The organism is Amycolatopsis sp. NPDC026612 (assembly GCF_040638285.1).
GTDB lineage: Bacteria > Actinomycetota > Actinomycetes > Mycobacteriales > Pseudonocardiaceae > Amycolatopsis.
Map to the genome: position 1 here is coordinate 56,632 of NZ_JBEZYB010000003.1, position 57,671 is coordinate 114,302.

A 57,671-nucleotide genomic window follows, 5' to 3' on the forward strand; every position below is an offset into this window, starting at 1 on the left:
ATCGCGGCGCTTCCCCGGCGCGTCTTCGACCTTTCCCTGGAGGTCGACGTGCACACCGCCTCGATGGCCGGCTCCGGTGAGCGGGCCGTCGGCGGCGTCACCTCCGGGCGGATGCGGCTCGGCGACACCGTCACCTGGCAGGCCAGGCACTTCGGGCTGCGCTGGCGGATGACCTCCCGCATCAGCGCCTGCGAGCCGCCCGGTTACTTCGTCGACGAGCAGGTCGCGGGCCCGTTCGCGCGCTGGCACCACGCCCACCACTTCGAGCCGGACGGGAACGGTGGCACGGTCATGCGCGACATCGTCGAATTCGCTGCCCCGCTCGGTCCGCTCGGGACCGTCGCCGAGCGGACCGTGCTCGGCTGGTACCTGCCCCGGCTCATCCGGCTCCGCAACGAGTACGTCCGCAGGGCCGCCGAGACGGCTGGCTGAGGCCGCTCTTCCGAAGGGCGACTTTCTCGCTGCTCGCCCGGGAAAGTCCCCTTCGTCCTGCGTGCGTCATCCATTGGGTGGAAGACGTCTGGTCGGTTCGCCGGTCGCCGTGCTATGTTCGGTTTCAGAACGAGTGTGCGTGATGCGAACAATCCGGAGGGTGTGATGGCGGAGCTGCTGTCGCTGGAGCAGGCCGTGGCGCGGCTGGTGCACGACGGCGACACCGTCGCGCTCGAGGGCTTCACGCACCTCATCCCGGTCGCCGCCGGGCAGGAGATCATCCGGCAGCGCCGCCGGCGTCTCACGCTGGTGCGGATGACCCCCGACATCGTGTACGACCAGCTCATCGGCGCGGGCTGCGCGCGCAAGCTGATCTTCTCGTGGGGTGGCAACCCCGGCGTCGGCTCGCTGCACCGCTTCCGCGACGCCGTCCAGCACGACTGGCCGGTGCCGCTGGAAATCGAGGAACACAGCCACGCGGGGATGGCGAACCGGTACGTCGCCGGCGCGTCCGGCCTGCCGTTCGCGGTGCTGCGCGGCTACACGGGCACCGACCTCCCGGCGCAGACAGCCACGATCAAGCCGATCACCTGCCCGTTCACCGGCGAACAGCTCACCGCGGTCCCGGCGCTGAACCCGGACGTCTCGATCGTCCACGCCCAGCGCGCCGACCGCGAAGGCAACGTCCAGATGTGGGGGATCACCGGCGTCCAGAAGGAAGCGGTGCTGGCGGCGAAGCGGTCTTTGGTGACGGTCGAAGAGATCGTCGACGAGCTGGAGCCCCGTCCGGGGGCGGTCGTGCTGCCGGGGTGGGTGGTCACGGCGGTGGCCGAGGTCCCGGGCGGCGCGAAGCCGTCGTACGCGGCCGGCTACTACGAGCGGGACAACGCGGCGTACCAGGCGTGGGACGAGGTGGGCCGCGATCGCGAAGAGTTCACGAAGTGGCTGAACGAGCTGACCGGGGTGAAGGCATGAGCGCCCAGTACTCCTCCGACGAGATGATGAGCGTCGCGGCCGCCCGCGCGCTCGGTGACGGCATGTCCTGTTTCGTCGGCATCGGCCTGCCGAGCAAGGCGGCGAACCTGGCCCGCCGCGCGCACGCGCCGAACCTGACGCTGATCTACGAATCCGGCTGCCTGGGCGCGAAGCCGTCCCGCTTGCCGTTGTCCATCGGTGACGGCGAGCTGGCCGACACGGCGGACGCGGTGATCAGCGTGCCCGAGGTGTTCAACTACTGGCTCCAGCCCGGCCGCATCGACGTGGGTTTCCTCGGCGCCGCCCAGCTGGACAAGTTCGGCAACATCAACACGACGGTGATCGGCTCGGACTACCACGACCCGAAGGTCCGGCTCCCGGGCGCGGGAGGCGCCCCGGAGATCGCGGCCTCGTGCGGCGAGGTGTTCGTCGTGCTGCGCCAGAACCCCCGCGCGTTCGTGGAGAAGGTGGACTTCGTGACGTCGTTCGGCCACGGAACGGGCAAGGGCGACCGCGCAAAGCTCGGCCTCCCGGGCCGCGGCCCGACGCTGGTCGTCACCGACCTGGGCCTGCTGCGGCCCGACCCCGAGACGGCGGAGCTGACGTTGACGGAGCTGCATCCCGGGGTGGGCCTCGACCGCGCCATCGCGGCCACGGGGTGGAAACTGAAGGTCTCCGACGACCTGAAGACCACCCCGGCCCCGACGGAGCAGGAGCTGACTCTCCTGCGTGACCTGGAAAAGGCAAGCGCATGACCGACGTCTACGTCCTCGACGCGATCCGCACCCCCTTCGGCCGCTACGGCGGTGCGCTGGCCGGCGTCCGCCCCGACGACCTGGCCGCGGGCGTGCTGCGCGCCCTGCAGCAGCGCAACGACCTCGACCCGTCCACAGTGGACGAAGTAACCCTCGGCGACGCCAACGGCGCGGGCGAGGACAACCGCAACGTCGCCCGGATGGCCGCCCTGCTCGCCGGCTGGCCCACGAGCGTTCCCGGCAGCACGGTCAACCGCCTCTGCGGCTCCGGCGTCGACGCGGTGATGCAGGCCAGCCGGGCGATCCAGGTCGGCGACGCGTCGCTGGTCGTCGCGGGCGGCGTCGAGTCGATGACGCGCTCGCCGCTGGTCATGCCGAAGCCGGAGAAGGCGTTCCCCACGGGCAACCAGACCCTGTACAACACCGCGCTCGGCTGGCGCATGGTGAACCCGGCGATGCCGTCGCAGTGGACGATCTCCCTCGGCGAGTCCACCGAGCAGCTCGCCGAGCGCTACGGCATCGGCCGTGACGAGCAGGACGCCTTCGCCGCGCGCAGCCACGTCAACGCCGCCAAGGCGTGGGACGAGGGCTTCTACGACGACATGGTGGTCCCGGTCGACGGCGTGGACCTGGCCCGCGACGAAGGCATCCGGCCCGATTCCAGCCCGGAAAAGCTGGCCAAGCTGAAGCCCGTGTTCCGCAAGGAGAACGGCACCGTCACCGCGGGCAACGCCTCCCCGCTGAACGACGGCGCCTCGGCCCTCCTCCTCGGCGACGAGACGGCGGCGAGCCGGCTGGGCAGGGCCCCGCTCGCCCGGATCGCCGGCCGGGGCGCGGCGGGCGTCGACCCGGACGTCTTCGGCATCGGGCCGGTGCGCGCGGCGGAGATCGCCCTCGAACGCGCCGGCATCGGCTGGGGCGATCTCGCCGCGGTCGAGCTCAACGAAGCCTTCGCCGCCCAGTCGCTGGCCTGCCTGCGCGACTGGAAGAACCTGGACCCGGAGATCGTCAACACCCACGGCGGCGCGATCGCCATCGGGCACCCGCTCGGCGCGTCCGGCGGCCGGATCCTCGGCACCCTGGCACACGACCTGCACCGCCGTGGCGGGGGCTGGGGACTCGCCGCCATCTGCATCGGCGTCGGCCAGGGGCTGGCTGTCGTCCTCGAAGGCCGGTAAGGGAGAAGAGAAACGTGGCCACTCCGACCGAATTCAGGCTGCCGCGCTACGGGGAAGACCCCGAAGGCACGCACCCGCCCCTCGACTCCAGCGGCTACCGTTCCACGGCGCTGCGGTATCCGAAGCAGGACCTCGTCCTGCTCCCGCAGATGCTGACCGAAGTCACCGGACCGCTGCTCGGGCCCGGCCGCCTCGGCGAGCACGACAACGACCTCACCCGGCAGCACGCCGGCGAACCGCAGGGGCAGCGCATCATCGTCACCGGGCGGCTCCTCGACGGTGACGGCCGTCCGGTGCGCGACTCGCTCGTCGAGATCTGGCAGGCGAACGCGGGCGGCCGCTACCGGCACACCGGCGACCGCTGGCCGTCCCCGCTCGACCCGAACTTCGACGGTGTCGGGCGCACCCTGACCGACAGCGACGGCCGCTACACCTTCACCACCATCAAGCCCGGCGCGTACCCGTGGAAGAACCACGACAACGCCTGGCGCCCGGCGCACATCCACTTCTCGGTGTTCGGCTCGGCGTTCACCCAGCGGCTGGTCACCCAGATGTACTTCCCGGACGACCCGCTGTTCTCCCAGGACCCGATCTTCAACTCGATCCCGGACGAGAAGGCCCGGCAGCGGATGGTCTCGCGCTACGACCACGAGATCACGCAGGCCGAGTGGGCGCTCGGGTTCCAGTTCGACATCGTGCTGCGCGGGCGCGCCGCGTCGGTGTTCGAAGAGGAAGAGGAGGACGAAGACTGATGACCAGGCTGCTGCCCACCCCTTCGCAGACCGTCGGCCCGTACCTGTCGATCGGGCTGCCCTGGCCCGACGGCCCGCACGTCGTGCCCGAGGGCACGCCCGGCGCGTTCTGGATCCGCGGGATCGTCCGCGACGGCAACGGTGACCCCGTGCCGGACGCCATGATCGAGACCTGGCAGGCCGACCCGGAGGGCGGGTTCCGCCACCCCGACGACCCGCGCGGCGCGACGTCCGGCGAGTTCCGCGGCTTCGGCCGCTGCCCGACGAATCCCGACGGCACGTACGGGATCCTCACCGTGCTCCCCGGCGTGGTGCCCGGTGAGGGCAGCACCACGCAGGCCCTGCACATCGACGTCTCGGTGTTCGCCCGCGGCCTGCTCCACCGGGTCGTCACGCGGATCTACTTCGAGGACCAGGACAACTCCGGCGACCCCGTGCTGGCGACCGTCCCGCAGGAGCGGCGCGGCACGCTCATCGCGGCGAAGACCGAGGATGGCTACCGCTTCGACGTGCGGCTGCAGGGAGACGGCGAGACCGTCTTCTTCCGGGTGTGACGCCCGTGAGTGCCGTGAAGCTGCACCGGGGCGTGGAAGGGCCCGCGGACGGCCCGGTGGTCGTGTTCGGCGGGTCGCTCGGCAGCGACGTGCGGATGTGGGAACCCCAGGTCGCGCCGCTGGTGGAGCGCGGGTTCCGGGTGGTCCGGTACGACACGCGCGGGCACGGTGCGTCGCCGGTGCCACCGGGTCCCTACGAGCTGGCCGACCTGGGCGCCGACGTCCTCGCCCTGCTCGACGAACTCGGCGTCGCCCGGGCGCACCTGGTGGGCCTGTCGCTCGGCGGGATGACGGGGATGTGGCTCGGCGTCCACGCGCCGGACCGGATCGCGAACCTCGCGCTCTGCTGCACGTCCGCGAAGCTCGGCCCGCCGTCGATGTGGGCGGAGCGGGCCCGCACGGTGCGCGCCGAGGGCACCGCGGCGGTGGCCGAGGCGGGGGTGAGCCGCTGGCTGACCCCGGGCTACCGCGAGCGGCACCCGGACCGGGCCGGGTTCCTCCGGGCGATGATCGCGGCGGTCCCGGCCGAGGGCTACGCGGCCTGCTGCGGCGCCATCGAGCGGATGGACCTGCTGGATCTGCTCCCGAAGATCACCGCGCCGACCCTGGTCATCGCGGGCGCGGACGACCCGGCCACTTCGCCGGACGAGCACGCCCGACCGATCGCCGAGGGCATCCCGGGCGCGCGGCTGGAGGTCGTGGCGAACGCCGCGCACCTGGGCAACTTCGAGCAGCCGGCGGAGTTCACCCGGCTGATCCTGGACCACTTGGAGCGAGCGTGACGGACCGCCACGAGCAGGGCATGAAGGTGCGGCGCGAGGTGCTCGGCGACGAGCACGTCGACGGCGCGGTCGCGGGCACCACGGACTTCAGCCGCCCGTTCCAGGACTACATCACCGAGGGTGCGTGGGGATCGGTGTGGGCCCGCGACGGCCTGGACCGCCGCACGCGCAGCTGCGTGACGCTGGCCGCACTCACCGCGCTGCAGGCGCACAACGAGCTGGCGATGCACGTCCGGGCGGCGGTCCGCAACGGACTGACGGCGGCGGAGATCGGCGAGGTCCTGCTGCACACCGCGGTCTACGCCGGGGCACCGGCGGCGAACGCGGCGTTCGCCATCGCCCAGCGCACCCTAGCGGAGCTCGGCGAGCCGAGCGCCCTGCCCGCCGACGCCGGATAGGGTGCCGGGCATGGACGTGACGAGGCCGCCGTTCGACGTCCGGCTGGACAGCGAACCGGCGCACCGTGGTGCCCACCACGTGCAGTCGCTGGAGCGCGGCCTGGCCGTGATCAAGGCGTTCCACGCGGGCGCGTCCGAGCTGACGTTGAGCGACGTCGCCCGGGCGACGGGCCTCACCCGCGCGGCGGCGCGGCGGTTCCTCCTGACATTGACCGACCTCGGCTACGTCCGCACCGACGGCAAGTACTTCTCGCTGACGGCCAGGGTGCTGGAGCTGGGCTACGCGTACCTGTCGAGCATGACGCTGCCGGAGGTGGCGCAGCCGCACCTGGAGCACCTGTCCGCGCGCGTGCACGAGTCGAGCTCGGTCTCGGTGCTGGAGGCCACCGACATCGTCTACGTGGCGCGGGTGGCGGTCTCGCGCATCATGACGGTCAGCATCAACGTGGGCACGCGCTTCCCGGCGTATGCGACGTCGATGGGCCACGTCCTGCTGGCCGGGCTCAGCGAGGCGGAGCTGGAGGCGTACTTCGTGGTGGTGAGCCTGGACCGCTTGACGGCCCACACACTGACCGCCCCCGACCGCCTGCGGGCGGAGCTGGCCAAGGTCGCCGAGCAGGGCTGGGCCATGGTGGACCAGGAGCTGGAGGAAGGCCTCCGCTCGGTGGCCGCCCCGATCCGCGACCGCAACGGCCGCGTGGTGGCGGCGGTCAACCTGTCCACGCACGCCAGCCGCACAACGGCGGAGTCGGTCCAGAATGACCTGCTCCCCCCGCTGCTCGAGACGGCCCACGCCATCGAAGCGGACCTGGCGGTCGGCGCCCCGGACCACGCCCATGGCTGACCACGCCCCAGCAGCTGTTGCGCCGCGCCCAGCGGTGGCGCCGGTGGCCGAAGTGCTGCGGCGATCGTCGCCGGTGGCGGAGCCGCCGGTCGTCGTGGGCGTGGCTGCGGAGCGTGCAGCTGTGGCGCCGCCGACGGAGGGACGGATCGGTGCCCACGGCTGACCGTGCCACGGCAGCCCCCGCGGCTCCGGTGCCGCGCCCGGCCGCTGCCTCGCTTCCCCGCGAGACCGAGACCGGGGCCGGGCCCGGGACCAGGCCCGAGACCGGCGCCCGGCCGGTCGCCGGTCTCCTGCTGGCCGCCGGGGGTGGGCGGCGGTTCGGCGGGCCGAAAGCCCTGGCCGAAATCGATGGCGAACCCTTCGTCCTCCGCGCGCTGCGGACCCTGGCCGATGCCGGGTGCGAGCCCGTGCGGGTGGTCGTCGGTGCGGCCGCCGACGAGGTGCGGGCGCTGCTGCCCGATCCGGCCCAGGCCGTCCCGGCCGAAGACTGGGCGAGCGGCATGGGCGCCTCGCTGCGGGCCGGTCTGGCCTCCCTCGAACCAACCAGCGAACCGGCCGCCGCGCTCGTTCACCTCGTCGACCTTCCGTGGGTCGGCGCCGACATCCTCGCCCGCGTCGCCGCCGGGGCCACCGCCGAAACCGTCGCTCGCGCCGCCTACGACGGGGTGCCCGGCCACCCCGTCCTGCTCGGTCGGCGCTGGTGGGCCGAGATCGCCGGGGCCGCCCAGGGCGACCGCGGTGCCCGGGACTGGCTCGCCACCCGTCCCGACCTGACCCTGATCGAGTGCGGTGACCTGGGCAGCGGCCGGGACGTCGACCGGCCCGACGACCTGCCGGGCCCGGCGTGAGCACGGTGCGCCGCCTACGATCGTGAGCGTGACGGACTCGCCCGAAGAACTCGCCGCCGCGCTCGATGCGACCGGTTATCTCGCCGATGACGGGCTCGCGACCGCCGGCTTCCTCGCCCTGCGGATGGGCCGTCCGCTGTTCTGCGAGGGCGAGCCCGGCACCGGCAAGACCGCACTCGCCCTGGCGCTGGCCACCGCGCTCGACCGGCCGCTCATCCGCCTCCAGTGCCACGAAGGCATCGACGCCGCCCAGGCGCTTTACGAGTGGGACTTCCCGCGCCAGCTCCTGCACCTGCGCGCCCTCGAGGCGGCCGGCGGCGGGCAGATCGACGTCGAAGCCGCGGAGCGCTCGCTCTACACCGAGCGGTTCCTGCTGGCCCGGCCGCTGCTGCAGGCCCTGATCAGCGCGCCCTGCGTACTGCTCATCGACGAGATCGACCGCGCCGACGACGAGTTCGAAGCCTTCCTCCTGCAACTGCTCGACGAACACGCCGTGACCATTCCCGAGTACGGCGAAGTCCGCGCCGAGCATCCCCCGTTGGTGGTGCTGACCTCGAACCGGACCCGCGAGGTGCACGACGCCCTCAAACGGCGCTGCCTCTACCACTGGCTCGAACACCCGGACCTGGTTCGGGAGGTCACGATCCTGCGCCGTAGGATTCCGCGCCTAGGTGAAGTCCTGGCTCGGCAGATCGCGGAAGCGGTGCATCGGCTCCGTGAAATGGATCTGCTGAAATCACCCGGAGTAGCAGAGTCACTCGATTGGGGACGGGCTCTGTTAGCTCTGGAGTGTGACGAGCTGGACGCGGCAACGGCGGCGCGGACGCTCGGGGCCGTCCTTAAATACAGCGAAGACCTCGACCGGGTCCGGGCAAAACTCGACGCCCTGTTCGCCTGACGAACCGGGTCGTGGTGCCGGGTGCGGCCGAAGCGGGGGAGGACCTGCGGATGAGCGTGGCGGAGACGACGGAGACGAGACCGCCGTCCGGGACAGAGCCGGATCGGCCGGGGCCGGCCGGGACGGAGACCGCGCGGCGAGGGTGGCGGGGGAAGCTCGCCGCCGTGGCGGCGGTGCTCGGCGGCACCGCGTTGATCGCCGCGCACGCCGCTCTCTACGGCCGCTGGCTGATCGACGACGCGGCCATCACGTTCGCCTACTCGCGCAACGTCGCCGACGGCTTCGGGCCGGTGCTCCAGCCCGGTGCCGCGCCGGTCGAGGGGTACTCCAACCCGACCTGGATGGTCCTGCTCGCCCTCGGCAAGCTCGTCGGGCTGTTCGACCACGGGACGCTCTTCGGCGTCAACGACCAGATCCTCTTCCCGAAGGCGCTCGCGCTCGCCTGCTGCGCCGCCATCCTCGTCCTGTTCTACTTCGGTGCGAAGACGCTCACCCGACGCCCTGCCCTGGTCACCTTCGTCGCGGGGGCCGCGCTCGCCGTGATCCCGTCGTTCGTGATCTGGTGCTTCTCCGGGCTGGAGAACTCGTTCTACGCGCTGACCATCGCCGCGCTCGCGGTGCTGATCCTGCGCGCGGTCCAGAGCGGCAGGCTCCTCGACAACCAGGTCGCCGCCGGCGCCGGGCTGATCGCGATGCTCGCCGCGCTGACCCGGCCCGACGGGATCATCTACGCCGGCGCCTACCCGATCGTCGTCCTGCTGTTCCTCAAGCGGGACCTGCTCGGCCGCAGCGTCCGGGCGGTCGTCGTCTCCGTTGCCGGCTTCGCCGTGCCGTACGGCGCTTACGTGGTCTTCCGCTGGTTCGAATTCGGCAGGCTGGTGCCCAACACCGCCATCGCGAAGGGGCAGGAGCCGCCGACCCTCGACGATCTCGCCCGGCCCGGCGAGATCGTCTCGTACGTGGGCTGGCTGGTCGTCGCGGTCGCCGTCGCGTGCCTGGTGGTGCTGCTGGTCCGGCCGTCGCGGCTGCGCACCGGCCTGATCGCGCTGCTGGTGCCGTTCGGGCTCACCGTGGTCGCCTACATGGTGCTCGAATACGACTGGATGGGTCAGCTGCGGTTCGCCACCCCGATCTGGACGCTCGGCGCGTTCGGCGGCGCGCTCGTGGTCGTCGAGGCGCTGGCCTCGGCCCGGCTGCGCGGCCGGATCGTGCTCGCCTGCCTGCTCGTCGTCGCCCTGGTCAGTTCGGTGAGCGGGCTCTACACCGAGGGCACCACTTATCGCGCCAACGCCAAGACCGCGTTCTGCATCGTCGCCGAGCGCGACGCCGAGACCGTCAACGGCTTCGCGGACATCCTCAAGCTGCCCGACACGGCCCAGGTCGGCCTCATCGACCTCGGCGGGACGTCGCTGGGCCTCCGCACCCGGGTGCTCGACCTGGCCGGTCTCGGTGACAAAGCGATCGCCGACTACCTGCACCGCGATGACCTGGCCGGCTTGCGCGACTACGTGTTCGGCCAGGCCAAGCCCGAGCTGATCACGTTCATCGGCTCGTGGATCACCACGCTGCAGTTCGACAAGGACCCGCGGTTCGACCGCGACTACGTGACGATCTTCGTCAACCGGCCGATCGGCAACACGACCGTCGACTCGCGCAACTGGGTCAGCTACCACGTGCGGCGCGATCTGGCCGACCCCGCGAAGCTCGCGGAACTCCAGGCGTACGCCCAGAAGACGCTGCCGCCGGTCTTGGAGCTGAACAAGACGGCGGCGCTGCGCGGCTGCGCGAACATCCGGCCCGGGATCAAGGCCGCCTGACCGAACCACCGGGAACGCCCGCCTCGCAGGTCCACAAAGGACTTGCGAGGCGGGCGTTCTTAATTGCGTTGCCGTCCCCGGGCGCGCTGGGGCATCCTTTTCCCAGCACAGCAGGCAAGCCCACCGAAAGGAGGAGATCGTGACCCGACGGCAGAACCGGAACCGATGCGGCGCGATCTCCCGTGCCGTTCGCTGAATCCCTTTTCTTTCCGAAGGCTCTTCGCGCCCACCCCCCGCTACCTTGGGTCGGCTGCGGCGAAGAGCGCGGTCTGCGCGCCCGTCCGGGGAGGGGCGCGTGCGCAGACCGCCCCGTCCCGGTAGCTCAGCAGGACAGAGCGCGGCGCTACGAACGCCGAGGTCCGAGGTTCGACTCCTCGCCGGGACACCGCAATACACAGTCCGGCAGCGCACAGCCAAGCAGCGCACAGGCAAACGGGCGCACAATGGAGACATGACCACCGCCGTCGATCCCGTCGCCGGGTACGCCGGGTTCGCCGCCGCGCTGCGCGAGGCCGGTGTCGCCTGCGACGCGCACCGCGTGCAGGCCTACCTCGCTGCCGTCGCCGAGATCGACGTCGCCGAACCCACGCAGCTGTACTGGGCGGGCCGGCTGACGCTGTGCTCGAGCCCCGACGACCTCCCGTGCTACGAAGAGGCGTTCAGCCAGTGGTTCTCGATCGAAACCACCACTCCGCGGCGAGCGAAGGCGGCCGTGCCCAAGCAGGCCCGCATCGCGCCGCTCGGGGACGCCGAAGGCGGGGACACCGAGGGCGGGGAAGGTCACGACCAGCTGAAAGTCGCCGCCAGCGGCCAGGAGGTGCTGCGCCACCGCGACCTCGCCGCCCTGACCACGGCCGAACGGGAACACCTCCGCGAGCTGCTCGCCACCCTTCGCCCTCGGCCACCCCAACGCCCGGCCGCCCGGAGCACGCCGTCGCGCCGGGGACGGCTCGACCCGTCGCGCACGCTGCGCGCCATGCTCGCCAGCGGCGGTGAACCGGTGAAACTCGCGCACGTCCGCCGCGGCTCGCGACCACGGCGGGTGGTGCTGCTCATCGACGTCTCCGGCTCGATGAGCCCGTACGCCGACGCCCTGCTGCGGTTCGCCCACGTCCTGACGCGGTCCGCGCCGCAGTCCGTCGAGGTGTTCACGCTCGGCACGCGGCTGACCCGGGTGTCGCGCCAGCTGCGGCAGCGCGACCCGGAACGCGCGATGCTCGCGGCGGGCTCGGCGGTACCGGACTTCGCCGGCGGGACCCGGCTCGGGGAGACGCTCCAGGCGTTCCTCGACCGCTGGGGGCGGCGCGGCGTGGCGCGCCGCGCGGTGGTCACGGTGTTCTCCGACGGCTGGGAACGCGGCGACACCGGCCTGCTCGGCGAGCAGCTCGCGCGGCTGCGTCGCCTCGCGCACGCCGTATTCTGGGTGAATCCGCACGCCGGCCGTGCGGGGTACGCTCCGGTCCAGTCGGGCATCGTGGCCGCGCTGCCCCACATCGACCGGCTCCTGGCCGGACACACCCTGGCCACTTTGGAACGACTGCTCGGGGAGATTTCCGATGCGTGACGTACTGGACGACGTGTTCCGCCGCTGGTCGGCGGGGGAAACGGTCGGGCTCGGCACCGTGGTCGCGACCTTCTCCTCGGCTCCCCGCGCGCCGGGCGCCGCGATGGTCGTCGCCCCGGACGGCACCGTCGCCGGCAGCGTGTCCGGCGGCTGCGTCGAAGGCGCGGTCTACGAGCTGGCGCAGGAAGTCGTCGCCGAGCGCAAGCCGGTGCTGCAGCGCTACGGCGTCAGCGACGACGACGCGTTCGCGGTCGGTCTGACCTGCGGTGGCATCATCGACATCTACGTCGAGCCCGTCGACCGCCAGTCGATGCCCGAGCTCGGCGAGGTCGTCGAGTCCGTGCGCGGTGGCGAGCCGGTCGCGGTCGTCACGATCATCGTGCACGAGCGCGAAGGCCTGGTCGGCGAGCACATGATCGTCTGGCCGGACCGCACCGCCGGCTCGCTCGGTTCGTCGCGGGTGGACGACGCCGTGGCCGACGACGCGCGCGGCCTGCTGGCCAGCGGCCGCACCGGCACCCTGCACTACGGCCCGGACGGGCAGCGCCGCGGCGAGGGGATGGCGGTGTTCGTCAACTCCTTCGAGCCGCCGCCCCGGCTCCTGGTGTTCGGTGCGATCGACTTCGCCGCCGCGATGGCGCGGATGGGCGCCTACCTCGGCTACCAGGTCACGGTGTGCGACGCGCGGCCGGTGTTCGCCACCCACAGCCGGTTCCCGGACGCGCACGACGTCGTCGTCGACTGGCCGCACCGCTACCTGCAGGCGGAGGCCGACGCCGGCCGCGTCGATCAGCGCACGGCGATCGCGGTGCTGACCCACGACCCCAAGTTCGACGTGCCGCTGCTGGAAGTCGCGCTGCGCCTGGACGTCGGCTACATCGGCGCGATGGGCTCACGCAAGACCCACGACGACCGGTTCGCCCGCCTGCGCGAAGCCGGGATCACCGACGCGGAGCTGGACCGGCTTTCGTCGCCGATCGGCCTCGACCTCGGCGCGCGCACGCCGGAGGAGACGGCGGTGTCCATCGCGGCGGAGATCATCGCGCTGCGCTGGGGTGGCGGCGGCCGGCGGCTCGCCGAGCTGTCGGGACGCATCCACGGCTGAGTCCGCCGGGGCGTGAAGACCGGACTGCTCCGGGTGGCCCACAAAAGTTCACCCGTTGGGACTTCCGCACCTGCGGAGTTGCGCCTGGCTTTGCCGCTTATCCGCGGAACAGGTAGTTGAACGTGTGACATCAGGACTTGTCCACGCGACGGTCGCGTAGCACGCTCGGGTTTGTGAGCCCGATCACTGTCGGGCAGGCCGTTCCCGAACCGGCTTTGGAGGCCTGATGCGCATCACCGTCACCGTCGACGGGACGAAGTACACCGACGAAGTCGAACCCCGCACCCTCCTCGTGCACCACCTGCGAGAGCGGCTCGGCAAGGTCGGCACCGTTGTCGGCTGCGACACCAGCAACTGCGGCGCCTGCACCGTCCACCTCGACGGGCACAGCGTGAAGTCCTGCTCCGTACTGGCCGTGCAGGCCGACGGCTGCGAAGTCACCACCGTCGAAGGCCTCGCCCGCGACGGCAAGCTGCACCCGGTACAGCAAGCCTTCCACGACAACCACGCCCTGCAGTGCGGGTTCTGCACGCCGGGGATGATCATGCAGTCGATCGACCTGCTGGCCGACAACCCCGACCCGGACGAGCAGGCCGTGCGTGAAGGTCTCGAAGGCAACCTCTGCCGCTGCACGGGCTACCAGAACATCGTCCGCGCGGTCCGCGACGCCGCGAAGCACATGAGTCCCGGTGCCGGGCCCGAAGCCGAGCGGATCACCGAGCACAAGCACGTCGGCGTGGGTGGTGACTGATGACCGCGACGATCGAACCGGAGGTCGGGAAGTCCCGGCGCCGCAAGGAAGACGAGCGGCTGATCACCGGTCGCACCCGCTGGACCGACAACATCACGCTGCCCGGCCTGCTGCACATGGCCGTCCTGCGCAGCCCGTACGCACACGCCAGGATCGTCTCGATCGACACGTCGGCGGCGAAGAGCGCGCCCGGCGTCATCGCCGTCTACACCGCGAAAGACCTGGACCCGGACGGCTCGATCGGCATGCCGTGCGCGTGGCCGATCACGCCGGACATGAAGGCGCCGCGCCGCCCGGTGCTCGCCGCCGACCGGGTCAACTTCGCCGGTGAGGGCGTCGCGGTCGTCGTGGCGCGGTCGTCGGCCGAAGCGCACGACGCGCTCGAGGGGATCGACGTCGAGTACGACGAGCTGCCGGTCGTCCTGGACATGGAAGCCGCCATCGCCGACGGCGCCCCGCTGGTCCACGAGGACCTGGGTACCAACACGAGCGCGGTCTGGAAGTTCGACTCCGCCGAGGCCGGCACCGGCGGCAACGTCGAGGACGCGATCAGCTCGTCGGAGGTCGTGCTCAAGCGCCGCTTCCGCCAGCAGCGGCTGGTCCCGGCCTTCATGGAGCCGCGCGCGTGCGTGGTCGACCCGACCAGCCCGCAGATCACGATGTGGTCGGCCACGCAGGTCCCGCACATCCTGCGGGTGATGTCGGCGCTGACGCTCGGCATCCCCGAGCACAAGCTGCGCGTGATCGCCCCGGACGTCGGCGGCGGCTTCGGCGGCAAGATCGGTGTCCTGCCCGAAGAGATGATGTCGCTGCTGGTCGCGCGGAAGCTCGGGAAGCCGGTCAAGTGGAACGAGACGCGGTCGGAGACGATGCTCGCCGCGCACCACGGCCGTGACCAGATCCAGGACCTCACGATCTCCGCGACCCGCGACGGCCAGGTCACCGGGCTCAAGGTCGAACTGCTCGCCAACCTCGGCGCGTACAACGGTCTCGTCGGGCCCGGCGTGCCGATCCTCGGCGCGTTCATGTTCAACGCGATCTACAAGATCCCGGCGTACCACTTCGCGTGCACCAACGTGTACACGACGACGACGCTGACCGACGCCTACCGCGGCGCCGGCCGCCCGGAGGCGACGTTCGCGATCGAGCGGATCATGGACGAACTCGCCGTCGAACTCGGCATGGACCCGATGGAGCTGCGCGAAAAGAACTGGATCAAGCACGAGGAGTTCCCGTTCACGACGGTGTGCGGGCTGACCTACGACTCCGGCAACTACGAGGCCGCCACGGAGAAGGCGAAGCAGCTCTTCGACTACGACGGCCTGCGCGCCGAGCAGGAGAAGCGCCGCGCGGCCAAGGACAAGGTCCAGCTCGGCATCGGCATCTCGACGTTCACCGAGATGTGCGGGCTCGCGCCGTCGCGGGTGCTCGGCTCGCTGGACTACGGCGCCGGCGGCTGGGAGTACGCGTCGATCCGGATGCTGCCCACCGGCAAGGTCGAGGTCACGACCGGCGCGTCCGCTCACGGCCAGGGCCACGAGACGGCGTGGAGCCAGATCGTCGCCGACCAGCTGGGCGTCGCGTTCGAGGACGTCGAGATCCTGCACGGCGACACGCAGTCGTCGCACAAGGGCCTGGACACCTACGGCTCGCGGTCGCTGGTCGTCGGCGGGATCGCCGTGGTCAAGGCCGCGGAGAAGGTGGTCGCGAAGGCCAAGCCGATCGCGGCGCACCTGCTCGAGTGCGCCGAAGACGACCTCGAATTCGCCGGTGGCAAGTTCACGGTGAAGGGCACCGGCACGTCCACGACCATGGGCGACGTTGCGCTGGCGACGTTCTTCGCGCACAACCTGCCCGACGGGGTCGAGCCGTCGCTCGACTCGGACGCGACGTTCGACCCGGAGAACTTCTCGTTCCCCCACGGCACGCACCTGTGCGCCGCCGAAGTGGACACCGAGACCGGCCGGATCAAGCTGCGCTCGTACGTCTGCGTCGACGACGTCGGGGTCGCGGTGAACCCGCTGATCGTCGAAGGCCAGGTGCACGGCGGGCTCGCGCAGGGCATCGCGCAGGCGCTGTTCGAGGGCACCGAGCACGACGAGAGCGGCACGCTCACCACCGGCACGTTCGCCGACTACCTGCTGCCGTCGGCGGCCGACCTGCCGTCGTTCACCACCGACCGCACCGAAACGCCGTCGACGACGAACCCGCTCGGCGCCAAGGGTGTCGGCGAGGCGGGCACCATCGCGTCCACCCCGGCGGTGGTCAACGCGGTGATCGACGCCGTGCGGCACTTCGGCGTCGACGACATCGAGATGCCGTTGACGCCGATGCGGGTGTGGCACGCCATCCAGCACGGCACCACCGACGCGGGTGGCCCCGGCCGCGGCGAAGCCGGTGGCGGCCTCGGTTCCATCGACGCCACCGGAGGTGCGCAGTGATCCCGGCTCCCTTCGACTACGTCCGGCCGTCCACAGTGGACGAAGCGCTGCGGGCGCTGGCGGCGGCGGGCGAGGACGCCAAGGTGCTGGCCGGCGGGCAGAGCCTGCTGCCGGTGCTGCGGATGCGCCTCGCCGCGCCGACCACGCTGATCGACCTCGGGCGCGTCGCGGAACTGCGCGGTGTCCGCGAAGAGGGCGACGTGCTGGTGATCGGCGCGATGACGACGCACTACGACGTCCAGCGCGACGCACTGGTCGCCGAGCACGCGGCGCTGCTCAAGGAGGCGACCGACACGGTCGCCGACCCGCAGATCCGCCACCGCGGCACGTTCGGCGGCGCGATCGCGCACGCCGACCCGGCCGGGGACCTGCTGGCCCCGGTGCTCGCGCTGGACGCGGAACTGGTGCTGGCCGGGCCGTCCGGGCGCCGGACGGTCCCGGCCGCGGAGTTCTTCCGCGACCTGTTCACCACCGCGCTGACCCCGGACGAACTGCTGGTCGAGGTCCGCGTGCCCAAGCACACGGGGTGGCGGGCGCACTACGAGAAGTTCAACCGGGTCGCCCAGGCGTGGTCGATGGTCGCGGTCGCGGTCACCGTCCGCACCCAGGCAGGTGTCATCGAGGAGGCGAAGGTCGCGCTGACCAACATGGGTTCGACACCGGTCCGCGCGGCGGGCGTCGAGGCGGCACTGGTCGGCGTCCAGGCCACGGCCGACTCGATCGCCGCGGCGGCTTCCCACGCCGCGGAAGGCACGAATCCGCCGGTCGACAGCAACGCCGACGTCGAATACCGCCGTCACCTCGCGAAGGTGCTGACGGGCCGCGCGATCGCGGCGGCGGCCGGAGCCTGACGCCTCGTCCCGGGGCCGCGGCTCGTTCGCCGGGTGGCGGCCCCGGGACGGCTAGGGTGGGGTGCGGACACCCCAGGTTCGGCAGAAAGGAGGTCGGCCCGTGCGGCTCGACCACGAATTCACCGTCCCGGCTCCGATCGGCGAGGTCTGGCAGGCGGTCGTCGACCCCGAGCGCGTCGCCCCGTGCATGCCGGGCGCGACGCTGACCAAGGTCGAGGGCGACAAGTTCAGCGGAACGGTGAAGGTCAAGCTGGGTCCGATTTCGTTGCTGTACAAGGGAAACGGCGAGTTCCTCGAGAAGGACGACGCCGCGCACAAGGTGACGATCAAGGCCTCGGGCAAGGATGCACGCGGAGCGGGCACGGCGGCCGCGACGGTGACGTTGACGCTGACGGAGGCCGACGGCGGAACGCACGGCGCGGTTTCGACCGAGCTGGCGATCACGGGCAAGCCGGCCCAGTTCGGCCGCGGCCTGATCAGCGAGGTGGGCGGCAAGATCCTCGACACGTTCGCGGGCTGCCTGTCGGGCAAACTGGGCCCGGAGCAGGCCGCGGCGGCGCAGCAGACGGCCGCGGCGCCGGTCGCCGAGCCAGCACCCAAGCCAGTGCCGGATGCGGCAGGACCGGCGGCCGAGCCGACGGCCACGCCGGAGCCGGTGGCCAAGCTGCAGCCGGTGGCCACCTCCGATCCGACGGCCACGTCCCAGTCGGCGGCCTCCTCCGAGCCGACCGGCAGCTCCGCGCCGACGGCCACGTCTGAGCCGGCGGCCAAGCCGCAGCCGGCGGTCAGGCCGGCCCCGACCACCCCGGAGATCAACACGGAGCCGAAGGCCAAGCCGGCGGATCGGCCGCCGTTGCACAGCGTCCCGGCACCGCCGGAGACCGAAGCGATCGACCTGCTCGACTACGCGGGGCGGTCGGTGCTCAAGCGGGTGGCGCCGGTGCTGATCGGCATCGCCGCGGTGGCCGGCTTGGTGGCGATCGTCCGCGCGCTGCGCAAGTGAGCTGATCGGCGTCGATCGTTCGCCGTGGCTGGTTCGCCGTGGATGGTCGGCGTCGATGGTTCGGCCCTCGCCCGGCCGGTGTGCCCCGTCGGTGATCGCCGGCGGGCCGTTGAGCTGGGCTGACCCACCCTGAGCGGTTCTTCGAGCAGGCGCGTTGCCCACAATTCCCCCGGACTGGCGACGCGGCTCGCCGGAACGGCTACGCTGGGCTACCTGGTCGGCCGAACTTCGCGCAAGGGGTACGTCACGATGCCGGTTCGTCACCTCTGTGGCCTCGGCTCTTGAGAGCCCAGGCCGCCGTGCGCCGGGCAGCGCTTTCGACCTGGCCGGGCTGGCCTGCGCGCTGGGCGATGTGGGGCGGCGCGAAGACCCGCTGGATCGCCTACGCCCTCGGCTGCGAACTGCTCGCCGTCGTCGCGACCGGGGCCGCGTTGGCCACCGGATTCGGCGGCCCGGTGCGTCCGGTGTGGTTCGCCTCGCTGATCGCCCTCGGCGTGGCCCAAGCCGAAATGTCGCGCCGCATCGAGCGGTTGCGCCGGTGGATGAGCGGGCAGATGCACATCAACGTGACGTCGGTCTGGTACCTCGCCGGCGTCGTCCTGCTCCCGCCAGCTTGGGTGGCGCTGCTCGCTGTCGTGCTCTACACGCACCTGTGGGTGCGAGTGTGGCGACAGGTCCGTACGCGGCCCGCGCACCGTTTCGTTGCGAGTACGGCGTGGGCGATGCTCTCCTGCTTCGCTGCTTCCTCCGTTCTCGCGGTCTTGGGGTTGCACGGGACGCCGTTGCAGACGCCGCGCGGGTTGTTCGCGCTCTGCCTGGCGGCGGCGGTGTTCGAGCTGGTGAACATCGGCCTCGTGGCGGCCGGCATCTACCTGTACACCAGCCAGCGCTCGGTGGCCGACCTGATCGGCACGTGGGAGGACAACGCGTTCGAGCTGGCGACGCTCTGCCTCGGCGGGCTCGCCGCCCTCGCGCTGATCGAGCAGCCGATGCTGGTGGTGTTCGTCGTGGCGCCGTTGCTGTTGCTGCACCGCTACCTGCTGCTGAAACAGCAGCTGCAGGTCGCGGCCGTCACCGACGAAAAGACCGGCCTGCTCAACACCGCGGGCTGGCACGAATCCGCGGTGCGCGAACACGCCCGCGTGCAGCGCCGCGGCGCCGCCGGGGGCTTCGCGGTGCTGATGATCGACCTCGACCACTTCAAGCGGATCAACGACACCTACGGCCACCTGACCGGCGACGACGTGCTGGCGGCGGTCGCGGTGGCGATTTCCGGTTCGGTCCGCCAGGGCGACACGGTCGGCCGGTTCGGCGGTGAGGAGTTCGTCGTGCTGCTGCCGGGCATCGGCCGCGCGGACGTGCTCGCCATCGCCGAACGGGTGCGGGTGGCGGTGGGCGAGCTGAACGTCGTGATCTCGACGGGCAGCGGCACGGTCCGGGTGAGCGGCCTTTCGGTGTCGATTGGGGTCGCGGGCCATCCGGACGCCGGCCCGACCCTCGACGACATTCTCCGCGCTGCCGATGCGGCGCTGTACCGGGCCAAGGAGGCCGGCCGCAACCGGGTTGCGGTGTGAGGGGTCGGCTCGCCGTGCCCGTTTGAGGGCGCGCTGCGGTGGTCGGTGGGGGCGCTGAGCGGTGGCTGACGAGGTGGGGCCGCATCCAGGTGGTGTGGGGTTGGCCGGCGGTGCCGGGGTGTGCGCCTGATGACGGGCCGCGAGCCGTGGAGGGCCGCTGCCTCGGGCGCGACGGCAGCCGGCCGCAGCCGCGCCGGCGTGCGCGGGGTGGTGCCGGTGGGTGGGCGTTGGGTTGCGCCGTGGCGTGGGGCGGCACGCGCGGGCTGCGGAAGGCTGCTGTGCCGGGCAGGGGAGCCGGCCGCGGGCGTGCCGCTGTGATGTACCGCGCGAAATACCGGGCCGCGGCTGTCGTTGGACTTCGTATGAGCGGTGCGGATCACGAGACGGATGTGGTGGTGATCGGGGCCGGGCAAGCCGGGTTGTCCGCGGCCTACCACCTGCGGCGGGCCGGGTTCGCCAACCGGAGCGGGTTCGTCGTGCTCGATCACGGCAAGCGGGCCGGGGGTGCCTGGCAGTTCCGGTGGCCGTCGCTCGTTCTCGGGAAGGTGCACGGCATCCATGACCTGCCCGGCATGGCGTTCGGCACTCCGGACGTGACGCGTCCCGCCTCCGAAGTCGTTTCCGAATACTTCGCGCGCTTCGAAAGCGTTTACGACCTCCCGGTGCTCCGGCCCGTCGATGTCCAGTCGGTGACGCGGGCGGGGGAGCGGCTGGTGGTTTCGAGCCCGGCCGAATCCTGGGCCGCGCGCGCCGTCATCAGTGCGACCGGGACCTGGGACCGGCCCTTCTGGCCGCGTTACCCCGGTCAGGAGACGTTCGACGGCCGTCAGCTGCACACCGCCGACTACACCGGGCCCGAAGACTTCCGCGGCCGGCGTGTCGTCGTGGTCGGGGGCGGGGCGTCGGCCGTTCAGCTGCTGATGGAGTTCGCCCCGCTCGCCCGTGCGACGGCCTGGGTCACCCGCCGCCCGCCCGTCTGGCGTGATGAGCCGTTCAGCGAGGATTGGGGACGCAACGTCGTCGCCAAGGTCGACGAGCGCGTGCGGGCCGGGCTGCCGCCCGAAAGCGTGGTCAGCGTGACCGACCTGGCCGTGACGCCGGAGGTGCGGGCCGCCCGCGCCGCCGGGATCCTCGACCGCCGGCCGATGTTCGACCGCATCACGCCTGACGGAGTCGTCTGGGCGGACGGCTCGCGGTTCGACGCCGACGTGATCCTCTGGGCCACGGGCTTTCGCGCGGCGATCGACCACCTCGCACCGCTGCACGTCCGCGAACCCGGTGGCGGGATCCGCATGGACGGCACGCGGGTGGTGCACGAGCCGCGCCTGCACCTGGTGGGGTACGGACCGTCGGCGAGCACGGTCGGGGCCAACCGGGCGGGGCGTGCCGCGGTAACGGAGATCCGGAAACTGCTGCGCGCGGATCGGTGAGGGTCTTCGCCGGACGGTGAGGGCGGAGGGTGCAGGAGCCATACCTCCGAAGCTACCGAACATCTGTGCGAACACCATCGCTGAATCGGGTGATCTTCAAAACTTGTTGCCCCGCAACGGAATCACGTCGGCGGGGCAGGGGGCGTGACGTCGTGCGCCCTCGCCCGTCATCCGGCCGGAGGCGAGAGTCCGATCCCGCCGCACGGAACAGTATCCCGGTCACCGGGAACACCGCTGAGCAGCGAAAATGGTCAAAAACTCACCCTCTTGACCGATTCAAGGACAAGACAAGTCTTGTCAGCCGGAACGTCCCCTCGTTACAGTCCAATTAGTTAGGAAACTTTCCTAACTGTTTGTCCTCCGTTAACCCGACGCCGCAGCCCACCAGCCACCGCCAGGCCCATAAGGAGCGCGACGTGCCGTCAACCCGCCTACGTCCCTTGACCCGAATCACCCCGGTGCTCGCCGCCGTGGTGCTGTTGCCTTCCGCGATCGCCGCGGCCGCTACCACGCAAGCCGCTGATGTCCTGCTGTCGCAAGGAAAACCGGTCGCCACGTCGACCACCGAAAGCTCGTCGTACACCGGTGCCAAGGCCGTCGACGGCAGCACGACCACCCGCTGGGCCAGCGTCGAAGGCGCCGACCCGCAGTGGCTGCGGATCGACCTCGGGCAGCCCTCGAGCATCCACCGCGTGGTCCTCAACTGGGAAGCCGCCTACGCGAAGAAGTACCGCATCGAGGTCTCCGACGACGGGACGTCGTTCACCACGGCCGCCACCGTCGACACCGGCGACGGCAAGATCGACGACCTCGGCGGCCTGACCGCCCGCGGCCGCTTCGTCCGCTTCGTCGGCCTCACCCGCGCCACCGGTTACGGCTATTCCCTGTGGGAGATGCAGGTTTTCGGCACCACGGACTCCTCCGGCGACACCCAGGCCCCGACCACGCCGGGCGGCCTGACCGCCGGCACGACGACCGCCACGAGCGTTGCCCTGACGTGGAGCGCCGCCACCGACAACGTCGGTGTCGCCGGCTACGACATCCTCCGCAACGGCACGGCCGTCGCCACCAGCGCGACACCGTCCTACACCGACACCGGGCTCACGCCGGACACCGGCTACACCTACACCGTCCGCGCCCGTGACGCCGCCGGAAACCTGTCGGGGACCAGCACCCCGGTCACCGTGAAGACCGCGGCGGGCAGCGGAACCGGGTTCGTCCTCGCCGCGGCAGGCGACATCGCCGAACACTGCACCGCGAGCAGTTCGAGCTGCGCCCACGTGAAGACCGCGAAGGTCGTCGAGCAGATCAACCCGGCCGCCGTGATCACCATGGGCGACAACCAGTACGACGAACCCACACTGGCCGACTTCAAGAACTACTACGACAAGACCTGGGGCAAGTTCAAGAGCATCACGCACCCGATCCCGGGCAACCACGAGAGCTACGGCGACAACCCGTTCAAGGGCTACGAGGACTACTTCGGCGCCATCGCCAAGCCGCAGGGTCAGCGCTACTACAGCTGGGAAATGGGCAACTGGCACTTCATCGCCCTCGACTCCAACGACTTCGTCACCCACGACGAGTTCGCCGAGCCGCCCCAGATCACCTGGCTGAAGCAGGATCTGGCGAACAACCGGAAGGGCTGCGTCGCCGCTTACTACCACCACCCGCGGTGGAGCTCCGGCGACCACGGCGACAACAAGGACAGCATCGAGCTGTGGAACCTGATGGTGACCGGCAAGGTCGACCTCGTCCTGAACGGCCACGACCACGACTACGAGCGGTTCGTGCCGCAGAACGCCGACGGCAAGGCCGACGGAGGCGGCCCGGTCGAGATCGTCGGCGGCAGCGGCGGCGCCAACCTCTACGACCTGAGCCCCGCCCACGCGACGACGGCCAAGCTGCTGAAGACCTTCGGCGTCCTCAAGCTGTCGATGACGGACACGAGCTTCCAGACGCAGCTCATCGGCGTCGACGGCAAGGTCCTCGACAGCAGCCCGACCTACACCTGCCACTAGGAGGCCCGGGCATGTACATCGCGGCAAGCCGTACCTCGGACGCGGCCTCGGGAACCGGCCGGAAACCCGCGCTGAAGCGAGTGTCCGCCAACGTGGTGGCACTCGGCGTGGTCAGCCTGGTCACCGACGTCTCGTCGGAGATGGTCACCGCCGTCCTCCCGCTCTACCTGGTGCTCGGCCTCGGCCTGAACCCGCTGCAGTTCGGGCTGCTCGACGGGCTCTACACGGGCGCCACCGCGGTCGTGCGGGTGCTCGGCGGGCACCTCGCCGACCGGTGGCGGCGGCTCAAGGCCGTCGCCGGGTTCGGGTACGGCTTGTCCGCGGTGTGCAAGCTCGGCCTGGTCGCGGCCGGTTCGTCGGTCGCGGCCATCGGGGTCGTGCTCGCCGCGGACCGCACCGGCAAGGGCCTGCGCACCGGTCCGCGCGACGCGCTGATCTCCCTCAGCAGCGAGCCGGCCGCGCTCGGCCGGTCGTTCGGGGTGCACCGGGCGATGGACACGGTCGGGGCGTTCCTCGGCCCGCTGGTGGCGATGGCCGTGCTCGCGCTGAGCCTCGGCAGCTACCCGAGCGTGTTCTTCACCAGCTTCTGCGTCGCGGCGATCGCCGTGCTGATGCTCGCGCTGTTCGTCCGGGACCACCCCGGCTCGGCCGGCCGCGCCGCGGTATCGGCGAAAGCCGCCTTCGGTCTCCTGCGCGCCAAGGACTTCCGCCGCATCACGCTCTGGGCGGCGCTGCTGGGCCTGGTGACGGTCGGCGACTCGTTCGTCTACCTCGTCCTCCAGCGGCGCTGGGAGATCGCGGCGACGTACTTCCCGCTGCTGCCGCTGGGCACCGCCGGGGTCTACCTCCTGCTGGCCGTCCCGCTCGGCAAGCTCGCCGACCGCACCGGCCGCTGGCCGGTGTTCCTCGGCGGCCACGCCGCGCTGGTCCTCGCCATGGTGCTGCTCTGCGGCCCGCAGGCGGGGCTCTGGCTCGCCGTCGTCGCGCTCGGCCTGCACGGCGTGTTCTACGCGGCCACCGACGGCGTCCTGATGGCCGCGGCGGGCCCGCTCATCCCGCGTGAGCTCCGGGCCACCGGGATCGCCGTGGTGCAGACGGGGCAGGCCGTGGCCCGGCTGCTCTCCTCCGTCCTCTTCGGACTGGCGTGGACGCTGTGGGACCTGCGGCCCGCGGTGCTCGTCGCCGCGGCCTGCCTGGCCGCCGTCGCCCTCGCTGCCGCCTTCGCGAAACCGGTGCGCCCGTGAAGAAACTCGTCCTCGCCCTCACCGGCACGGCCCTTCTGGTCGCCGCCGCCGTCACGTACACGGTCAACGCGCGGCACGGCACCGCGGACGCCGAACCCGCCGCCCAGCTGACCCTCGCGCCCGGGCGGCTGCTGTTCCGCGACACGGCCACCGGCCGCGTCGGCGCCGTCCCGCTCGCCGACACCTCGAAGAAACCGCAGCTCAGCGGGCTGAAGTGCGACCGGTTCGCAGTGGCGAAGCAGACCGCGGTGTGCCTGGCGGTCCGGCCGGGCACGTTGCCGGCGATCACGGACGTCCTCGTCCTCGACGACCACCTCGCCGTCCGCCACACCGAAACCGTGCCCGGCACGCCGAGCCGCGCCCGCGTCTCGCCGGACGGCAAGCGCGTCTCCTGGACGCTGTTCGTCACCGGCGATTCGTACGCGCAGACCGGCTTCTCGACCCGCGCGGGGATCTACGAGACCGACACCGGGCAGCTCGTCAAGACGATCGAGGAACTCCCGGTGTTCGTCGGTGGCGACCGCTACTTCGCGGCCGACGTCAACTACTGGGGCATCACCTTCGCCCCCGACGGCAACCGCTTCTACGCCACCCTCGGCAGCAAGGGCAAGACGTACCTCATCGAGGCCGACTACGCGCGCTACCGCGGGAAAACCCTGCGCGAGAACGTCGAATGCCCGTCGCTGTCCCCGGACGGCAAGCGGATCGCGTTCAAGAAGAAGGTCGGCGACGGCGTCTGGCGGTTGTCGGTGCTGGACCTCGCGAACATGCGGGAGACCGAACTCGCCGAGACCCGCAGCGTCGACGACCAGGCGCTCTGGCCGGACGACCGGACCGTCCTCTACGGGCTGGACAACGCGGTCTGGGCGGTTCCGGCGGACGGCTCCGGCGCGCCGCGGAAGCTCGTCAGCGATGCCGCATCACCGGCCGTCACGGGGTGACGTGCGGGAAAGCGCGGCGACCAGCGCGACCGCCACGTAGCCGGCCTGTTCCGGAAGCCGGGTGCGGGTGCCCGGTCCAGTGCCTGCTCCTGCTGTTGGTGCGGCCGGCGCAGGTCACGGGCGTGGCCCGGCAGCTGGCCGCGGACCCCGAGACCGTGCACGTCGCCGCGACGACCGGCTCGCACCACCTCCTGGCGGTGGTGGTGGGCCGCGACCAGGACCAAGCGGTTCGCCCCCGCTCAGGACTCGAGGTAGCGCACCTGAGCACCCTTCCCGCGTTCGTACTCGTCCCGGCCCGCGAGGTGCTCGGGCACGCCGACCTCCCACCAGGCGCCCGCCTCGGTCCACGCCGACGGCTGGGTCTTCACCACGACCACCGCCGGCCGCCGTTCCGAGACGGCGGCTTCCCGGGCCGAGGCGTACGCCGACCGCAAGTCGTCTACTGTGGACGCGGAAAAGACCAGGCACCCCAGCGATTCCGCATGGCGGGCGAAGTCGACCCGCGGCGGCGAAGCGTGCGAAGTGGTGCAGTCGGCGTAGAAGTTGTTGAACGGCTTCCCTCCCTGGCCCTCCTGGAGCCGCGCGATCACGGCGTACCCGTCGTTGTCGCACACGACGGCCACGAACGGATGACCCGCGAACGCCGCCGAGAACAGCTCCGAGTTCAGCATCAGGTACGAGCCGTCACCCAGCAGCGTCGTCACCAGACCCGGGTGGGCGATCGCCGCGCCCCACGCGCCGGACAGCTCGTAGCCCATGCAGGAGAAGCCGTACTCGACGTCCATCGAGACCGCGCCGGCTCCGCGCCAGCCGCCGATCAGCTCGCCCGGCAGCCCGCCGGACGCCGTCATCACGTAGTCGGCGGGCGCCGAAAGATCGTTCACCACGCCGACCACCTGCGCGTAGGACGGTAGGGCGGCCGGAGCCGAGCGCAGCGAGTCGATGTGCGAGTCCCACGAAGCCCGCTCCGCCGCCGCTCGTGCCGTCCACGCCGGGTCCACCCGCCAGCTCTCCAGCTGGGCGGCGAGGTCCGTCAGGCCCGCGTCGGCGTCCCCGACCACGGACAGCGCCCCGTGCTTCACCGCGTCGAACCGGGCCGCGTTGAGCGCCACCAGCCGGACGTCGGGGGAGAACACCGTCCAGGACGCCGTCGTGAAGTCCTGCAGCCGCGTCCCGACCGCGAGGACGACGTCCGCCGCACCGGCGAGGACGTTCGCCGACGTCGAGCCGGTGACGCCCAGCGGACCGGCGTGCAGTTCGTGCGCGTGCGGCACCAGCGTCCGGCCCGCGGTCGTCTCCACGAGCGGAATCCCGTGCCGTTCCGCGAAATCGAGCGCGCGCTGCCCGGCACCCGAGTACCGGACACCGCCGCCGAGCACCATCAGCGGACGGCGGGAAGCACGCAGCACGCCGGCCGCCTCGGTGACCGAACGCCGATCCGGGCGCGGGCGCAGCGGGCGGTGTGTCACCGGTTCGAACAGCGCGTCCGGGAAGTCGTACGTCTCGGCCTGGACGTCCTGCGGCAGCGCGAGGGTCACCGGCCCGGCGTCGGCCGGGTCCGTGAGCACCCGCGCGACCTGCGGCAACGTCGAGAGCAACTGTTCGGGCCTGCTGATCCGGTCGAAGTAGCGCGAGACCGCGCGGAAGGCGTCGTTGACCGTCGCGGTCGCGTCGCCGAACGGCTCGATCTGCTGCAGCACCGGGTCCGGGGCCCGGGTGGTGAACGTGTCGCCCGGCAGCAGCAGCACCGGCAGCCGGTTGGCGTGGGCGACGCCGGCCGCGGTCACCATGTTCAGCGCGCCCGGCCCGACCGACGACGTCGCGACGCCGACCTGCCGCCGGTGCGTGGCCTTCGCCAGCCCGACCGCCGCCAGCGCCATGCCCTGCTCGGTGTGCCCGCGCCAGACCGGGATGTCTCCGCGGTGTTCCTCCAGCGCGGTCCCGAGGCCGAGCACGTTGCCGTGCCCGAAGATCGCGAAGACGCCGGGGAACAGGGGGACTTCCGCGCCGTCCAGGGTTTCCGAGCGCTGGGCGAGGAGCCAGCGGACCAGCGCCTGAGCCGTCGTCAGCTGCTGTGTTTTCCGGGGGCCGAGCCCCCGCTCCCCGGCCGGGGGCGCTGCCCCCGAACCCCTGAAGTTGTTCACTGCACACGTCCTTCGTGACTCGTGACCGGGCAGCGGGGATCAAGCTCCTGCGCCGCCCAGGTGTCCCGGACCCAGCCGTGCGCCGGGTCGTCGCAGAACGCCATGGACCGCTCGGGCGCGGGCCCGGCCAGGACGTTCAGGTAGTACATCGGGTAGCCCGGCGCGGCCACGCACGGCCCGTGGTAGCCGCGCGGGATGAGGAAGACGTCGTGGTCGCGGACCGCGACGTCCTCGTCCAGCTCGCCGTCGGCGGTGTACGTCCGGTGCAGGCCGAAGCCTTCGCGGGACGGCGTCACGCCGTCGCGGCCGGCGATGCGGAAGTAGTAGATCTCCTCGTTGACGACCTCGCACTCGGTCGCTTCGTCGTGCTTGTGCGGCGGGTACGATGACCAGTTCCCGCCGGGGGTGATCAGTTCGCACGCGGTGAGCTTGTCCGCGTGGTCCCACACCCCGGGCACGCCGAAGTTGGTCACCTGCCGCGTGGCCTGCCCGGCGCCGCGGACCTCGACGGGGACCTCCTCGGCCGGGCCGTAGCGCGGCTCCAGGCGACGCGTGCAGCGCGCCATCGGCAGCGCGACCTCCAGGCCGTCCTTCGTCGACAACTCGACTTCGGCCTCGCGTGGCACGTAGGCGAAGTCCGTCACCCGCGAGAAGACCGAGGAACGCCCGGTCAGGTCCAGGACCTGCCCGTCGACCCGGACGGTCGCGGAGCCGCTCAGCGGCAGGACGAACGCCTCGAATTCGCCGGTGTGCAGGGTGCGCGCCTCCCCGGGGGCCAGCGAGAGCACCCGCAGCCCGGAATATCGCCACCCCGCGGTGTCCGGGGTCAGCCGGACCGGGTCGGCGTCGTCGGACAGTGTCCCGAGTGGACGGTGCAGCTTGCTCACTTCGCGGCCTCCAGTACCTTTGCGGCGGCTTCCACGGCGGCGCCGACGTCGCCGCCGGGTGGGTAGAGCAGGGTGCGGCCGACGACCAGGCCTCGCACGACCTCGTGGCGCAGCGTCCGGCCCCACGAGGCCAGGTCGGCAGCCGGATCGCCGGACGGCACGCCGCCGAGCACGACCACCGGCAGTGTCGTGGCGCCCAGAACGGCCGCCGAGTCGGTGGACGGCAGCTTCAGCCAGGTATGCGCCGACGTCGTCCCGAGGCCGGACGCCACCGTGACCGCCCGCGCCAGCGACCCGGGATCCTTCTGCAGCACGAGCTTGCCGTCGGACCGGGTGTAGGGGAGCGGCTCCACCATCGCGACCAGGCCGTACGCAGCCAGTTCGGTGACGGCGTCCGCGCAGGCCTGCAGCGTCGGGACCGTGCCCGGGTCGGAGTCGACGAGCCGCAGCAGCATCTTGCCGCCGTCGAGCCCGCAGTCGACCAGGGTCCGGGCGTCGTAGCCGGTGAACCGGTCGTCGATCTCCCAGTCCGCGCCGGCCAGGCCGCCGCGGTTCATCGAGCCGAGCACGACCTTGTCGTGCAGAGCACCGAGCAGCAGCAGTTCCTCGACGACGTCGGGGGTGCCGAGCAGGCCGTCGACCGCCGGGTTCGCCAGCGCGGTGAGCAGCCGTTCCAGGAGCGTGCGCCGGTCGGCCATGGCGAGGGGGTCCTCGCCGACGCCCAGCGCGCCCCGGGCCGGGTGGTCGGCCGCGACCAGGAACAGGGTTCCGGAGCCGGACAGCAGGCTCGAACGCCGTTTGCGGGTGGCGTAAGCCTGCCGGATCGCCCCCGGGTTCGTCGCGCGGACGTGCAGCAGTTCCTTCCACCGTTCGTCGGTGAGGATCACAGGAGCTCCTCGATCTCCTCGGCGGTCGGCATCGCGTCGGCGCAGGCCAGCCGGGACGCGACCAGCGCGCCCGCGACGTTCGCGTACTCCGCGATCCGCACCGGGTCCCAGCCCGAGAGCAGCCCGTGGATCAGCGCCCCGCCGAAGCCGTCGCCCGCGCCGAGCCCGCAGACGACCTCGACGCGCTGCGGCGGCACGGTCGACCGTCCGTCCGGCGTGGCGACGAGCACGCCTTCGGCGCCCTTCTTGATCACCGCGAGCCCCAGTCCGCGCTCCAGCATGCGGTCCGCGGCGGTGTCCGGGTCCGCAGTCCCGACGGCGACCTCCACCTCGGTGCGGTTGCCGACCGCGACGGTGACGTGGTCGAGCAGCGCGCCGATTTCCGCCCGCGCCTGCTCCACCGACGGCCAGAACATCGGCCGGTAGTCCAGGTCCAGGACGGTGTGGTCCCGACGTCCCCGGGTTTCCAGGATCTTCCGCTGGGTGGCCCGCGCCGGTTCGGCCGAGACGCCGGTGCCGGTCACCCACAGCAGCGGGACCGACTCGACGACGTCCCAGGGCACGTCGTCGTCGGTGAGCGTGAGGTCGGGGGCGATGGGGGAGCGGTAGAACAGCAGCGGCGGGTCCGCGGGCGGGTTCAGCTCGCAGAACACCACCGGCGTCTGCAGGTCCGGCGAAGTGCCCACGAAGGCCGGCGAGACGCCGAAGCCGTCGAGGGCTTGGCGCACGTAGTCGCCGAAGCCGTCCGGGCCGACCTTGGTGAGCACCGCCGTGCGCCGGCCGAGCCGCGCGGCGGCGACCGCGACGTTGGTCGCGGTCCCGCCGAGCGACTTGGCGAACGTGCTGACCCCGGCCAGCGGCACGCCGCTCTGCTCCGGGTAGAGGTCCACCCCGACCCGGCCGATCGTCAGCGCTTCGATGCTCATGCCGCCTCCGCGGGAGAAACTACGTCGGCGGACGTCACGCCTTCTCCACCTGCCGCAGTTCGTGTTCGAGGGCTTCCAGTTCCGCGCCGCCCGCCATCTGCCGGGTCAGCTCGTTGATGTCGATGTCCTTCTTCTCGTACGCACCGAGCGGCGCACCCCGTTTGAGCAGCAGGAACCGGTCGGCGACGGGGTAGGCGTGGTGCGGGTTGTGGGTGATGAGCACGACGCCGAGCCCGCGGTCGCGCGCCTGGGCGACGTACTTCAGCACGACCCCGGCCTGCTTGACGCCGAGCGCGGCGGTCGGCTCGTCGAGGATCAGCACCTTCGCGCCGAAGTACACCGCGCGCGCGATCGCGACGCACTGGCGTTCGCCGCCCGAGAGCGTCCCGACCGGCTGCTCGACGTCCCGCAGGTCGATGCCCATGTCGGACAGCGCCTTCTTCGTCGTCTCGCGGCCCTTCTTCCGGTCGAGCATCTTGAACGGGCCGAACCCGGTCGTCGGCTCGGAGCCGAGGAAGAAGTTCCGCCAGACGCTCATCAGCGGGACGACCGCGAGGTCCTGGTACACGGTCGCGATGCCGCGGTCGAGGGCCTCGCGGGGCGAGGAAAACCGCACCGGCTCGCCGTCCACCAGGAACTCGCCCCGGTCGTGCTGGTGCACCCCGGCCAGGATCTTGATCAGCGTCGATTTCCCGGCGCCGTTGTCGCCGAGCACGCAGGTGACCTCACCGGCGTTGACCACTGTGGACACATCGCGCAGCGCGATCACGCTGCCGTACGTCTTCCCGATGTCCCTGACTTCCAGCAAGCTCATCGGCGTACCCTCTCCGCGCGGCGCCGGAAGGCGTTGTTGACCAGGACCGCCGCCAGCAGCATGACGCCGAGGAACAGCATGAACCAGTCGCTGTTCCACTGCGCGAACACGATGCCCTGGCGCGCCATGCCGAAGATCAGCGCGCCGATCGCCGCGCCGACCGCCGAGCCGAACCCGCCGGTGAGCAGGCAGCCCCCGATCACCGCCGCGATGATGTACTGGAACTCCAGCCCGATGCCCTGGTTCGCCTGCACACTGGCGAAGCGCAGGATGTTGATCGAGCCGACCAGCCATGCGCCGAGCGCGGTGCCCATGAACAGCAGGATCTTCGTGCGCACCACCGGCACGCCGACCGAGCGGGCCGACACCTGCGACCCGCCGACCGCGAAGATCCAGTTGCCGAACCGGGTTCGCACCAGCAGCCACGCGGCGATCGCCGTCACGACGATCCACCAGATGATCGACGACTGGAACTCGGTGCCGCCGATGTCGAACGTGGAGGCGAACAGCCCGCCGGCCGACTCGTAGCCGCTGGTCGAGCGCATGCCCGACACCTGGACGGTGTTGGTGACCAGCCGCGTCACGCCGAGGTTGAGCCCCTGGAGAGCCAGGAACGACCCCAGCGTGACGATGAAGCTGGGCAGCCCGGTCTTCATCACCAGCCAGCCGTTGAACGCGCCGACGCCGAGTGCGAAGACCAGCGACGCGAACAGCGCGAGCCAGACGTTCCAGCCCGCCTGCGTCGCCAGGATCGCCGTGACGAGCGACGTCGACGCCGTCATCACGCCCGCCGACAGGTCGAACTCGCCGCCGACCATGAGCAGCGCGACCACGACGGCCATGATGCCCAGGGTCGAGGAGTCGTCGAGCCAGGTCGCCACGCCCAGCGGGCTGAGGAACTGGCTGGTGACGACGGAGAAGAACACGAACACCAGCACGGCACCGAGCAGCGCGCCGATCTCCGGACGGACCACCAAGCGGTCGGTCAGGCTCTTCTTCGCGACCCGCTCGTCCGGTTGTGCCTGGATGGCTGCGGTCATCGCGTGCCGCGCTGCGCGAACGGGGCCACGGTGTCGATGTTGGTCTTGTCGACGAAACCGGGGCCGGTCTGCACCGGGTGGCCGCCGCCGATGGTGTTGCCGTTCTCCTTGTACAGCTTGAGGAACACGATCGGCAGGTAGCCCTGCTCGTACTGCTGCTGGTCGACGGCGAAGAGGATGCTGCCGTCCTTGATGGCCGCGACGACGTCGGCGTTCAGGTCGAACGTGGCCACCTGGGCCTTCGAGCTCGCTTCCTTCGCCGCGCTCACCGCGCGGGCCGCGACCTGCGAGTTCAGCGCCAGCACGGCGTCGATCGACGGGTCGGACTGCAACGCGCCGCGGATCCGCGCCTGTGCGTCGGTCGGGTTGGAGATGTCGACCTGCAGCGTGGAGACGTTGCCGAAGGTCTGCTTCGCGCCGTCGCAGCGCTGGTTCTGGCCGATGTTGCCCGCCTCGTGGATGACGCACAGCAGCTTCGTCTTGCCTGCCGCCTTGAGCCGCTGCCCGGCGCCCTGGCCCGCGAGGCCTTCGCTCTGCCCGACGTGCGCGATCGCGCCGAACGCCGCGCTGGAGTCCTCGCCGGAGTTGATCGTGACGACCGGGATGCCCGCCTTGACCGCGTTCTGGATCGATGTCTGCAGGGCCTGCGGGTTGGCCATCGACACCACCAGGCCGCCGACCTTCTGCGCGACGGCGTTGTCGATCAGCCGGGCCTGGTTGCCCGGGTCGCCGTCGGAGAAGTAGTCGACGCCGACGTTCAGGTCCTTGCCCGCCTGCTCGGCGCCGTTCTTCACGACGTTCCAGAAGGCGTCGCCCGCCGTGCCGTGGGTGACCACGGCGACCTTCAGCGGCCCGCTCGTGGTCGGCGCCGCGGCGGACGACGGGTTGGAGCTGCTGCTGGTCGAGTTGTCGGCGCTCGGCCCGCTGCAGGCGGTCAGGACCAGCCCGGCGGCGGCGATCGCCGCCACACCGGCCAGCTTCTTGTAAGAGAACACAGTCACTCCTTTGGGACCAGGGTTTCAGAGGGAGTCGGTGATCTTCACGAGGTGGGCCAGGCTGCGCCCGGTGTCCCGCCGGGGTACGTCGTCGGGGCTCGAACCGCCGAGGGCGGTGTCCTGTTCGAGGACGTACCAGCCGTCGTAGCCCGCGGCCTGGACGGAGCGCACCATCGACGCCACGTCCACGTCGCCCTCGCCGAGCGGGGTGTACATGCCCTGCCCGACCGCGTCGGTGTAGGCGAGCCTGCCGGCGCGGACCTCGGCCGCCAGGTCTTCTCGGACGTCCTTCAAATGCACGTGCCCCACCCGTTCGGGATACCGCTTCGCCAGCTCCACCGGATCCGTCCCGCCGATCATCAGGTGCCCGGTGTCGAGGCACAACCCGAGATCGGAGTCGGCGAGGAAGCGCTCGACCTCGGCCTGCTGCTCCACGTGCGTGCCGACGTGCGGGTGCAGCACCGTGCGCAGGCCGTGGGCGGCGGCGATGTCGCGGATCCGGCCCGCAGTGTCCACGAGTGTCGCCCATTCGGTGTCGGTGAGCCGCGGGCGGTCGTCGTACCCGTCGAGGCCGGTCGCGGCGGCGAGGACGAGGACGTCACCCCCGCACGCGGCGAAGAGCGCGGCCGACTCTTCGGCCTCGCGCAGTGCTTGCTGCGGGTTTTCGTGCAGGACGACGGCGAGGAAGCCACCGACGAGCTTCAGGTCGTAGGTGCCCAGCAGTGCCCGCAGCTCGGCCGGGTCGCGGGGGAGGTAGCCGGGCGGGCCCAGTTCGGTCGCCTGCACCCCGAGCTCGGCCATCTCGCCGAGCACGGTCGCCGCGTCGAGCACCCGGCCCCACCCCGGGACTTCGCACACACCCCATGAGATCGGGGCGGCGGCCACGCGGATCTTCACTGTCATAGGGAGGACTCCGTGCTCTGCTCGGCGGTGTTGGAGCGCTCTATTGATTAGAGCGCTCTAATCTTGTAGCGTCCGTCACAGCAAAGTCAAGGCTGAGTTTCCGGTGATCAGGGGAGGTGCGGTATGCGTCCGACGATGGAGGACGTCGCCGCGCGGGCGGGAGTTTCCCGCGCACTGGTGTCGCTGGTGATGAGGAATTCACCGAAGGTCTCGGACACCCGGCGCGCGGCCGTGCTGCGCGCGGCCGAAGAACTCGGCTACCAGCCGCACGTGATGGCGCGGTCGCTGGCCAGCCGGACGTCCACCGTGCTCGGCGTGATGGTGAACGACCTGCGCAACGCCTTCTTCGCCGACGTCGTCGAGGGGCTGGACGCGGCCGCGCAGGCCGCGGGCTTCGACCTGATCCTCAACACGGGCGGCCGCAGTCCCACGCGCGAGTGGAACGCCGTGCACACCCTGCTTTCCTTCCGCCCGGCGGGGATCATCCTGCTTTCGCCGGTCGTCCCGGCGGCGTCGATCCAGGTCGCGGCCAAGCAGTGCCCGGTCGTGCTGGTCTCGCGGACGAGCCGTGCATCCACAGTGGACACCGTGAACGACGACGGCGAGGCCGGGTCCGCGCTGGCCGTCGAGCACCTGATCGGCCTCGGCCACCGGCGCATCGCCCACCTCGACGGCGGCGGCGCGGCGGGCGCGGCCCAGCGGCGTCGCGGGTTCCAGGCGGCGATGCGGCGCCACGGGCTGGAGCCGATCGTCGTGCGCAGCGAGCACACCGACACCGGCGGCGAGAAGGCGGTGCGCGAGCTGCTGGCGACGTACTCGCGGCCCGACCTGCCCACCGGCTTGGTCGCAGGCAACGACTTCAACGCCGTCGGGGCGATCTCGGCCCTGGAGGAAGACGGGCTGCGCGTGCCCGAGGACGTGTCGGTCGTCGGTTACGACAACACGTCGCTCGCGGCGCTGCGGCACCTCTCACTGACCACGGTGGACCAGCCGCGCACCGAAATGGGCCGGCTGGCCTTCGAAGCGCTGATCGAGCGCGTCCGCGGGGAGCGCACGGAGCCGGTCCGGCACCTGCTGCACCCGTCCCTGGTGGTCCGGGCGACCACCGCCGAGTTTCTGATCCGGTCAAAAGAAGGCCGGCCCCCGCGCGGTACGTAACCGTTGCTGCGAAGCCATTCGGCCGTGACTGTGGCCGGATCAGAAACAAACCAGCACAGTTTCTGCGACAGGAGGGTCTTCACGATGAGGTTGGGACTGGCGGGCACCGGCCGGATCGGCACCGCGCACGCGGAGACGCTGAAGGGCTTCGAGGAGGTCGAATCGGTCGTCGTGGCCGACGTCGACACCGCGCGGGCCGCCGCGGCCGCGGCGAAGCTGGGTGTCGAGGCGGCAGGCTCCCTGGACGAGCTGTTCGCCGCGGGGCTCGACGGCCTGGTCGTCACGGCGGCCACCGATGCCCACCCGGGCCTGATCATCGCCGCGGTCGACGCGGGCATCCCGGTGTTCTGCGAGAAGCCGGTGGCCGCGGACATCCCCGGCACCCTGGCTGTCATCGACCGCATCGGCGCGTCGGACGTCCCGGTCCAGATCGGCTTCCAGCGCCGGTTCGACGCCGGGTACGCGGCGGCGCGCGCGGCGGTCGCCTCGGGCGAGCTGGGCTGGCTGCACACGCTGCGCGCGACGACGTTCGACCCGGCGCCCCCGCCGGCGGAGTACGTGGCGCACTCGGGCGGGCTCTTCCGCGACTGCGGCGTCCACGACTTCGACATCATTCGCTGGGTCAGCGGCCGCGAGGTCGACGAGGTCTACGCGGTCGGCGCCAACCGCGGCGAGCGCTTCTTCGCGGACGCGGGCGATGTCGACACGGCGGCGGCCACGCTGACCCTGGACGACGGCACCCTGGCCACGGTGTCGCTGACCCGCTACAACGGCGCCGGCTACGACGTGCGTCTCGACGTGCTGGGCTCGGCGTCCGGGGTGGTGGTCGGCTTGGACGACCGGGCGCCGCTGCGGTCGGTGGAGCCGGGCGTGGCCCCGCTGCCGGGACCGCCGTACCCGGGGTTCATGGAGCGGTTCCGCTCGGCGTACACGACGGAGTTGCGAGCGTTCCTCGACGTCGTCGTCGGCCGGGCACCCTCGCCGTGCGTGGCGGCCGACGCGCTCGAAGCGTTCTACATCGCCGAGGCCTGCGAGGCATCCCGCCGCGAGCGGCGTCCGGTGAAGCTGGCGGAGATCCGCCGCTGACCCGTAACTCGCGTGACTGAGGCCGGGACTCGCGTGATTGGGGCCGGAACTCGCGTGATTGGGGCCGGAACTCGCGTGATTGGGGCCGGAACTCGCGAGTTACGGCGGTAATCACGCGAGTTCCGGCCCTGATCACGCTGGTTACGGGTGGGGACTCAGCCGAGCTGCAGTTCCGGGGAGTACATCTCGATCCAGTGGTACAGGTCGAGGAGCCGGTCCAGGCCGATCCGGGCCGCCGGGTCCATGGTGGCCGGGTCCACTTCGGACACCCGGTGCGCCCAGGACTTGTCGACCAGCCCGAACACCGCGTGGCCGGGCTCGGCCAGCACCTCCTTGGCCTGCTGCTGCAGCGCCGACGCGTAACCCGGGTCCTGCGTCGACGGGTACGGGCTCTTCACCCGCTGGGCCACCGACTCCGGCAGCACGTGCTTGGTGGCGTGCCGCAGCAGGCTCTTCTCCCGGCCGTCGAACGTCTTCAGCGACCACGGCGTGTTGTACACGTACTCGACCAGGCGGTGGTCGCAGAACGGCACCCGGACCTCCAGGCCGACCGCCATCGACGTGCGGTCCTTGCGGTCCAGCAGCATCCGCACGAACCGGGTCAGGTGCAGGTGGCAGATCGTCCGCATCCGGGCGTCCTGCGCCGACTCGCCGTCCAGGTGTTCGACGGAAGCGACCGCGGAACGGTACTGGTCCCGCAGGTAGGACTCCAGGTCCATCTTCCGCATCAGCTCGGGGGTGTAGATCGACGTCCGGTCGGTCGTCATCGCGCTGCTGAACGCGATCCACGGGAACATGTCCGCGTTGACCGCGGTCTCGTCGAAGAACCAGCGGTAGCCGCCGAACACCTCGTCGGCCGACTCGCCCGACAGCGCCACCGTCGACTCGCCGCGGATCGCCTTGAACAGCAGGTACAGCGACGTGTCCATGTCGCCGAGGCCGGCCGGGATGTCCCGGGCCCGCAGCACCGCGCGCCGCACCTCGGGGTCGGTCAGCTCGGCCGGGTTCAGCACGACGTCCTGGTGCGCGGAGCCGACCAGCGAAGCGACGTCCCGGACGAACGGCGAGTCCGCCGTGTCGCGCATCTCGTCCGGCTTGAAGTTCTCTTCCTGGCCGAAGAAGTCGACGGAGAACGTCCGCAGCTGCTCACCCTGCTCCGCCAACCGCGCGGCCGCGAGGCCGGTGACGGCACTCGAGTCGAGCCCGCCCGAGAGCAGTACGCAGCGGGGGACGTCGGCGACGAGCTGCCGGTGGACGATGTCGGTCATCAGCTCGCGGACGCGGGCGACCGTCGTCTCCTGGTCGTCGGTGTGCTGCTTCGCGTCGAGCTTCCAGTACGTGCGGGTCCGGACGCCTTCGCGGGACACGGTGACGATCGTGCCCGGCCGGACCTCCTCCATGCCCTTCCACAGCGACCAGCCGGGCTGCTTGGTGAACGCCATCAGCTCGCGCAGCCCGTCGGCGTCGACGACCTTCTCGGCCAGCGGGTTGGCGAGGATCGCCTTGGGCTCGGAGCCGAACAGCACGCCGTCGCGGGTCGGGTAGTAGTAGAACGGCTTGATGCCCATCCGGTCGCGGATCATGACGAGCCGGTCGTCGCGCTCGTCCCAGATCGCGAAGGCGTACATGCCGTTGAGGTGGTCGGCGACCGCGTCGCCCCACTGCAGGTAGCCGTGCAGCACCACTTCGGTGTCGCTGTCGGTTTCCCAGGTGTGGCCCAGCTTCGTCAGCTCTTCCTTCAGCTCGGTGAAGTTGTAGGCCTCACCGCTGTAGACCATCGCGACGTCGCCGTTCGGCGTGTGGACCGTCATCGGCTGCCGGCCGCCGGGAAGGTCGATGATGGCCAGCCGCCGGTGGCCGAGCGCGACGTGGCGGCGCACCCACGTCCCCGTGTCGTCCGGCCCACGGCAGGCCATCGTGCCCGTCATGGCGTCGACGACGTCCTGGCGGCGGGTGAGATCGGCGTCGTAGGAGACCCAGCCGGCGATACCGCACATAGAGAAGCCCCTCCCGGATATTGCTTAGCCAGTACAACTATTGGTAACCCAGGTGTAACACGCCTCGAAGGCCTTGTCTGCCCGAATTGCACGTTCCGCACTTGTTCGATTACCGGTTGTGGCGTTGGTCACTGACCAACTACCTGCGGTGAGAACCAGGCAAACGCTTGCGTGACCGCCGCCACCGGCCATCAAGATGGCGTAAAGGCGCGTCAGAAACGCATCAAGGCGCCATCAGTCGGGCGCCGGCCGGGCCTCTCAGAGCCGCACAGTGACGTCGTCCCGGTCATCGAACCCGGTGACCTGTCCTGAGAGGTGCTTGTGGCCGACTTGCTCTACGCCGTTCTCCTGATCGGCATTTTCGTGGTGCTGGCGCTGACCCTGCGCGGCTTGGAAAAGCTGTGAGCGGCGTCGGAACCGTGGCCAACGTCGTCGGCGGGCTGCTGGCGCTGGGCCTGCTCGTCTACCTGTTCGTCGCCTTGATCAGGCCGGAGAAATTCTGATGACCGACACCGTGGCCGGGCTCGTCCAGCTCGGTCTGCTCCTCGTCGCCCTGGCGGTGGTCTACCGGCCGCTCGGCGACTACTTGGCGCACGTCTTCTCGACCGAGAAGCACTTCAAGCTCGAGAGGGGCCTCTACCGGCTCTTCCGGGTCGACCCGGACTCCGAGCAGCGGTGGCCGGCCTACGCGGCGGGCGTGCTCGGCTTCTCGTTCGTGTCGGTCGTGCTGCTCTACCTGCTGCAGCGGCTGCAACCGCTCCTGCCGTGGAGTCTCGGCCGCGGCTCGGTGAGCCCCGGCGTCGCCTTCAACACGGCGGTTTCGTTCGTCACCAACACGAACTGGCAGTCGTACGTCCCCGAGACGACGATGGGCCACTTCGTGCAGATGGCCGGGCTGACCGTGCAGAACTTCCTGTCGGCGAGCGTCGGCCTGGCCGTGGCGATCGCGGTGACGCGGGGGTTCGTCCGGGCGAAGACCGACCGGCTCGGCAACTTCTGGGTGGACCTCACCCGCGGCACGGTCCGCGTCCTGCTGCCGATGGCGTTCGTGTTCGCGCTCGTGCTGGTCGCGCTCGGGGTCGTGCAGAGCCTCAAGGCGGGCGTGGCCGTGACGAACCCGGACGGCAGCCACAGCACGATCGCGCTGGCCCCGGCGGCGAGCCAGGAGGCGATCAAGGAACTGGGCACCAACGGCGGCGGCATCTTCAACGCCAACTCCGCGCACCCGTTCGAAAACCCCACCGCGTGGTCGAACCTCGTCCAGCTGTTCCTGATCCTGGTGATCCCGGTCAGCCTGACCCGCGCGTTCGGCACGCTGGTCGGCAACAAGCGCCAGGGCTACGTCCTGCTGAGCGTGATGGGCCTGCTGTGGGCGGCTTCGCTGGCCATCATCTGGTTCTCGGAGGCCAAAGCGAACAACCCGGCCGCGCTGGCCGCCGGAGCGAGCATGGAAGGCAAGGAGCAGCGGTTCGGCACCAGCCTGACGTCGCTCTTCGCCGACACCACCACCGGGACCTCGACCGGCGCGGTGAACGGCGCCCACGACAGCCTGTCCGGCCTCGGCGGCGGCGGTCCGCTGCTGAACATGCTCTACGGCGAGATCTCGCCCGGCGGCGTCGGCACCGGTCTCTACGGCATCCTCGTGATGGCCGTCATCGCGATGTTCCTGGCCGGGCTGATGGTCGGGCGCACGCCGGAGTACCTGGGCAAGAAGCTCGGCAAGCGCGAGGTCACCTGTGCGGCGATCGCCATGCTCGCGATGCCGACCGTGGTGCTCCTCGGCTCCGGGATCGCCCTGCTGCTGCCGGGCACCACGGGCGCGCTGGGCAACTCCGGCGCGCACGGACTGTCCGAGGTCCTCTACGGCTACGCGTCGACCGGCAACAACAACGGCAGCGCGTTCGGCGGCCTGACCGCGACGAGCGACTGGTTCCAGTCGTCGTTCGCCGTCGCCATGGCGGTCGGCCGGTTCGTGCCGATCCTCGCCGTGCTCTGCCTGGCCGGTTCCCTGGCCGCGCAGCGCAGGGTGCCCGAAACCGCGGGCACCCTGCCCACCACCGGGCCGCTGTTCGCCACCCTGCTCACCGGCACGGTGGTGCTCGTCGCGGCCCTCACGTTCATCCCGGCGCTCGCGCTCGGGCCCATCGCGGAGGCACTCGCATGACCGTCACCGAAGAACGACCGCAGGTGACCCCCGCCGCCGAGCCGCCGGGCCGGGTCGGCGCCGGGATCTTCAGCCCGCAGCAGCTCTGGACCTCGCTGCCGGACGCGCTGCGGAAGCTGAACCCGAAGCACCAGCTCGGCAACCCGGTGATGTTCGTGGTGTGGGCGGGGTCCGCGCTCACCACCGTCTTCGCCGTCACCGACCCGAGCGTGTTCACCATCCTGATCGCGGTGTGGCTGTGGTTCACGGTGGTCTTCGCGAACCTCGCCGAGGCCGTCGCGGAAGGGCGCGGCAAGGCCCAAGCCGAGAGCCTGCGGCGGTCGAAGAAGGAGACCGTGGCCCGTCGGCTCACCGAATCCGGAGAAGAGCAGGTCCCCGGCGCCGAGCTGCAGGTCGGCGACCGGGTCGTCGTCGAGGCGGGCCAGGTGATCCCGGGCGACGGCGACGTCGTCGAGGGCATCGCGACCGTCGACGAGTCGGCCATCACCGGCGAGTCGGCGCCGGTCATCCGCGAGTCCGGCGGTGACCGCAGCGCCGTCACCGGCGGCACCACGGTGCTGAGCGACCGGATCGTCGTCAAGATCACCACCAAACCCGGCGAGTCCTTTGTGGATCGCATGATCGCCTTGGTGGAAGGCGCTTCGCGGCAGAAGACGCCGAACGAGATCGCCCTGACCATCCTGCTCTCGACGCTGACGATCATCTTCCTGCTCGCCGTCGTGGCCCTGCAGCCGATGGCCCGCTACTCCGGGTCCGAGCAGTCCGTGATCGTGCTGACGGCGCTGCTGGTCTGCCTGATCCCGACGACGATCGGCGCGCTGCTGAGCGCCATCGGCATCGCGGGCATGGACCGCCTGGTGCAGCGCAACGTCCTGGCCACGAGCGGGCGCGCGGTCGAGGCCGCGGGCGACGTCTCGACGCTGCTGCTCGACAAGACCGGCACGATCACCTTCGGCAACCGCCGGGCCACCGAGCTGATCCCGGTCGGCACGTCCACGATGGACGACCTCGCCCGCGCCGCGCGGCTGGCCAGCCTGGCCGACGAGACGCCGGAGGGCCGCAGCGTCGTCGAGCTGACGGCGGACCACGCGGCGCAGGACGAGCACGGCGAGTTCGTCCCCTTCACCGCGCAGACGCGGATGAGCGGCCTCGACATCGGGACCCGGCGGATCCGCAAGGGGGCGGCGAGTGCCGTCCGCGCCTGGGTGCGCGAAAACGGCGGCGAATTCCCGGACGAGACCGAGCGAGTGGTCGACGAAATCAGTGCCCAGGGCGGCACCCCGCTCGTCGTCGCCGAGGACACGGCGGTGCGCGGCGTGATCCGGCTGTCCGACGTGGTCAAGCCGGGGATGAAGGAGCGCTTCGCCGAACTCCGGTCGATGGGCATCAAGACGGTGATGATCACCGGCGACAACCCGCTCACCGCGAAGGCCATCGCCGCGGACGCCGGCGTCGACGACTACCTCGCCGAAGCCAAGCCCGAAGACAAGATGGCCCTCATCAGGCAGGAGCAGGAAGGCGGGCGGCTGGTCGCGATGACCGGCGACGGCACCAACGACGCCCCCGCGCTCGCCCAGGCCGACGTCGGCGTCGCCATGAACACCGGCACTTCGGCCGCCAAGGAGGCCGGGAACATGGTCGACCTCGACAGCGACCCGACGAAGCTGATCGAGATCGTCGGGATCGGCAAGCAGCTGCTCATCACGCGCGGCGCGTTGACCACGTTCAGCGTCGCCAACGACCTGGCCAAGTACTTCGCGATCCTGCCCGCGATGTTCACCGGCATCTACGCGCAGCTGGGCGGGCTGAACATCATGCACCTGGCCACGCCGAAGTCGGCGATCCTGTCGGCGGTCATCTTCAACGCGCTGATCATCGTCGTGCTGATCCCGCTGGCCCTGCGCGGCGTGCGGTACCGCCCGTCGTCGGCGTCCGCGCTGCTGCGCCGCAACCTGCTCGTCTACGGCCTCGGCGGGATCGTCAGCCCGTTCCTCGGGATCTGGCTGATCGACCTCCTCGTGCGCCTCATCCCTGGAATCGGGTGACCACCGTGAACACTCTCGTCAAGCAGACCTGGGCCGGGCTGCGCGTCCTGCTCGTCATGACCGTCCTGCTCGGGATCCTCTACCCGCTGGCCGTGTGGGCCATCGCCCGCATCCCCGGGCCGGCGGGCCACGCCGAAGGCTCGGTCGTCACGCAGAACGGCCAGGCCGTCGGGTCGTCGCTGATCGGCGTCGACCCGGTGCCCGCCGACCCGGCGCACGACCCGTGGTTCCACACCCGGCCCTCGGCCGCCGGTCCCGGGATGCCGTCCGGTGCGTCCAACAAGGGCCCGTACGACGAGGATCTCGTGAAGACCATCGGCGAGCGCAAGGACGTCATCGCCCGGCGCGAAGGCGTGTCACCCGACCAGGTGCCGCCGGACGCCGTGACGGCGTCGGGCTCGGGCCTCGACCCGGACATCAGCGTGGCCTACGCCGACCTCCAGGCACAGCGGGTCGCCCGGAACACGGGGCTGTCCCTCGACCGGGTGAAGCAGCTGATCGAGCAGAACACGAGCGGCGCGGGGATCGGGGTGCCCGGTGTGGACGTGCTCCCGCTCAACTTGGCCGTGCGCGCCGCGGCCGGAGGGGCACACTGACAGCGTGACCACCGCGACTGTGACCTCGGAAGAGGGGCGGAAGCCGCGCCGAGGAGAGCTGAGGATCTACCTCGGCGCGGCTCCGGGCGTCGGCAAGACCTTCGCCATGCTCGGCGAGGCGCGCCGACGGCTCGACCGCGGCACCGACGTCGTCGTCGGGCTGGTCGAAACGCACGGCCGGGCTCGCACGGCCGAGCTGCTCGACGGCATCGAGGTCGTCCCGCGGCGGCGCGCCGAACACCGCGGCCGCGCGTTCGACGAGATGGACGTCGACGCCATCCTGACCCGCGCGCCCGAGGTCGCCGTCATCGACGAACTCGCGCACACCAACGTGCCGGGTTCCCGCAACGCCAAGCGCTGGCAGGATGTCGAGGAACTGCTGGCCGCCGGCATCGACGTGCTGTCCACGGTCAACGTGCAGCACCTGCAGAGCCTCAACGACGTCGTCGAGCGGATCACCGGTGTCACCCAGCAGGAGACCGTGCCGGACGAGGTCGTCCGCCGCGCCGAGCAGCTGGAGCTGGTCGACATCACGCCCGAGGCACTGCGGCGGCGGCTCGCGCACGGCAACGTCTACCCGGCCGAGCGGATCGACGCCGCGCTCGGCAACTACTTCCGCCCCGGCAACCTCACCGCGCTGCGGGAACTGGCGCTGCTCTGGGTGGCCGACCAGGTCGACGTCGCGCTGCAGCGCTACCGCGCCGAGCAGCGGATCACCGACACGTGGGAGGCGCGCGAACGGGTCGTCGCCTCGATCACGGGCGGGCCGGAGAGCGAGACGCTCATCCGCCGCGCCAGCCGGATCGCCACCCGGGCCGGCGCCGAGCTGCAGGTGGTGCACATCCTCAGCGGCGACGGCCTGGCCGGACGGTATTCCCACAAGGCGAGCCCGGCCGCGATGGCCCGCTGCCGCAAGCTCACCGAGGAGGTGGGCGCGACGTTCCACACGGTCGTCGGCGACGACGTGCCTGCCGCCCTGCTGGACTTCGCCCGCGGGGTCAACGCGACCCAGCTGGTGATCGGGACTTCGCGGCGCTCCCGCGTGGCGCGGCTGTTCGACGAGGGCATCGGCGCTTCGGTGGTCCGCCGGTCGGGGCCGATCGACGTGCACATGGTCACCCACTCCGAGGCGGGCGGACGCCTGCGGGCCGGGCTGGCCGCGAGCCCGCTGGGGCTTTCGCGGCTGGTGGCGGGCTGGGTGCTGGGCTTCGTGCTGCCGGTGCTGGTCACCGCCGTCGGCGCCTTCGTGCCGAGCGGGCTCGACTTCGCCACCGACGTCATCTCGTACGTCCTGGCCACGGTCGTCGTCGCCCTGGTCGGCGGCCTCGGCCCGGCGCTGGTCGCGGCCGTGCTCGGAGCCGGGCTGCTCAACTTCTTCTTCACGCCGCCGCTGTACACGCTCACCGTGCACACCCCGCAGAACCTCGTGACGCTGATCGCGATGGTCGTGGTCGCGGTGCTGGTCGCGCTGGTCGTCGACCAGGCCGCGCGCCGGGCCACCCAGGCGGCGCGGGCGCGGACCGAGGCGGCGCTGCTGGCGTCCTACGCCAAGACGGTGCTGACCCACGGGAATCCGATCGAGCGGCTGCTGGCGAAGGTCCGCGAGAACTTCGCGCTGACGTCGGTGACCCTGCTGGAGAAGCAGGACGGGACGTGGCAGCGCGTGGCGGCCGCGGGCGACCACCCGTGCGCCGACCCGGACGAGGCCGACGTCGACATCGCCGTCACCGCCGACGTGCACCTGACCCTGCGCGGGCGGGCGCTGCCGGCGGCCGACCGGCGGGTGCTGGAAGCCGTGGCCGGGCAGGCCCTCCTGGCGCTGCGGCAGCAGCGGATGGCGGCCGCGGCGGCGACCGCCGAGCGCAAGGCCGAGGCGACCGAGCTGCGCACGACGCTGCTGTCCGCGGTCGGGCACGACCTGCGGACGCCGCTGACGTCGATCAAGGCGTCGATCGGCAGCCTGCGCGCGGCGGACCTCGCTCTGTCCGAAGAGGACACCGCGGAACTGATGGAGGCCATCGAGCTGTCCGCCGACCGGCTCGCGGGGCTGATCGACAACCTGCTGGACTCGTCGCGGCTGGCGACCGGCGCGGTGAAGCCGCACCTGCGTCCCGTCGGCTACGAGGAGGTCGTCGCGCACGCCTTGACCACGGTGGACGATTCGGACGCGGTCCGGGTGGCGGTCGACGACCGGCTGCCGCCGGTACTGGCCGACCCCGGCCTGCTGGAACGGGTGGTGGCGAACGTGCTGGACAACGCGCTGCGGCACGGCGGGACGCCCGTGTCCGCACGGGCCAGCGCGCACTCCGGCCAGGTCGAGCTGCGGATCGTCGACCACGGCAAGGGATTGCGCAAGGGCGCCGCGGACTCGGCGTTCGCCCCGTTCCAGCGGCTCGGCGGCGACCGGGACACGACGCCGGGCGTCGGGCTCGGGCTGTCGGTGGCGAAGGGGTTCACCGAAGCGATGGGCGGCACGATCCGCGCCGAGGACACGCCGGGCGGTGGGCTCACGATCGTGGTTTCCTTGCCCGCGCACAGCTTCAGGGTGGAAGAAGCCGAGGAGGGGGTGCGATGAGCGACCCGGGTGCCACCGTGCTGGTGGTGGACGACGAGCCGCAGATCGTGCGGGCACTGCGGATCAACCTGACCGCCCGCGGCTACAAGGTGATCACCGCGCACGACGGCACGGCCGCGCTGAAGGCGGTCGCCGAGACCAAGCCCGACGTCGTCGTGCTCGACCTCGGCCTGCCCGACCTCGACGGCACCGAGGTGATCGCCGGCCTGCGCGGCTGGACGACGGTCCCGATCATCGTGCTGTCCGCCCGCGGCGACTCGGCGGACAAGGTCGAGGCCCTCGACGCGGGCGCCGACGACTACGTGACGAAGCCGTTCGGCATGGACGAGCTGCTGGCCCGGCTCCGGGCGGCGGTCCGCCGGTCGGCGGTGACGGGCGCGGACGACGCGGACGCGGTGGTGGACACCGAGTCGCTCAGCATCGACCTGGCGGCGAAGAAGGTCCGCCGCGACGGCGAGGAAGTCCACCTGACCAAAACGGAGTGGGGCGTGCTGGAGCTGCTGGTCCGCAACCGCGGGCGGCTGGTGGCGCAGAAGCAGCTGCTGCACGAGGTGTGGGGCCCGTCGTACGAAACGGAGTCGCACTACCTGCGGGTGTACCTGGCCCAGCTGCGGCGCAAGCTGGAGCGGGAGCCCTCCCGGCCCCGGCACCTGCTGACCGAGCCGGGGATGGGGTACCGCTTCGAGGTCTGAACCGGTGGGTACCCCGCCAGGGTGACTGAGGGGTCGAAGAAGTGGTTCGCGGGCGGCCGGCGCATGCCGCCCGCGGTCATGGTGTGGCTGGCGGCCGGGATGACGTTGGTCGTGCTCGGCGATGTCCTCTTGCTCGTCGACAGCGGCTTCGCCGGGGGGAAGACCTGGCTGCGGGTCGCGTCGATCGCCGCGGAAGGGCTGCTCGCGAGCTACTTCTGGGCGTCGTTCGTCCACCGGCGGCGCGTGTGACGGGGGCCGGAGCCGCGGGGCGGCGCAGCCGGAAGAGGCGAGTGGCCGGCTTGGCCGTGGCGGTGGTGCTCGGCTACTTCGCCGGAGTGGGGGTGGCGGCGCTGCTCGGCAGCGCGGAACCCTGGACCTTCGGCGTCCTCGGCATCGTCCCGGCGCTCACCGGGTTCTTCGCCGACGACCTGCGACGCCGGACGCGCGGTTAGACCGGGAGGTCGGCTGCGCGGGCCCGAACCGCAGCTTCGAGGTCCGCCGCGGAGAAGCAGCCGGCCGCGGAAGCAGCGCGGCCTCGGCCGGTCCGCGTGCACTGCGGCTCGCGTAGGCGAAGCGATCTTCACCGCACACTTCCCGCGATGGCCGCGGCCGTCCTGACCAGGGAACGCCGGAGGCCACCGCCGCGGCGGTGGCCTCCGGGAGCTGTCCCGCTTACGCCGCGGTGCTCGGGTCGGTCGTGCTCGACGAGGGGGCGCCGGCCGAGCTGGAGCCGCCGCCGCTCGCGGTGGTCGTCGGCGTGGTCGGCGTCGGCGTCGGCGTGGGGGTCGGTGTGGGGGTGGGGGTCGGGGTCGGTGTCTTCGACGGAGTCGGCGTCGGCGGCGTGGTGAACGGCGGCGGGTTGCCGCCCGTGTCGTTGCGCGGCGGCGGTGGCGGGGGCGGCGCGGGCTGGGTGACGACGGTGGTCGTCGTCTTGCCGTCCGGGCTGACCGACACGACGGTCGTCGGCGCGCTCGACGACGTGGGGCTCGACGGGGTCGGCTCCCCGCCGGCCGTGGACGGGCCTGCCGACGACGGGGCGGTCGGCAGCGACTGGACGCCGGCCGGGAGGGTGCCCTGGCCGCCGGTGCCCCCGGTGCCGCCGGCGGTCGTGCCGGGCACCGGCCCGGCCAGCTCGGCCACGGCGGCGAACGCGGTCGCGACGACCAGTCCGGCCACCCCGAGCACGACGTACCCGGTGCGGTTCGGTTTGCTGCTCTTGGGCGGCGCGGTGTCGATCCTGGTGATCCGAGAGCTCGAATCCGACCCGGCGGGGCGGGGCATACAGGCTCCTAGGGGGATTTCGGGGAGGCGCGGTGTTCTGAAACGGACCAGCGAGATGGCCAGCGACGTCGTGGATCGGGGCACGGCGCTCGCGGCGGGGGAGCCACCTCGGCGGCGAGGTTATCACCGGCCTGCGGGCATTCGCCCAGGTAGTGGCCTTGATCCGTTACTGTGCGCGCTCGGTTGACCCGGAAGGGAGGAATGGTGTGAGTGAGGAAGAAACGCACACCCGGGTGACGGCGTGGGTGCGCGGCCGGGTGCAGGGCGTCGGTTTCCGCTGGTGGACGCGCAGCCGTGCGCTGGAACTCGGCCTGGTCGGGAGCGCGAGCAACCTGGCCGACGGCCGTGTCGAGGTGATAGCGGAAGGTAGCCGAGACAACTGTCAGCGGTTGCTGGCCGCGCTGCGGTCGGGAGAATCACCCGGAAGTGTGGAGCACGTCGCCGAGCGCTGGTCTGCCCCGAAAGGGGGACTCACCACCTTCGTCGAGCGGTAGCGCGCGCCTTGGTCCGTCCGGGGCCCGTGTGGCGCCTGGTGTTGCTGGGGCGCGCCCGGGTGTGCTAGGCGCGCCGAGGAGGGGGCGCGTCCGGCGGTCCCCGGCCGCCCCCAGGTAGCCTGGGCCGATTGAACCGCCAGTACCCGCGGCCAGAGGGGTCAGCACCACGTGCACCTGAAAAGCCTGACGCTCAAGGGCTTCAAGTCCTTCGCTTCGGCCACCACGCTGCGCTTCGAGCCCGGGATCACCTGCGTGGTCGGGCCGAACGGCTCCGGCAAGTCGAACGTGCTGGACGCGCTGCGCTGGGTCATGGGCACCCAGGGCGCCAAGGACCTGCGCGGCGGCAAGATGGAGGACGTCATCTTCGCCGGCACCGCGGGCCGCGCCCCGCTCGGCCGCGCCGAGGTCACCCTCACCATCGACAACGCCGACGGCGCGCTCCCCATCGAGTACTCCGAGGTGTCGATCACCCGCCGGATGTTCCGCGACGGCGCGAGCGAGTACGAGATCAACGGCAACCGCTGCCGGCTGATGGACGTCCAGGAACTGCTGTCGGACTCCGGCATCGGCCGTGAGATGCACGTGATCGTCGGGCAGGGCCAGCTCTCGGCGATCCTCGAGTCCAAGCCCGAAGAGCGCCGCGCCTTCATCGAAGAGGCCGCCGGCGTCCTCAAGCACCGCAAGCGCAAGGAACAGACCCTGCGCAAGCTGGCGAACATGCAGGGCAACCTCGACCGCCTCGGCGACCTCACCACCGAGCTGCGCCGCCAGCTCAAGCCGCTGGGCAAGCAGGCCGAGATCGCCCGCAAGGCCCAGTCGGTGCAGTCCGAGCTGCGCGACTCCCGGCTGCGGCTGCTCGCCGACGACCTGGTCGGCCAGCGCACCACCCTCGCCCGCGAAGAGGCCGACGAGCGCACCGCCCGCCAGCGCCGCGCCGAGGTCGAACAGCACCTCGAGCTCGTCTCGGCCGAAGAAACCGAGCTGGAGGCGTCGCTCGCCGAGGACGCGCCGCTGCTGCAGACCGCCCAGGAGACCTGGTACAAGCTTTCGGCGCTGGCCGAGCGGCTGCGCGGCACCGTCCGCCTCGCGGTCGAGCGGCAGCGGCACCTGTCCGCCGACGTGGCGACGAGCACCGGTGGCCGCGATCCCGAGGAACTGCTCGAAGAGGCCGAGCGCGTCGCCGAGCAGGAAGAAGAGCTCAACGAGGCCGTCATGGAGGCCCGGGAGCTGCTCGCCGAGACGGTGCTGCGGCGCGAAGACCTCGAACAGCGCGTCCAGGCCGCCGAACGCGCGCACTGGGCCGCCGTCCGCGCCATCGCCGACCGGCGTGAGGGCATGGCCAAGCTGACCGGCCAGGTCGAGGCGCTGCGCAGCAAGAACGGCGCCACCTCCGACGAGATCGACCGCCTCAGCGTCTCGATCGAGGAGTCCGCCGAGCGGGCCGAGATCGCCGTCGAGGAACTCGAGATCGCCAAGGCCGAAGGCGGTGTCGAGGAGTCCGACGACTCCGGGCTGATGGACCGCCACGACCGCGCGGTCGAGGCCAACAACGCCGCCAAGGCGCGCGTCGAAGAGCTGGTCAAGGCCGAGCGGGCCGCCGAGCGCGAGATCGCGTCGGAGAAGGCGCGCGTCGAGGCGCTGTCGATGGGCCTGCGGCGCAAGGACGGCGCGGGCGCGCTGCTCGGCGCGGCCCACGAGCTGCCGGGCCTGCTCGGCTCGGTCGCCGCGCTGCTGACCGTCGAGCCGGGGTACGAGGTCGCGCTGGCCGCGGCGCTCGGGCCGGTGGCCGACGCGGTCGCCGTCACCGGCGGCGAAGACGCCCTGCGCGCGCTGAAGTACCTGAAGGACACCGACTCCGGCCGGGCGGGCATCCTGCTCGGTGGTCCCGAGTCCACTGTGGACACCCACTCGTGGCCGTCGCTGCCCGAAGGCGCGCGCTGGGCCCGCGAAGTCGTCACCGCGCCGGCCCAGCTGCGGCCCGCCGTCGAGCAGGCCCTCGACAAGCTGGCCCTGGTCCGCGACCTCGAAGCGGCGCGGCACCTGGTGGCGGTGCACCCGGACGTCCGGGCGGTCACCGCCGAGGGTGACGTCTTCGGCACCCGCTGGGCGATCGGCGGTTCCGGCAAGCGCGAGAGCGTGATCGAGGTCCAGGCCGCCGTCGACGAGGCCGGGGCGCGGTTGCGCACGGCCGAACGCCAGCTGGAGCAGTACGCGGCCGAGCTGGAAGGCGCCCGCGCGGAGCAGCAAGCGCGGCGCGAAGAGGTCTCCCAGGCCAAGGACGCCCTCGGCGAGGCGAAGGTCCGCAAGGCCCGGTCGTCGGAGCGGCTCAGCCGGCTGCAGCAGGCGGCCCGCCAGGCGCAGGCCGAGGTCGAGCGGCTCACCGGGCAGCGCGCGAAGGTCGAACAGAGCCGCGTGCAGGCCCTCGCCCAGCTCGCCGAGCTCGAGGAACGGCTCGCCGCCGTCGCCGAGCAGCCCGTCGAGGACGACCCGGACACCGCCGAGCGCGACCAGGCCGTCGAAGAGCTGGCCGTCGTCCGGCAGGCGGAGATGGAAGCGCGGCTCGCGCAGCGCACCGCCGAAGAACGCGCGCGCAGCATCGTCGGCAAGGCCGAAGGTCTCCGCCGCGCCGCGCACGCCGAGCAGCAGGCCCGGGAACGCGCCGAGCGCGCCGCCGCGGCCCGCAAGCGCGGCGCCGGGATCGCCAACGCCGTCGTCGACGCCGGCGAGCTCGCGCTGGAACGCATCGAACACTCGGTGCAGCGCGCCGCCACCGAACGCGACCAGGTCCAGTCCCGCCGCCAGAGCCGCGAACAGGCGCTGACCGGCGTCCGCGCCAAGGTCCGCGAGCTCACCGGCGAGCTGGAGAAGCTGACCGACGCCGTGCACCGCGACGAGGTGCTGCGCGCCGAACAGCGGCTGCGGCTGGAGACCCTGGAAGCCAAGATCGCCGAGGACTTCGGCATGGGCCTCGAAGACCTCGTCCGCGAGTACGGCCCGGACGTCCCGGTGCCGCCGAGCGCGGGCGAGATGGCCGAGTACGAAGCGGCCAAGGATCGCGGCGAGGACGTCACCCCGCCGCCGCCGATGCCGTACGACCGCGACACCCAGGCCCGCCGCGCCAAGCGCGCCGAGAAGGACCTTTCCCTGCTGGGCAAGGTCAACCCCCTCGCGCTGGAGGAGTTCGCGGCGCTGGAGGAGCGGTACAAGTTCCTCTCCACGCAGCTGGAGGACCTCAAGGACACCCGCAAGGACCTCGAGTCCGTGATCAAGCAGGTCGACGAGAAGATCCTCGAGGTCTTCGCCGGCGCCTACGCGGACGTGGCCCGCGAGTTCGAGACGGTGTTCAGCGTGCTGTTCCCCGGCGGAGAGGGCCGGATGGTCCTCACCGAGCCGGACAACCTGCTGAACACCGGCGTCGACGTCGAAGCGCGCCCGCCGGGCAAGAAGGTCAAGCGGCTTTCGCTGCTCTCCGGTGGCGAGAAGTCGCTGGTCGCGGTGGGCATGCTGGTCGCGATCTTCCGCGCCCGGCCGTCACCCTTCTACGTCATGGACGAGGTCGAGGCGGCGCTCGACGACACCAACATGCGCCGGCTGATCGGGCTGCTGGAGCAGCTGCGCGACTCGTCGCAGCTGATCATCATCACCCACCAGAAGCCGACCATGGAGATCGCCGACGCGCTCTACGGGGTGAGCATGCAGGGCGACGGCATCACGAAGGTGATTTCGCAGCGCCTGCGCACGGCCGACGACGAGCCGGTCACGGTCGGCTGACGTTCACATCTCGTCTTCGCGGGGTGCGCGCTCATCGGGTTTCGCGCGCGGGTCGAACGTGCCGAGGTCGTTGCCGACCCAGCGCCCGTCGTCGATCCGCGCCCGGCGGCCGCGCGGGGTGATGAACCCGCGCTTCACCCCCCGCTTGCGGTCCGACCGGTCCAAGACCAGCGCGATGACGAGCACCACGGCGAGAACAGCGCCGATCCCGATGAAGAACCCCATGTGATCCCCTCCCGCCCCCAGGCTACGGGAGGGGGAGGGGCGTCACATCCGCCTAGCCGGCGACCCAGAAGGCGTAGTCCGCCGCATACTTGACCGCCGTCTGCGCGCCCGCCGCGCACGCCCCGGCCGGGGCCACCCCGCCGCGGGTGTTGAGGCGCTGGATGTAGGTGACCTTCCCGAAGAGGCCGTCTCCGGTGTTGAGGTTCGCCTTGAGCAGCAGTTCCGGGATCGCGTTCTCCCGCGGCGCCGAAGCCGCCGCGGCCGCGCCGACCGTGCTGCCGTCCACAATGGACGTCCACACCGGGCCCTTGCTGTGGAGCGCCACCGGCTTCCCGTGCTTCGACAGCACGGCGGCGGGCTGGATCAGGGCCCACGCGCCGTTCGTGCAGCCGTAGATCTGCACGCCTTCGCCCGCGTAGGTGGCCAGCGGCCGGTTGCCCGCCGGGACCTTGATCGTGTCCGGCACCTTCGAGGTCGCCGGGGAGGCCGAAGCCGTCGCCGCGCCGCCGAGCACCAGGGCGCCGACCGCGAGCGCCACCGTCATCCGCTTCATGTGGTCCACCTTCGAAATCCTCCCGCCGCTTCTCGGCGGGCTCCCGCAATTCGACACGGGCGCCCGCCGGAAACGGTTCAGAAGGATCAGGCGGCGAGTTCCTTTTCCGTCTCGCCGACGGCTTCGGCCTCGGCCGCCTTCGGGTCCGGCGTCCGGTGGCGCAGGGCCAGCAACCCGCCGACGACCAGTGTGATCACCACGCCCAGCAGGGTGTACCAGGGGTAGGCCAGCGCGACCTTGTCCCCGGCCGCCTTGCCGAAGTCGATGCCGATCAGCCCCCCGGTCTTCGCGCTGAACTTCACTCCGAGGATGACGAACGCCATCACCACGACCGTGACCACGAACGCGACGATCGCGTCCACCTGCCGCGCCTTCTTGATCAGCAGACCGAGCAGGAACGAGCCGAGCAGCGCGCCGTAGGTGTAGCCGGTGATGGCGAGGCCGAGTTCGATCACCGAGTTCTTCGTGGTGGAGAACAGCGAAGCGAACACCGCGAACACGACCGCCCAGATCAGTGTCCACATGCGACCGTGCCGCAGCAGCTTCGAGTCTTCGGCCGAGCGCTTGGTGAACCGCTGGTAGAGGTCGGCCACGGTGGACGTCGAGAGCGCGTTGAGCGCCGAGGCGAGCGCGCCCATCGTCGAAGCGAGCACCCCGGCGATGAGCAGGCCCGACACGCCGGCCGGCAGGTCGTCGATGATGAACCGCGAGAACACGTCGTCCGGGCTCTGCAGGCCGAGCTGCGCGACCGTCTTGCGGCCGTTGAACACCCACAGCATCGCCCCGACCAGCAGGAACAGCGCGAACTGGATCGTGACGATGATGCCGCTGCCGATCAGCGCCTTCTGGCCGTCGCGCAGGCTGCGGGTGGCCATCAGCCGCTGCGCGATCAGCTGGTCGGCGCCGTGCGAAGCCATCGACAGCGCCGCGCCGCCGAGCACCGCCGTGACGAAGGCGTACGGGCTGGTCAGCAGGTGCTTCGTGAAGTCGACGAGCACGAACTTGCCGTCCGCGGACGCCTGGGAGGCCCAGTCGGACGGCAGCTTGTTCAGCAGCACGATCGCGGCCACCGCGGCGCCGCCCAGGTACAGCGACAGCTGGATGACGTCGACCCAGACGACCGCCTTGATCCCGCCGATGTAGGCGTAGATCAGCGTCAGCGCCGTCAGGATGACGACGATCACCCAGTAGTCCAGGTGGACGTTGTAGTGCCCGAGGATCACCTTGATCGGGATGGCGCCGGCGAACAGGCGCACGCCCTCGGCGAGCAGCCGCGTGACCACGAACGTCACCGACGCGGTGCCCTGCAGCCCGGAGCCGAACCGCTTCCCGAGGAACGCGTACGCGCTGACGAGGTTGCCGCGGAAGTACCGCGGCAGCAGCACGAACGCGGCGATCGTCCGGCCGATGATGTAGCCGAAGGCCAGCTGCAGGAACAGGAACGCGTTGCCGAAGACCAGCCCGGGCGTGCTGATCACGGTGAGCGTCGAGGTCTCCGTGGCCACCACGGACAGCATCACCGCGCCCCACGGGAGGTTGCGCTCGCCGACGAAGTAGTCGGCCGCCGACCGTTGCTTCCGGCCGACGAGCACGCCTATCAGCGGCATCGCCGCCAGGTAGATCACGATGATGGCGAGGTCAACACCGCGCATGGATCTCTCCTACCCTCATCCGGTCTTCTCCGCGACTCGCAACCGCGTCACGGTGCCCCCCAGCGGGGCGGGAAGGATCAGTGGGCCGGTGCCCGGGACCAGCGCGCCGAGCAGGCGTGGCCCGCGGGCGCCGGTCGCCGACGGCACCGTACCGGGTATGCCGCACCAGGTGAGCCAGCCGAGCAACGCGGTCAGGTACGCCTCCTTGCCGGCACCGGGCAGCCCGAAGTCGTCACTGGTCTTGAGCACCGTGTGGGGCACCGCCGCCAGGTTCCGCGCGAGCGCCGTCATCAGTGCCGGGTTCGCCACCCCGCCGCCGGAGGCGATGACGGTCGTGACGCCGTGGCGGCGGCACTGCTCGGCCACGGTGACGGCGGTCAGTTCGGTCAGCGTCGCGAGCAGGTCACCGGGGTCGATCGGGCCGAGCCCGGCCAGCGCGGCGTCGAGGTAGCCGCCGTTGAAGTGCTCCTTGCCGGTGGACTTCGGCGGCGCGGCGGCGAAGTAGGGGTCGCCGAGCAGCCGCACGAGCAGACCGGAGTGCACCGAGCCGGCCAGCGCGAGCCGGCCGTCGACGTCGCTGCGCCGTCCGGTGACGCGATGGGCCGCGACGTCGAGCAGGGCGTTGGCCGGCCCGGTGTCGTAGGCGATCACCGGCTCGTCCGCGGTGACGACGGTGATGTTCGCGATGCCGCCGAGGTTCAGCGCGGCGACCGGGTGGCCGGTGTCCTCCGCGAGGCCGGGCAGCCACAGCCGGTCGAGGGTGCTCGCCAGTGGCGCCCCGTGGCCGCCCGCGGCGACGTCGCGGGCCCGCAGGTCGGCGCACACCGGCAGGCCGGTGCGTTCGGCGATCCAGGCGGGCTGGCCGAGCTGGAGCGTGCCGCGGACCGTGCCGTCCTCGACCCAGTGGAACACCGTCTGGCCCAGCGACGCGATCAGGTCCGCCGAGCCGCCGGCGAGGTCCGCGGCCGCGCGCCGGGCGGCATCGCCGAACGCCCGGCCGACGCCGGTGTCCAGCCGCGTGAGCTCCCCGGCGGTGCACGGGTTCGGCGGCAGCGCGGCCAGCAGGCCTTCCCGGAGGGGTTCGGGGTAGGGGACGTCGAGCTCGCCGAGCGGCGTCAGCACGACCGTGCCGTCTTCGGCGTGGAGGTCGGCGGCGGCCACGTCGATCCCGTCGATCGACGTGCCCGAAATCAGGCCGATCACCCGGAAGCCGTGGCTGCCGCGACTCCTCTTCCGGGGGGCCGGGTGGCGGAGCCCCCGGCTGACACTGCGCATCCCCATCCGGAGGGGTTTAGTGGAGCCCGGCGTGTGACGCAACCCACGTGGTGAAGTCTTACCCCAATCGGGACTCAGGTTGTTACGAATTGCCTGTGCGGACGGGGTGTCCGGTGCGCGGGAGCGCGGATGAAAGGATGGACCCGTGTCGAGCACCTGGTTCCTGTTCGTAGTCATCGCCGTCGTCGTCCTGGTCGCCCTGCTGGTGACCGGCCTGCTGATCGCGCGCAGGCGGCGGATCAGCCTGGACGCCCAGCGCGAGGTCGAGGCGAAACCGAAGGGCGGCTCCTACGCGGCCAGCGGGGGCATCGCCCTCGCGCCCGGCGGGACGGCGCCGGAAGCCGGGCACCCGGTCGAGGACCGGCCCGAGACCGATGGCCAGCCCGCGGTCGGCGACGACGCGGCGGTGCCGCGCGACTCGCCGCAGCGCACGGTCCGCGACGTCAAGCTGCCCGAAGAGTCGGCGGTCGTCGAGCCCGTCGCCGAGCCGGCCGTGGTCGCCGAGGAGATCGACCCGGCGACGGGCCGCATGGAGCGGCTGCGCGGCCGGCTGGCGAAGTCGCGGTCGGTGTTCGGCACGAGTCTGCTCGGCCTGCTCGGGGCCGGCGACCTCGACGAGGACTCCTGGCAGGACGTCGAGGACACGCTGCTGATGGCCGACCTGGGCGCGGCCACCACGACCCAGATCGTCGAGCGGCTGCGCGACGAGCTTTCCCGGCGCGCGGTGCGGTCCTCGGCCGAGGCGCGCGAAGTGCTGCACGAGGTCCTCACGGCGCAGCTGTCCACCGACGGCCACCGCGCGGTGCGGGCGCTGCCGCACATCGTCGACGGCAAGAAGCAGCCAGCAGTGGTGCTGGTGGCGGGGGTCAACGGCACGGGCAAGACGACGACCACGGGCAAGCTCGCCCGCGTTCTGGTCGCGCAGGGCGGCACGGTGCTGCTGGGCGCGGCGGACACGTTCCGCGCGGCGGCGGCCGACCAGCTCCAGACGTGGGGCGAGCGCGTCGGCGCGGAGGTCGTCCGCGGCAAGGAAGGCGCGGACCCGGCGGCGGTGGCGTTCGACGCGGTCAAGCGCGGCGTGGACACGGGAGTGGACGCGGTGCTGGTCGACACGGCGGGCCGCCTGCACACCAAGACCGGCCTGATGGACGAGCTGGGCAAGGTCAAGCGCGTCGTCGAGAAGCAGGCGAAGGTCGACGAGGTGCTGCTGGTCCTCGACGCGACGACGGGCCAGAACGGGCTGATGCAGGCCAGGGTGTTCGCCGAGGTCATCGACGTGACGGGCATCGTCCTGACGAAGCTGGACGGAACCGCCAAGGGCGGCATCGTGTTCCAGGTCCAGAAGGAGCTGGGTGTCCCGGTGAAGCTGGTCGGCCTCGGGGAGGGCCCGGACGACCTGGCCCCGTTCGAGCCGGGTGCCTTCGTGGACGCGCTGCTGGGCTAGCGGATCTGCTGCCGGGTGCCGAATTCGTACACCGGTTCGCCCCGATCGAGCGCGCCGGCGTGGGTCGGGCAGAGTCCGTTGCGGCTGAACGCGCTGGTGCGTGAAACGCAGCGCGAGCCGAAGCGGGACACCATCGTGGCGCGGCACCGCGGGCGGCTCGAGGCTTCCGGAGGAGGTGCTCCGTCGGCGTCTCGGTCGCGATGGTGAGCCGGTCCGTTCCGCTGCTCGCGACCCAGTGGCGGACCCAGCCGACGCCGTGCAGCACCGGCTTGCCGCCCAGCTCCGCGGGTGGATCGAGGACCAGGGCACTGATCAGGTAGTCGTCGCGGGGCAGGGTGAGGTGGGCGGTCTCGCCGAGCACCATCGGCACGGTGACCCCCAGCGGTGTCCCGGCCGGATCCGAGCCCGGCGCGGTCTGGAACGCGAGCAGCACGGGCCGCCGCCCGGCGGCCGCGTACCGCACGGTGATGTCGAGGTCGCTGGTCACGTCGCCGAGCCGGTGGCGGCGCGGATCGGCCTTCGGCGAGGCCGGGACCAGGACGGTCTGCCGCGGCCCGCCGAGGGCGCGGTCCACCGCCCGTTCGGCCAGCCGCCCGATGACGGCTGCGGCCGCGGCCTGGCCCAGCCAGATGAGCGACCCGGTGACGGGTTCGACCACGGCGTGCTCCCTCCGGAAATCGTGCTTCGCCAAGACAGACGCCGCAACGCCGCGCTCTGATACCCGGAAGCGGAAACTAGAGCCGGAAGAGCGGCGTCCCGTCCGCCTTCCGCAACCCCAGCTGCAGCATCACCGGCGCCGACGCGCGGCCGGCCGGGATGAGGCACGGGGACGTGCGGTGGGCCGCGACCGTCAGGCGGGACCAGCCGATGCCCTGCAGGGTGCGGTGGGCCGGGTCGACCACCATCGCC

52 protein-coding genes and 1 tRNA gene (2 of these 53 only partly in view) are annotated in these 57,671 nt (G+C 71.6%); 38 read left to right on the plus strand and 15 right to left on the minus strand.

Annotation, left to right across the window (positions count from 1 at the left end):
- From AB0F15_RS04185 to AB0F15_RS04300, 24 genes are all read left to right on the plus strand, one after another.
- Positions 1-432, plus strand: the 3' portion of a protein-coding gene (locus AB0F15_RS04185) for an SRPBCC family protein (protein WP_360264909.1). Its footprint begins 27 nt before the window's first position; the window shows 432 of its 459 coding nt (coding positions 28-459); its start codon lies off the left edge, out of view; the stop codon is at positions 430-432.
- 165 nt (positions 433-597) lie between these two features.
- Complete coding sequence (locus tag AB0F15_RS04190; RefSeq protein ID WP_360264912.1) at positions 598-1,407, plus strand: CoA-transferase; 810 nt, start codon at positions 598-600, stop codon at positions 1,405-1,407.
- Positions 1,404-2,162, plus strand: a complete 759-nt coding sequence (locus AB0F15_RS04195) for a CoA-transferase subunit beta (RefSeq protein WP_360264915.1) — start codon at positions 1,404-1,406, stop codon at positions 2,160-2,162. The genes AB0F15_RS04190 and AB0F15_RS04195 overlap by 4 nt, the downstream gene beginning before the upstream one ends.
- Positions 2,159-3,340, plus strand: coding sequence for a thiolase family protein (locus AB0F15_RS04200; protein WP_360264917.1), 1,182 nt, complete (start codon positions 2,159-2,161; stop codon positions 3,338-3,340). The genes AB0F15_RS04195 and AB0F15_RS04200 overlap by 4 nt, the downstream gene beginning before the upstream one ends.
- Before the next feature lie 14 nt (positions 3,341-3,354).
- Positions 3,355-4,092, plus strand: coding sequence for a protocatechuate 3,4-dioxygenase subunit beta (gene pcaH, locus AB0F15_RS04205; protein ID WP_360264920.1), 738 nt, complete (start codon positions 3,355-3,357; stop codon positions 4,090-4,092).
- Positions 4,092-4,646, plus strand: a complete 555-nt coding sequence (pcaG, locus tag AB0F15_RS04210; protein ID WP_360264923.1) for a protocatechuate 3,4-dioxygenase subunit alpha — start codon at positions 4,092-4,094, stop codon at positions 4,644-4,646. Before pcaH ends, pcaG begins: the two co-directional genes overlap by 1 nt.
- 5 nt (positions 4,647-4,651) lie before the next feature.
- Entirely contained in the window at positions 4,652-5,428 is a 777-nt protein-coding gene (gene pcaD, locus AB0F15_RS04215; protein WP_360264925.1) for a 3-oxoadipate enol-lactonase, read from the plus strand.
- A complete protein-coding gene (gene pcaC, locus AB0F15_RS04220; protein WP_360264928.1) occupies positions 5,425-5,826 on the plus strand; it encodes a 4-carboxymuconolactone decarboxylase in 402 nt (133 codons plus the stop codon). The genes pcaD and pcaC overlap by 4 nt, the downstream gene beginning before the upstream one ends.
- A gap of 10 nt (positions 5,827-5,836) precedes the next feature.
- Positions 5,837-6,670 carry an IclR family transcriptional regulator C-terminal domain-containing protein gene (locus AB0F15_RS04225; protein ID WP_360264931.1) on the plus strand — a complete coding sequence of 278 codons (834 nt, stop codon included), beginning with the start codon at positions 5,837-5,839 and terminating at the stop codon, positions 6,668-6,670.
- Positions 6,671-6,960: 290 nt separating this feature from the next.
- Entirely contained in the window at positions 6,961-7,518 is a 558-nt protein-coding gene (locus tag AB0F15_RS04230) for a nucleotidyltransferase family protein (protein WP_360265568.1), read from the plus strand.
- 28 nt (positions 7,519-7,546) lie between these two features.
- Positions 7,547-8,416: a MoxR family ATPase gene (locus AB0F15_RS04235; protein WP_360264932.1), complete on the plus strand. Its 870-nt coding sequence runs from the start codon at positions 7,547-7,549 to the stop codon at positions 8,414-8,416.
- A 50-nt stretch (positions 8,417-8,466) separates the two neighbouring features.
- Complete coding sequence (locus tag AB0F15_RS04240; protein WP_360264935.1) at positions 8,467-10,233, plus strand: hypothetical protein; 1,767 nt, start codon at positions 8,467-8,469, stop codon at positions 10,231-10,233.
- A gap of 311 nt (positions 10,234-10,544) precedes the next feature.
- Positions 10,545-10,618, plus strand: a tRNA-Arg gene (locus AB0F15_RS04245).
- Positions 10,619-10,684: 66 nt separating this feature from the next.
- Complete coding sequence (locus AB0F15_RS04250) at positions 10,685-11,797, plus strand: VWA domain-containing protein (RefSeq protein WP_360264938.1); 1,113 nt, start codon at positions 10,685-10,687, stop codon at positions 11,795-11,797.
- On the plus strand, positions 11,790-12,902 hold the full coding sequence (locus AB0F15_RS04255; RefSeq protein ID WP_360264941.1) for an XdhC/CoxI family protein: 1,113 nt from the start codon (positions 11,790-11,792) through the stop codon (positions 12,900-12,902). The genes AB0F15_RS04250 and AB0F15_RS04255 overlap by 8 nt, the downstream gene beginning before the upstream one ends.
- Positions 12,903-13,128: 226 nt before the next feature.
- Positions 13,129-13,653 (plus strand): (2Fe-2S)-binding protein, encoded by a 525-nt coding sequence (locus AB0F15_RS04260; protein WP_360264943.1) that lies wholly within the window; start codon positions 13,129-13,131, stop codon positions 13,651-13,653.
- A complete protein-coding gene (locus AB0F15_RS04265) occupies positions 13,653-16,094 on the plus strand; it encodes a molybdopterin cofactor-binding domain-containing protein (protein WP_360264945.1) in 2,442 nt (813 codons plus the stop codon). Before AB0F15_RS04260 ends, AB0F15_RS04265 begins: the two co-directional genes overlap by 1 nt.
- A complete protein-coding gene (locus AB0F15_RS04270) occupies positions 16,091-16,945 on the plus strand; it encodes a xanthine dehydrogenase family protein subunit M (protein WP_360264948.1) in 855 nt (284 codons plus the stop codon). Before AB0F15_RS04265 ends, AB0F15_RS04270 begins: the two co-directional genes overlap by 4 nt.
- A 100-nt stretch (positions 16,946-17,045) precedes the next feature.
- The gene (locus AB0F15_RS04275; RefSeq protein ID WP_360264951.1) at positions 17,046-17,948 is read left to right on the plus strand and encodes an SRPBCC domain-containing protein; all 903 of its coding nucleotides are present in this window, start codon (positions 17,046-17,048) and stop codon (positions 17,946-17,948) included.
- A 350-nt stretch (positions 17,949-18,298) separates the two neighbouring features.
- Positions 18,299-19,522, plus strand: a complete 1,224-nt coding sequence (locus tag AB0F15_RS04280) for a GGDEF domain-containing protein (RefSeq protein WP_360265571.1) — start codon at positions 18,299-18,301, stop codon at positions 19,520-19,522.
- 362 nt (positions 19,523-19,884) lie between these two features.
- Positions 19,885-20,952, plus strand: a complete 1,068-nt coding sequence (locus AB0F15_RS04285) for an NAD(P)-binding domain-containing protein (RefSeq protein WP_360264954.1) — start codon at positions 19,885-19,887, stop codon at positions 20,950-20,952.
- A 458-nt stretch (positions 20,953-21,410) separates the two neighbouring features.
- Positions 21,411-22,973 carry a discoidin domain-containing protein gene (locus AB0F15_RS04290; protein ID WP_360265574.1) on the plus strand — a complete coding sequence of 521 codons (1,563 nt, stop codon included), beginning with the start codon at positions 21,411-21,413 and terminating at the stop codon, positions 22,971-22,973.
- Between the two features lie 11 nt (positions 22,974-22,984).
- Positions 22,985-24,217, plus strand: a complete 1,233-nt coding sequence (locus AB0F15_RS04295; protein WP_360264957.1) for an MFS transporter — start codon at positions 22,985-22,987, stop codon at positions 24,215-24,217.
- Positions 24,214-25,158 carry a hypothetical protein gene (locus AB0F15_RS04300; protein WP_360264960.1) on the plus strand — a complete coding sequence of 315 codons (945 nt, stop codon included), beginning with the start codon at positions 24,214-24,216 and terminating at the stop codon, positions 25,156-25,158. The genes AB0F15_RS04295 and AB0F15_RS04300 overlap by 4 nt, the downstream gene beginning before the upstream one ends.
- A 239-nt stretch (positions 25,159-25,397) precedes the next feature.
- Here AB0F15_RS04300 and iolD read toward each other — a convergent pair whose 3' ends face one another.
- From iolD to AB0F15_RS04340, 8 genes are all read right to left on the minus strand, one after another.
- Positions 25,398-27,227 carry a 3D-(3,5/4)-trihydroxycyclohexane-1,2-dione acylhydrolase (decyclizing) gene (gene iolD, locus AB0F15_RS04305; RefSeq protein WP_360265577.1) on the minus strand — a complete coding sequence of 610 codons (1,830 nt, stop codon included), beginning with the start codon at positions 27,225-27,227 and terminating at the stop codon, positions 25,398-25,400.
- Between the two features lie 71 nt (positions 27,228-27,298).
- Positions 27,299-28,189, minus strand: coding sequence for a 5-deoxy-glucuronate isomerase (gene iolB, locus AB0F15_RS04310; protein ID WP_360264963.1), 891 nt, complete (start codon positions 28,187-28,189; stop codon positions 27,299-27,301).
- A complete protein-coding gene (locus tag AB0F15_RS04315) occupies positions 28,186-29,076 on the minus strand; it encodes an aldolase (RefSeq protein WP_360264966.1) in 891 nt (296 codons plus the stop codon). Before AB0F15_RS04315 ends, iolB begins: the two co-directional genes overlap by 4 nt.
- Positions 29,073-30,002, minus strand: coding sequence for a 5-dehydro-2-deoxygluconokinase (iolC, locus tag AB0F15_RS04320; protein ID WP_360264968.1), 930 nt, complete (start codon positions 30,000-30,002; stop codon positions 29,073-29,075). Before iolC ends, AB0F15_RS04315 begins: the two co-directional genes overlap by 4 nt.
- A gap of 34 nt (positions 30,003-30,036) precedes the next feature.
- Positions 30,037-30,816 (minus strand): ATP-binding cassette domain-containing protein, encoded by a 780-nt coding sequence (locus AB0F15_RS04325; RefSeq protein WP_360264971.1) that lies wholly within the window; start codon positions 30,814-30,816, stop codon positions 30,037-30,039.
- Entirely contained in the window at positions 30,813-31,856 is a 1,044-nt protein-coding gene (locus tag AB0F15_RS04330) for an ABC transporter permease (RefSeq protein WP_360264974.1), read from the minus strand. The genes AB0F15_RS04325 and AB0F15_RS04330 overlap by 4 nt, the downstream gene beginning before the upstream one ends.
- Positions 31,853-32,851: a sugar ABC transporter substrate-binding protein gene (locus AB0F15_RS04335; RefSeq protein WP_360264977.1), complete on the minus strand. Its 999-nt coding sequence runs from the start codon at positions 32,849-32,851 to the stop codon at positions 31,853-31,855. The genes AB0F15_RS04330 and AB0F15_RS04335 overlap by 4 nt, the downstream gene beginning before the upstream one ends.
- Before the next feature lie 24 nt (positions 32,852-32,875).
- A complete protein-coding gene (locus AB0F15_RS04340; RefSeq protein WP_360264980.1) occupies positions 32,876-33,754 on the minus strand; it encodes a TIM barrel protein in 879 nt (292 codons plus the stop codon).
- 123 nt (positions 33,755-33,877) lie between these two features.
- Between AB0F15_RS04340 and AB0F15_RS04345 the strand changes: the two genes are divergently transcribed.
- Positions 33,878-34,912 carry a LacI family DNA-binding transcriptional regulator gene (locus AB0F15_RS04345; RefSeq protein WP_360264984.1) on the plus strand — a complete coding sequence of 345 codons (1,035 nt, stop codon included), beginning with the start codon at positions 33,878-33,880 and terminating at the stop codon, positions 34,910-34,912.
- An 84-nt stretch (positions 34,913-34,996) separates the two neighbouring features.
- Complete coding sequence (locus tag AB0F15_RS04350; RefSeq protein ID WP_360264987.1) at positions 34,997-35,998, plus strand: Gfo/Idh/MocA family oxidoreductase; 1,002 nt, start codon at positions 34,997-34,999, stop codon at positions 35,996-35,998.
- Positions 35,999-36,153: 155 nt separating this feature from the next.
- Here AB0F15_RS04350 and asnB read toward each other — a convergent pair whose 3' ends face one another.
- Positions 36,154-37,995: an asparagine synthase (glutamine-hydrolyzing) gene (gene asnB / locus AB0F15_RS04355; protein ID WP_360264990.1), complete on the minus strand. Its 1,842-nt coding sequence runs from the start codon at positions 37,993-37,995 to the stop codon at positions 36,154-36,156.
- 401 nt (positions 37,996-38,396) lie between these two features.
- Between asnB and kdpF the strand changes: the two genes are divergently transcribed.
- From kdpF to AB0F15_RS04395, 8 genes are read left to right on the plus strand one after another with little or no spacing between them, the layout of a single operon-like run.
- On the plus strand, positions 38,397-38,498 hold the full coding sequence (gene kdpF / locus AB0F15_RS04360; protein WP_360264992.1) for a K(+)-transporting ATPase subunit F: 102 nt from the start codon (positions 38,397-38,399) through the stop codon (positions 38,496-38,498).
- Complete coding sequence (gene kdpA / locus AB0F15_RS04365) at positions 38,498-40,159, plus strand: potassium-transporting ATPase subunit KdpA (protein ID WP_360264995.1); 1,662 nt, start codon at positions 38,498-38,500, stop codon at positions 40,157-40,159. Before kdpF ends, kdpA begins: the two co-directional genes overlap by 1 nt.
- Positions 40,156-42,204, plus strand: coding sequence for a potassium-transporting ATPase subunit KdpB (gene kdpB, locus AB0F15_RS04370; RefSeq protein WP_360264997.1), 2,049 nt, complete (start codon positions 40,156-40,158; stop codon positions 42,202-42,204). The genes kdpA and kdpB overlap by 4 nt, the downstream gene beginning before the upstream one ends.
- Before the next feature lie 5 nt (positions 42,205-42,209).
- On the plus strand, positions 42,210-42,800 hold the full coding sequence (locus AB0F15_RS04375) for a potassium-transporting ATPase subunit C (RefSeq protein WP_360264999.1): 591 nt from the start codon (positions 42,210-42,212) through the stop codon (positions 42,798-42,800).
- A gap of 19 nt (positions 42,801-42,819) precedes the next feature.
- Positions 42,820-45,375 (plus strand): sensor histidine kinase KdpD, encoded by a 2,556-nt coding sequence (locus AB0F15_RS04380; protein WP_360265580.1) that lies wholly within the window; start codon positions 42,820-42,822, stop codon positions 45,373-45,375.
- Positions 45,372-46,067 carry a response regulator gene (locus AB0F15_RS04385; RefSeq protein ID WP_360265001.1) on the plus strand — a complete coding sequence of 232 codons (696 nt, stop codon included), beginning with the start codon at positions 45,372-45,374 and terminating at the stop codon, positions 46,065-46,067. The genes AB0F15_RS04380 and AB0F15_RS04385 overlap by 4 nt, the downstream gene beginning before the upstream one ends.
- 21 nt (positions 46,068-46,088) lie before the next feature.
- Positions 46,089-46,316 (plus strand): hypothetical protein, encoded by a 228-nt coding sequence (locus tag AB0F15_RS04390; RefSeq protein WP_360265003.1) that lies wholly within the window; start codon positions 46,089-46,091, stop codon positions 46,314-46,316.
- A 41-nt stretch (positions 46,317-46,357) separates the two neighbouring features.
- Positions 46,358-46,519: a hypothetical protein gene (locus tag AB0F15_RS04395; protein ID WP_360265006.1), complete on the plus strand. Its 162-nt coding sequence runs from the start codon at positions 46,358-46,360 to the stop codon at positions 46,517-46,519.
- A gap of 220 nt (positions 46,520-46,739) precedes the next feature.
- Here the strand turns inward: AB0F15_RS04395 and AB0F15_RS04400 are convergent, their stop codons facing one another.
- Positions 46,740-47,348: a hypothetical protein gene (locus AB0F15_RS04400; protein ID WP_360265008.1), complete on the minus strand. Its 609-nt coding sequence runs from the start codon at positions 47,346-47,348 to the stop codon at positions 46,740-46,742.
- Positions 47,349-47,554: 206 nt separating this feature from the next.
- On the opposite strand from AB0F15_RS04400, the gene AB0F15_RS04405 reads away from it, so the two are divergent.
- Together AB0F15_RS04405 and smc are read left to right on the plus strand one after the other, a co-directional pair.
- Positions 47,555-47,842 (plus strand): acylphosphatase, encoded by a 288-nt coding sequence (locus tag AB0F15_RS04405; protein WP_360265011.1) that lies wholly within the window; start codon positions 47,555-47,557, stop codon positions 47,840-47,842.
- Between the two features lie 168 nt (positions 47,843-48,010).
- On the plus strand, positions 48,011-51,613 hold the full coding sequence (gene smc, locus AB0F15_RS04410; protein ID WP_360265014.1) for a chromosome segregation protein SMC: 3,603 nt from the start codon (positions 48,011-48,013) through the stop codon (positions 51,611-51,613).
- A gap of 3 nt (positions 51,614-51,616) precedes the next feature.
- Here smc and AB0F15_RS04415 read toward each other — a convergent pair whose 3' ends face one another.
- The 4 genes from AB0F15_RS04415 to AB0F15_RS04430 all read right to left on the minus strand — a co-directional run bounded on the left by AB0F15_RS04415 (position 51,617) and on the right by AB0F15_RS04430 (position 55,318).
- A complete protein-coding gene (locus AB0F15_RS04415; protein WP_360265017.1) occupies positions 51,617-51,838 on the minus strand; it encodes a hypothetical protein in 222 nt (73 codons plus the stop codon).
- 52 nt (positions 51,839-51,890) lie between these two features.
- The gene (locus AB0F15_RS04420) at positions 51,891-52,391 is read right to left on the minus strand and encodes a DUF3455 domain-containing protein (protein WP_360265020.1); all 501 of its coding nucleotides are present in this window, start codon (positions 52,389-52,391) and stop codon (positions 51,891-51,893) included.
- A gap of 86 nt (positions 52,392-52,477) precedes the next feature.
- Complete coding sequence (locus tag AB0F15_RS04425; RefSeq protein ID WP_360265023.1) at positions 52,478-54,043, minus strand: sodium:solute symporter; 1,566 nt, start codon at positions 54,041-54,043, stop codon at positions 52,478-52,480.
- Positions 54,044-54,058: 15 nt separating this feature from the next.
- The gene (locus AB0F15_RS04430; RefSeq protein WP_360265582.1) at positions 54,059-55,318 is read right to left on the minus strand and encodes an anhydro-N-acetylmuramic acid kinase; all 1,260 of its coding nucleotides are present in this window, start codon (positions 55,316-55,318) and stop codon (positions 54,059-54,061) included.
- Positions 55,319-55,463: 145 nt separating this feature from the next.
- Between AB0F15_RS04430 and ftsY the strand changes: the two genes are divergently transcribed.
- Together ftsY and AB0F15_RS04440 are read left to right on the plus strand one after the other, a co-directional pair.
- Positions 55,464-56,762, plus strand: coding sequence for a signal recognition particle-docking protein FtsY (gene ftsY / locus AB0F15_RS04435; protein WP_360265026.1), 1,299 nt, complete (start codon positions 55,464-55,466; stop codon positions 56,760-56,762).
- Positions 56,763-56,997: 235 nt separating this feature from the next.
- On the plus strand, positions 56,998-57,480 hold the full coding sequence (locus AB0F15_RS04440) for a hypothetical protein (protein ID WP_360265029.1): 483 nt from the start codon (positions 56,998-57,000) through the stop codon (positions 57,478-57,480).
- A 16-nt stretch (positions 57,481-57,496) separates the two neighbouring features.
- On the opposite strand, the gene AB0F15_RS04445 is transcribed toward AB0F15_RS04440, so the two are convergent.
- A protein-coding gene (locus AB0F15_RS04445; RefSeq protein WP_360265032.1) for a hypothetical protein crosses the window boundary here: on the minus strand, positions 57,497-57,671 show its end. Its footprint extends 296 nt past the window's final position; only the last 175 of its 471 coding nucleotides appear in the window; its start codon lies off the right edge, out of view; the stop codon is at positions 57,497-57,499.

Excerpts from the sequence above, each read along its gene's own strand:
- AB0F15_RS04190 (WP_360264912.1), top strand. The coding sequence starts at position 598 with ATGGCGGAGCTGCTGTCGCTGGAGCAGGCCGTGGCGCGGCTGGTGCAC.
- AB0F15_RS04195 (WP_360264915.1), top strand. The coding sequence starts at position 1,404 with ATGAGCGCCCAGTACTCCTCCGACGAGATGATGAGCGTCGCGGCCGCC.
- AB0F15_RS04200 (WP_360264917.1), top strand. The coding sequence starts at position 2,159 with ATGACCGACGTCTACGTCCTCGACGCGATCCGCACCCCCTTCGGCCGC.
- pcaG (WP_360264923.1), top strand. The coding sequence starts at position 4,092 with ATGACCAGGCTGCTGCCCACCCCTTCGCAGACCGTCGGCCCGTACCTG.
- AB0F15_RS04225 (WP_360264931.1), top strand. The coding sequence starts at position 5,837 with ATGGACGTGACGAGGCCGCCGTTCGACGTCCGGCTGGACAGCGAACCG.
- AB0F15_RS04240 (WP_360264935.1), top strand. The coding sequence starts at position 8,467 with ATGAGCGTGGCGGAGACGACGGAGACGAGACCGCCGTCCGGGACAGAG.
- AB0F15_RS04250 (WP_360264938.1), top strand. The coding sequence starts at position 10,685 with ATGACCACCGCCGTCGATCCCGTCGCCGGGTACGCCGGGTTCGCCGCC.
- AB0F15_RS04255 (WP_360264941.1), top strand. The coding sequence starts at position 11,790 with ATGCGTGACGTACTGGACGACGTGTTCCGCCGCTGGTCGGCGGGGGAA.
- AB0F15_RS04260 (WP_360264943.1), top strand. The coding sequence starts at position 13,129 with ATGCGCATCACCGTCACCGTCGACGGGACGAAGTACACCGACGAAGTC.
- AB0F15_RS04265 (WP_360264945.1), top strand. The coding sequence starts at position 13,653 with ATGACCGCGACGATCGAACCGGAGGTCGGGAAGTCCCGGCGCCGCAAG.
- AB0F15_RS04280 (WP_360265571.1), top strand. The coding sequence starts at position 18,299 with ATGTGGGGCGGCGCGAAGACCCGCTGGATCGCCTACGCCCTCGGCTGC.
- AB0F15_RS04285 (WP_360264954.1), top strand. The coding sequence starts at position 19,885 with ATGAGCGGTGCGGATCACGAGACGGATGTGGTGGTGATCGGGGCCGGG.
- AB0F15_RS04295 (WP_360264957.1), top strand. The coding sequence starts at position 22,985 with ATGTACATCGCGGCAAGCCGTACCTCGGACGCGGCCTCGGGAACCGGC.
- iolC (WP_360264968.1), bottom strand. The coding sequence starts at position 30,002 with ATGAGCATCGAAGCGCTGACGATCGGCCGGGTCGGGGTGGACCTCTAC.
- AB0F15_RS04325 (WP_360264971.1), bottom strand. The coding sequence starts at position 30,816 with ATGAGCTTGCTGGAAGTCAGGGACATCGGGAAGACGTACGGCAGCGTG.
- AB0F15_RS04330 (WP_360264974.1), bottom strand. The coding sequence starts at position 31,856 with ATGACCGCAGCCATCCAGGCACAACCGGACGAGCGGGTCGCGAAGAAG.
- AB0F15_RS04340 (WP_360264980.1), bottom strand. The coding sequence starts at position 33,754 with ATGACAGTGAAGATCCGCGTGGCCGCCGCCCCGATCTCATGGGGTGTG.
- AB0F15_RS04345 (WP_360264984.1), top strand. The coding sequence starts at position 33,878 with ATGCGTCCGACGATGGAGGACGTCGCCGCGCGGGCGGGAGTTTCCCGC.
- AB0F15_RS04350 (WP_360264987.1), top strand. The coding sequence starts at position 34,997 with ATGAGGTTGGGACTGGCGGGCACCGGCCGGATCGGCACCGCGCACGCG.
- asnB (WP_360264990.1), bottom strand. The coding sequence starts at position 37,995 with ATGTGCGGTATCGCCGGCTGGGTCTCCTACGACGCCGATCTCACCCGC.
- kdpA (WP_360264995.1), top strand. The coding sequence starts at position 38,498 with ATGACCGACACCGTGGCCGGGCTCGTCCAGCTCGGTCTGCTCCTCGTC.
- kdpB (WP_360264997.1), top strand. The coding sequence starts at position 40,156 with ATGACCGTCACCGAAGAACGACCGCAGGTGACCCCCGCCGCCGAGCCG.
- AB0F15_RS04385 (WP_360265001.1), top strand. The coding sequence starts at position 45,372 with ATGAGCGACCCGGGTGCCACCGTGCTGGTGGTGGACGACGAGCCGCAG.
- AB0F15_RS04400 (WP_360265008.1), bottom strand. The coding sequence starts at position 47,348 with ATGCCCCGCCCCGCCGGGTCGGATTCGAGCTCTCGGATCACCAGGATC.
- AB0F15_RS04415 (WP_360265017.1), bottom strand. The coding sequence starts at position 51,838 with ATGGGGTTCTTCATCGGGATCGGCGCTGTTCTCGCCGTGGTGCTCGTC.
- AB0F15_RS04420 (WP_360265020.1), bottom strand. The coding sequence starts at position 52,391 with ATGAAGCGGATGACGGTGGCGCTCGCGGTCGGCGCCCTGGTGCTCGGC.
- AB0F15_RS04425 (WP_360265023.1), bottom strand. The coding sequence starts at position 54,043 with ATGCGCGGTGTTGACCTCGCCATCATCGTGATCTACCTGGCGGCGATG.
- AB0F15_RS04430 (WP_360265582.1), bottom strand. The coding sequence starts at position 55,318 with ATGCGCAGTGTCAGCCGGGGGCTCCGCCACCCGGCCCCCCGGAAGAGG.